General features: G+C 67.9%; 61 protein-coding genes (2 of these 61 running past the window's edge). 40 read left to right on the top strand and 21 right to left on the bottom strand.

Annotated elements, in window-relative coordinates; translation table 11 throughout:
* The 6 genes from ROA7023_RS10175 to ROA7023_RS10150 form a co-directional block, all read left to right on the top strand.
* Nucleotides 1-848, top strand: partial view of a hypothetical protein gene (locus tag ROA7023_RS10175; RefSeq protein WP_085878908.1) — the 3' portion only. 238 nt of this gene lie to the left of the window's left edge; 848 of the gene's 1,086 nt are visible here — the last part of the coding sequence; the start codon falls outside the window, past its left edge; it ends in the stop codon at nt 846-848.
* Between the two features lie 83 nt (nt 849-931).
* Nucleotides 932-2,251, top strand: coding sequence for a tetratricopeptide repeat protein (locus ROA7023_RS10170; RefSeq protein WP_159458478.1), 1,320 nt, complete (start codon nt 932-934; stop codon nt 2,249-2,251).
* A gap of 203 nt (nt 2,252-2,454) precedes the next feature.
* Nucleotides 2,455-2,883 carry a VOC family protein gene (locus ROA7023_RS10165; protein ID WP_085878904.1) on the top strand — a complete coding sequence of 143 codons (429 nt, stop codon included), beginning with the start codon at nt 2,455-2,457 and terminating at the stop codon, nt 2,881-2,883.
* Between the two features lie 25 nt (nt 2,884-2,908).
* Nucleotides 2,909-3,598 carry a DUF1194 domain-containing protein gene (locus tag ROA7023_RS10160; RefSeq protein ID WP_234992135.1) on the top strand — a complete coding sequence of 230 codons (690 nt, stop codon included), beginning with the start codon at nt 2,909-2,911 and terminating at the stop codon, nt 3,596-3,598.
* A complete protein-coding gene (locus ROA7023_RS10155) occupies nt 3,595-4,317 on the top strand; it encodes a DUF1194 domain-containing protein (protein WP_085878900.1) in 723 nt (240 codons plus the stop codon). Before ROA7023_RS10160 ends, ROA7023_RS10155 begins: the two co-directional genes overlap by 4 nt.
* A gap of 119 nt (nt 4,318-4,436) precedes the next feature.
* Nucleotides 4,437-5,627 (top strand): DegT/DnrJ/EryC1/StrS family aminotransferase, encoded by a 1,191-nt coding sequence (locus ROA7023_RS10150; protein ID WP_085878899.1) that lies wholly within the window; start codon nt 4,437-4,439, stop codon nt 5,625-5,627.
* Nucleotides 5,628-5,672: 45 nt separating this feature from the next.
* Here the strand turns inward: ROA7023_RS10150 and ROA7023_RS10145 are convergent, their stop codons facing one another.
* Nucleotides 5,673-6,563: a DMT family transporter gene (locus ROA7023_RS10145; RefSeq protein WP_085878897.1), complete on the bottom strand. Its 891-nt coding sequence runs from the start codon at nt 6,561-6,563 to the stop codon at nt 5,673-5,675.
* Nucleotides 6,560-7,657, bottom strand: coding sequence for a THUMP domain-containing class I SAM-dependent RNA methyltransferase (locus ROA7023_RS10140; RefSeq protein ID WP_085878895.1), 1,098 nt, complete (start codon nt 7,655-7,657; stop codon nt 6,560-6,562). Before ROA7023_RS10140 ends, ROA7023_RS10145 begins: the two co-directional genes overlap by 4 nt.
* A 162-nt stretch (nt 7,658-7,819) precedes the next feature.
* Between ROA7023_RS10140 and radA the strand changes: the two genes are divergently transcribed.
* Both radA and ROA7023_RS10130 read left to right on the top strand, forming a co-directional pair.
* Nucleotides 7,820-9,193, top strand: coding sequence for a DNA repair protein RadA (gene radA / locus ROA7023_RS10135; RefSeq protein ID WP_085878969.1), 1,374 nt, complete (start codon nt 7,820-7,822; stop codon nt 9,191-9,193).
* 19 nt (nt 9,194-9,212) lie between these two features.
* Nucleotides 9,213-9,803 (top strand): CvpA family protein, encoded by a 591-nt coding sequence (locus ROA7023_RS10130; protein ID WP_085878894.1) that lies wholly within the window; start codon nt 9,213-9,215, stop codon nt 9,801-9,803.
* 81 nt (nt 9,804-9,884) lie between these two features.
* Here ROA7023_RS10130 and ROA7023_RS10125 read toward each other — a convergent pair whose 3' ends face one another.
* The 4 genes from ROA7023_RS10125 to ROA7023_RS10110 all read right to left on the bottom strand — a co-directional run bounded on the left by ROA7023_RS10125 (nt 9,885) and on the right by ROA7023_RS10110 (nt 13,810).
* Nucleotides 9,885-9,980 (bottom strand): DUF2474 family protein, encoded by a 96-nt coding sequence (locus tag ROA7023_RS10125; protein ID WP_085878893.1) that lies wholly within the window; start codon nt 9,978-9,980, stop codon nt 9,885-9,887.
* Nucleotides 9,980-10,993 carry a cytochrome d ubiquinol oxidase subunit II gene (gene cydB, locus ROA7023_RS10120; protein WP_085878892.1) on the bottom strand — a complete coding sequence of 338 codons (1,014 nt, stop codon included), beginning with the start codon at nt 10,991-10,993 and terminating at the stop codon, nt 9,980-9,982. The genes ROA7023_RS10125 and cydB overlap by 1 nt, the downstream gene beginning before the upstream one ends.
* A gap of 4 nt (nt 10,994-10,997) precedes the next feature.
* Entirely contained in the window at nt 10,998-12,431 is a 1,434-nt protein-coding gene (locus ROA7023_RS10115; RefSeq protein ID WP_085878891.1) for a cytochrome ubiquinol oxidase subunit I, read from the bottom strand.
* Between the two features lie 155 nt (nt 12,432-12,586).
* A complete protein-coding gene (locus tag ROA7023_RS10110; RefSeq protein ID WP_085878890.1) occupies nt 12,587-13,810 on the bottom strand; it encodes an alpha/beta hydrolase in 1,224 nt (407 codons plus the stop codon).
* Nucleotides 13,811-13,973: 163 nt separating this feature from the next.
* Here ROA7023_RS10110 and ROA7023_RS24415 point away from each other — a divergent pair, with 163 nt between their 5' ends.
* The 8 genes from ROA7023_RS24415 to ROA7023_RS10075 all read left to right on the top strand — a co-directional run bounded on the left by ROA7023_RS24415 (nt 13,974) and on the right by ROA7023_RS10075 (nt 20,330).
* Nucleotides 13,974-14,141 carry a hypothetical protein gene (locus ROA7023_RS24415; RefSeq protein ID WP_159458477.1) on the top strand — a complete coding sequence of 56 codons (168 nt, stop codon included), beginning with the start codon at nt 13,974-13,976 and terminating at the stop codon, nt 14,139-14,141.
* Between the two features lie 214 nt (nt 14,142-14,355).
* Nucleotides 14,356-15,813 (top strand): amidophosphoribosyltransferase, encoded by a 1,458-nt coding sequence (gene purF, locus ROA7023_RS10105; RefSeq protein ID WP_085878889.1) that lies wholly within the window; start codon nt 14,356-14,358, stop codon nt 15,811-15,813.
* 184 nt (nt 15,814-15,997) lie between these two features.
* A complete protein-coding gene (locus tag ROA7023_RS10100; RefSeq protein ID WP_085878888.1) occupies nt 15,998-16,255 on the top strand; it encodes a hypothetical protein in 258 nt (85 codons plus the stop codon).
* Nucleotides 16,256-16,292: 37 nt separating this feature from the next.
* A complete protein-coding gene (locus tag ROA7023_RS10095) occupies nt 16,293-16,850 on the top strand; it encodes a hypothetical protein (RefSeq protein ID WP_085878887.1) in 558 nt (185 codons plus the stop codon).
* A gap of 31 nt (nt 16,851-16,881) precedes the next feature.
* On the top strand, nt 16,882-17,523 hold the full coding sequence (locus ROA7023_RS10090) for an SDR family NAD(P)-dependent oxidoreductase (protein WP_085878886.1): 642 nt from the start codon (nt 16,882-16,884) through the stop codon (nt 17,521-17,523).
* Nucleotides 17,524-17,660: 137 nt separating this feature from the next.
* Nucleotides 17,661-18,446, top strand: a complete 786-nt coding sequence (surE, locus tag ROA7023_RS10085; RefSeq protein WP_085878885.1) for a 5'/3'-nucleotidase SurE — start codon at nt 17,661-17,663, stop codon at nt 18,444-18,446.
* The gene (locus ROA7023_RS10080) at nt 18,446-19,084 is read left to right on the top strand and encodes a protein-L-isoaspartate(D-aspartate) O-methyltransferase (protein ID WP_085878884.1); all 639 of its coding nucleotides are present in this window, start codon (nt 18,446-18,448) and stop codon (nt 19,082-19,084) included. The genes surE and ROA7023_RS10080 overlap by 1 nt, the downstream gene beginning before the upstream one ends.
* Before the next feature lie 118 nt (nt 19,085-19,202).
* Complete coding sequence (locus tag ROA7023_RS10075) at nt 19,203-20,330, top strand: peptidoglycan DD-metalloendopeptidase family protein (protein WP_234992132.1); 1,128 nt, start codon at nt 19,203-19,205, stop codon at nt 20,328-20,330.
* 121 nt (nt 20,331-20,451) lie between these two features.
* Here ROA7023_RS10075 and ROA7023_RS10070 read toward each other — a convergent pair whose 3' ends face one another.
* Genes ROA7023_RS10070 through ROA7023_RS10055 form a run of 4 tightly spaced genes read right to left on the bottom strand, consistent with a single transcriptional unit; the run spans nt 20,452 to nt 22,874 of the window.
* Nucleotides 20,452-21,291, bottom strand: coding sequence for an ATP-binding protein (locus ROA7023_RS10070; protein ID WP_085878882.1), 840 nt, complete (start codon nt 21,289-21,291; stop codon nt 20,452-20,454).
* A complete protein-coding gene (tatC, locus tag ROA7023_RS10065; RefSeq protein ID WP_085878881.1) occupies nt 21,288-22,160 on the bottom strand; it encodes a twin-arginine translocase subunit TatC in 873 nt (290 codons plus the stop codon). The genes ROA7023_RS10070 and tatC overlap by 4 nt, the downstream gene beginning before the upstream one ends.
* On the bottom strand, nt 22,157-22,636 hold the full coding sequence (tatB, locus tag ROA7023_RS10060; RefSeq protein ID WP_085878880.1) for a Sec-independent protein translocase protein TatB: 480 nt from the start codon (nt 22,634-22,636) through the stop codon (nt 22,157-22,159). The genes tatC and tatB overlap by 4 nt, the downstream gene beginning before the upstream one ends.
* Nucleotides 22,637-22,661: 25 nt before the next feature.
* Complete coding sequence (locus ROA7023_RS10055; RefSeq protein ID WP_085878879.1) at nt 22,662-22,874, bottom strand: twin-arginine translocase TatA/TatE family subunit; 213 nt, start codon at nt 22,872-22,874, stop codon at nt 22,662-22,664.
* A gap of 159 nt (nt 22,875-23,033) precedes the next feature.
* Here ROA7023_RS10055 and ROA7023_RS10050 point away from each other — a divergent pair, with 159 nt between their 5' ends.
* The gene (locus ROA7023_RS10050; RefSeq protein ID WP_085878878.1) at nt 23,034-23,651 is read left to right on the top strand and encodes a helix-turn-helix transcriptional regulator; all 618 of its coding nucleotides are present in this window, start codon (nt 23,034-23,036) and stop codon (nt 23,649-23,651) included.
* A gap of 61 nt (nt 23,652-23,712) precedes the next feature.
* On the opposite strand, the gene ROA7023_RS10045 is transcribed toward ROA7023_RS10050, so the two are convergent.
* Entirely contained in the window at nt 23,713-24,498 is a 786-nt protein-coding gene (locus ROA7023_RS10045) for a MipA/OmpV family protein (RefSeq protein WP_234992130.1), read from the bottom strand.
* Nucleotides 24,499-24,605: 107 nt separating this feature from the next.
* Here ROA7023_RS10045 and rlmJ point away from each other — a divergent pair, with 107 nt between their 5' ends.
* From rlmJ to ROA7023_RS24410, 13 genes are all read left to right on the top strand, one after another.
* Nucleotides 24,606-25,394: a 23S rRNA (adenine(2030)-N(6))-methyltransferase RlmJ gene (gene rlmJ / locus ROA7023_RS10040; RefSeq protein WP_085878876.1), complete on the top strand. Its 789-nt coding sequence runs from the start codon at nt 24,606-24,608 to the stop codon at nt 25,392-25,394.
* Between the two features lie 5 nt (nt 25,395-25,399).
* On the top strand, nt 25,400-25,843 hold the full coding sequence (locus ROA7023_RS10035) for a tellurite resistance TerB family protein (RefSeq protein WP_085878875.1): 444 nt from the start codon (nt 25,400-25,402) through the stop codon (nt 25,841-25,843).
* Nucleotides 25,840-26,589, top strand: coding sequence for a phosphate/phosphite/phosphonate ABC transporter substrate-binding protein (locus tag ROA7023_RS10030; protein WP_234992128.1), 750 nt, complete (start codon nt 25,840-25,842; stop codon nt 26,587-26,589). The genes ROA7023_RS10035 and ROA7023_RS10030 overlap by 4 nt, the downstream gene beginning before the upstream one ends.
* Before the next feature lie 94 nt (nt 26,590-26,683).
* On the top strand, nt 26,684-27,454 hold the full coding sequence (locus tag ROA7023_RS10025; RefSeq protein WP_085878873.1) for an ABC transporter ATP-binding protein: 771 nt from the start codon (nt 26,684-26,686) through the stop codon (nt 27,452-27,454).
* A 198-nt stretch (nt 27,455-27,652) separates the two neighbouring features.
* Nucleotides 27,653-28,390 (top strand): transporter substrate-binding domain-containing protein, encoded by a 738-nt coding sequence (locus tag ROA7023_RS10020; protein ID WP_085878872.1) that lies wholly within the window; start codon nt 27,653-27,655, stop codon nt 28,388-28,390.
* A 181-nt stretch (nt 28,391-28,571) separates the two neighbouring features.
* A complete protein-coding gene (locus tag ROA7023_RS10015; RefSeq protein WP_085878871.1) occupies nt 28,572-29,456 on the top strand; it encodes an ABC transporter permease in 885 nt (294 codons plus the stop codon).
* Nucleotides 29,457-29,550: 94 nt separating this feature from the next.
* Nucleotides 29,551-30,363, top strand: a complete 813-nt coding sequence (locus tag ROA7023_RS10010; protein ID WP_085878870.1) for an ABC transporter permease — start codon at nt 29,551-29,553, stop codon at nt 30,361-30,363.
* On the top strand, nt 30,360-31,691 hold the full coding sequence (locus tag ROA7023_RS10005) for a glutamine synthetase family protein (protein WP_085878869.1): 1,332 nt from the start codon (nt 30,360-30,362) through the stop codon (nt 31,689-31,691). Before ROA7023_RS10010 ends, ROA7023_RS10005 begins: the two co-directional genes overlap by 4 nt.
* A 115-nt stretch (nt 31,692-31,806) precedes the next feature.
* Nucleotides 31,807-32,487, top strand: a complete 681-nt coding sequence (locus tag ROA7023_RS10000) for a type 1 glutamine amidotransferase (protein ID WP_085878868.1) — start codon at nt 31,807-31,809, stop codon at nt 32,485-32,487.
* Entirely contained in the window at nt 32,484-33,839 is a 1,356-nt protein-coding gene (locus ROA7023_RS09995) for a glutamine synthetase family protein (protein ID WP_085878867.1), read from the top strand. Before ROA7023_RS10000 ends, ROA7023_RS09995 begins: the two co-directional genes overlap by 4 nt.
* Nucleotides 33,840-33,848: 9 nt before the next feature.
* Nucleotides 33,849-34,127 (top strand): hypothetical protein, encoded by a 279-nt coding sequence (locus tag ROA7023_RS24740; RefSeq protein WP_200812484.1) that lies wholly within the window; start codon nt 33,849-33,851, stop codon nt 34,125-34,127.
* A complete protein-coding gene (locus ROA7023_RS09985; protein ID WP_085878866.1) occupies nt 34,124-35,416 on the top strand; it encodes an NAD(P)/FAD-dependent oxidoreductase in 1,293 nt (430 codons plus the stop codon). Before ROA7023_RS24740 ends, ROA7023_RS09985 begins: the two co-directional genes overlap by 4 nt.
* 319 nt (nt 35,417-35,735) lie before the next feature.
* Complete coding sequence (locus ROA7023_RS24410) at nt 35,736-35,912, top strand: hypothetical protein (RefSeq protein ID WP_159458476.1); 177 nt, start codon at nt 35,736-35,738, stop codon at nt 35,910-35,912.
* Between the two features lie 329 nt (nt 35,913-36,241).
* On the opposite strand, the gene ROA7023_RS09975 is transcribed toward ROA7023_RS24410, so the two are convergent.
* The 3 genes from ROA7023_RS09975 to ROA7023_RS09965 form a co-directional block, all read right to left on the bottom strand.
* Nucleotides 36,242-36,751, bottom strand: coding sequence for a MarR family winged helix-turn-helix transcriptional regulator (locus tag ROA7023_RS09975; RefSeq protein ID WP_085878864.1), 510 nt, complete (start codon nt 36,749-36,751; stop codon nt 36,242-36,244).
* A gap of 114 nt (nt 36,752-36,865) precedes the next feature.
* Nucleotides 36,866-37,096, bottom strand: coding sequence for a succinate dehydrogenase assembly factor 2 (locus ROA7023_RS09970; protein ID WP_085878968.1), 231 nt, complete (start codon nt 37,094-37,096; stop codon nt 36,866-36,868).
* 38 nt (nt 37,097-37,134) lie between these two features.
* Nucleotides 37,135-37,533, bottom strand: a complete 399-nt coding sequence (locus tag ROA7023_RS09965) for a helix-turn-helix domain-containing protein (protein WP_085878863.1) — start codon at nt 37,531-37,533, stop codon at nt 37,135-37,137.
* 79 nt (nt 37,534-37,612) lie between these two features.
* Here ROA7023_RS09965 and ROA7023_RS09960 point away from each other — a divergent pair, with 79 nt between their 5' ends.
* Genes ROA7023_RS09960 through ROA7023_RS09950 form a run of 3 tightly spaced genes read left to right on the top strand, consistent with a single transcriptional unit; the run spans nt 37,613 to nt 40,006 of the window.
* On the top strand, nt 37,613-38,815 hold the full coding sequence (locus ROA7023_RS09960) for a pyridoxal phosphate-dependent aminotransferase (RefSeq protein ID WP_085878862.1): 1,203 nt from the start codon (nt 37,613-37,615) through the stop codon (nt 38,813-38,815).
* A gap of 29 nt (nt 38,816-38,844) precedes the next feature.
* Nucleotides 38,845-39,258 carry a hypothetical protein gene (locus ROA7023_RS09955; protein WP_085878861.1) on the top strand — a complete coding sequence of 138 codons (414 nt, stop codon included), beginning with the start codon at nt 38,845-38,847 and terminating at the stop codon, nt 39,256-39,258.
* 58 nt (nt 39,259-39,316) lie between these two features.
* Nucleotides 39,317-40,006 carry a fused DSP-PTPase phosphatase/NAD kinase-like protein gene (locus tag ROA7023_RS09950; protein WP_085878860.1) on the top strand — a complete coding sequence of 230 codons (690 nt, stop codon included), beginning with the start codon at nt 39,317-39,319 and terminating at the stop codon, nt 40,004-40,006.
* Here ROA7023_RS09950 and ROA7023_RS09945 read toward each other — a convergent pair.
* On the bottom strand, nt 40,003-41,415 hold the full coding sequence (locus tag ROA7023_RS09945) for an MATE family efflux transporter (RefSeq protein WP_085878967.1): 1,413 nt from the start codon (nt 41,413-41,415) through the stop codon (nt 40,003-40,005). The two genes, ROA7023_RS09950 and ROA7023_RS09945, sit on opposite strands and share 4 nt — an antisense overlap.
* Before the next feature lie 288 nt (nt 41,416-41,703).
* Here ROA7023_RS09945 and ROA7023_RS09940 point away from each other — a divergent pair, with 288 nt between their 5' ends.
* Together ROA7023_RS09940 and ROA7023_RS09935 are read left to right on the top strand one after the other, a co-directional pair.
* Nucleotides 41,704-42,339: a TIGR02453 family protein gene (locus ROA7023_RS09940; protein ID WP_085878859.1), complete on the top strand. Its 636-nt coding sequence runs from the start codon at nt 41,704-41,706 to the stop codon at nt 42,337-42,339.
* A gap of 101 nt (nt 42,340-42,440) precedes the next feature.
* Nucleotides 42,441-43,685: a lytic murein transglycosylase gene (locus ROA7023_RS09935; protein WP_085878858.1), complete on the top strand. Its 1,245-nt coding sequence runs from the start codon at nt 42,441-42,443 to the stop codon at nt 43,683-43,685.
* Nucleotides 43,686-43,730: 45 nt separating this feature from the next.
* Here ROA7023_RS09935 and ROA7023_RS09930 read toward each other — a convergent pair whose 3' ends face one another.
* From ROA7023_RS09930 to ROA7023_RS09915, 4 genes are all read right to left on the bottom strand, one after another.
* Complete coding sequence (locus ROA7023_RS09930) at nt 43,731-44,627, bottom strand: NAD-dependent epimerase/dehydratase family protein (RefSeq protein WP_085878857.1); 897 nt, start codon at nt 44,625-44,627, stop codon at nt 43,731-43,733.
* Nucleotides 44,628-44,836: 209 nt separating this feature from the next.
* On the bottom strand, nt 44,837-45,775 hold the full coding sequence (locus ROA7023_RS09925; RefSeq protein ID WP_085878856.1) for an isopenicillin N synthase family dioxygenase: 939 nt from the start codon (nt 45,773-45,775) through the stop codon (nt 44,837-44,839).
* A gap of 156 nt (nt 45,776-45,931) precedes the next feature.
* Complete coding sequence (locus tag ROA7023_RS25480; RefSeq protein WP_268807987.1) at nt 45,932-46,054, bottom strand: hypothetical protein; 123 nt, start codon at nt 46,052-46,054, stop codon at nt 45,932-45,934.
* Nucleotides 46,055-46,276: 222 nt separating this feature from the next.
* Complete coding sequence (locus ROA7023_RS09915; protein WP_085878854.1) at nt 46,277-46,591, bottom strand: hypothetical protein; 315 nt, start codon at nt 46,589-46,591, stop codon at nt 46,277-46,279.
* Between the two features lie 233 nt (nt 46,592-46,824).
* Between ROA7023_RS09915 and parE the strand changes: the two genes are divergently transcribed.
* The 5 genes from parE (at nt 46,825) to ROA7023_RS09895 (ending at nt 51,781) form a co-directional block, all read left to right on the top strand.
* Entirely contained in the window at nt 46,825-48,783 is a 1,959-nt protein-coding gene (gene parE / locus ROA7023_RS09910; protein WP_085878853.1) for a DNA topoisomerase IV subunit B, read from the top strand.
* The gene (locus ROA7023_RS23785; RefSeq protein WP_143535510.1) at nt 48,780-49,268 is read left to right on the top strand and encodes a hypothetical protein; all 489 of its coding nucleotides are present in this window, start codon (nt 48,780-48,782) and stop codon (nt 49,266-49,268) included. The genes parE and ROA7023_RS23785 overlap by 4 nt, the downstream gene beginning before the upstream one ends.
* A gap of 455 nt (nt 49,269-49,723) precedes the next feature.
* Nucleotides 49,724-50,011, top strand: a complete 288-nt coding sequence (locus ROA7023_RS09905) for a putative quinol monooxygenase (protein WP_085878852.1) — start codon at nt 49,724-49,726, stop codon at nt 50,009-50,011.
* Nucleotides 50,012-50,379: 368 nt separating this feature from the next.
* The gene (locus ROA7023_RS09900) at nt 50,380-51,051 is read left to right on the top strand and encodes a hypothetical protein (RefSeq protein WP_085878966.1); all 672 of its coding nucleotides are present in this window, start codon (nt 50,380-50,382) and stop codon (nt 51,049-51,051) included.
* A gap of 31 nt (nt 51,052-51,082) precedes the next feature.
* Nucleotides 51,083-51,781 (top strand): DUF1194 domain-containing protein, encoded by a 699-nt coding sequence (locus ROA7023_RS09895; protein WP_085878851.1) that lies wholly within the window; start codon nt 51,083-51,085, stop codon nt 51,779-51,781.
* A 46-nt stretch (nt 51,782-51,827) separates the two neighbouring features.
* Here the strand turns inward: ROA7023_RS09895 and ROA7023_RS09890 are convergent, their stop codons facing one another.
* Both ROA7023_RS09890 and ROA7023_RS09885 read right to left on the bottom strand, forming a co-directional pair.
* Nucleotides 51,828-52,235 (bottom strand): c-type cytochrome, encoded by a 408-nt coding sequence (locus tag ROA7023_RS09890; RefSeq protein ID WP_085878850.1) that lies wholly within the window; start codon nt 52,233-52,235, stop codon nt 51,828-51,830.
* 73 nt (nt 52,236-52,308) lie between these two features.
* Nucleotides 52,309-52,604, bottom strand: partial view of an ABC transporter ATP-binding protein gene (locus tag ROA7023_RS09885; RefSeq protein ID WP_085878849.1) — the 3' end only. Its footprint extends 382 nt past the window's final position; only the last 296 of its 678 coding nucleotides appear in the window; the start codon falls outside the window, past its right edge — the gene reads right to left on this strand; the stop codon is at nt 52,309-52,311.

The following is a 52,604-nucleotide window of genomic DNA, read 5'->3' as shown; positions in this document are numbered from 1 at the left end:
TGGATGCGAACGGCGGCGGGCGGATCACCTCTCCGGTGTCCTACAACGCGCTCGACGACACCTTCTCGGTCGACAACCTCGCCTTCGACGGCGAGAACATCTATCAGCGCGGGACCGCCGTCAGCCAGATGGGCGGCTATGCCGTCTATGACGCCGAGGTGGCGGTCAGCGATTCCCTGACCGGCAACCGGGTCGGGCAGATCATCCCCTACCGCGCGATCCTGGGCGTCTCGACCAACACCACCGAGGATTCGAGCGGGACCCGGGTGCCGCGCAGCTCTTTCGCGATCGTGCGCACGGGCGGCTACGTCGACTACGGCTTCGGCGGGTTCGTCTATGAGCGCGAGGGCGGCGTGGTGCTGCCCGACACCGGCCAGGCGACCTTCAGCGGCGGCTACGGCGGGATCCGCGTGTTTCAGGATCGTGGCGGGCTGGAATTCACCCGCGGCGATATGATCATCGACGTCGATTTCGACGACTTCAACTCCAACGACGGGGTGAAGGGCCGGATCATCAACCGCGAGGCCTTCACCGCGGCCGGCAATTCGATCACCACCGGCACCGGCGACGGCCAGCTGCAGCTTCCCAACGTGACCTTCGTGGTGACCGAGGGCGCGGGCGGCGGCATCGACGACAACGGCGAGATCGTGGGCCAGGTCGCCAGCACGGCGGTGATCGACGGCGAGGCGCAGGAATACGAGACCGGAACCTACTACGCGGTGGTCTCGGGCGATCTGACCGATCCGGCCGATGGCGGAGAGATCGTCGGCGTGATCGTCATGGAATCGACCGACCCGCGCTTTGACGTGTCGGCACAGGAAACCGGCGGCTTTATCGTCTACAGATGACAAGGTCGGACCGGACCAGGCAGGCCGGAAAGGGCGCATTGATGGCCATGGGACGTTTGGCGGGGTGGACGGCGGCGTCGCTGATGGCTCTGACCGTGGCGTCGGGCGCGGCGCTGGCCCAGGGCCAGACCCGGCTGTCGCCCGAAGCCATGATGACGCTGGCCGCCGAAACCCTCGACGCGGGCGACGCGGTCGGGGCGAGCGTCCTGGCCGATGCCCTGTTGCAGCGCGATCCCGAGGATGTGCCGGCCCTGATCCTGCGGGCAGAGGCGGCGATCGCCATGGGCGATTTCACCTCCGGCCAGCGGGCCGCGCAACGGGCCTGGGCCGCTGCCGAGGTGGAACCGGCGCGGTTCGCCTCCGCCCGGCTCGCGGCGCTCGCCCTGTCCCAGCAGGGGGCCTATACCCGGGCGCAATTCTGGCTGCGCCGGGCGCGCCAGCATGCGCCCAACGAGGCCACCTCGCGCTCCGTCGCGGAGGATTACCAGTTCGTCCGCCGCCAGAACCCGCTGAGCTTCCGGCTCGATTTCAGCGTCTCGCCCACGGACAACATCAACAACGGCACCACCAACGACACAATCGTGCTGCCCGGCCTGCCCTTCGTCTTCGCCCTCTCTGGCGACAGCAAGCCCCTCTCGGGCACCGAGATCACCGCCGGCGGCAAGCTGCGCTATCGGATCCGCGAGGGCGCCCGCAGTGTGACCTATGCCGAGGTCGAGGGCTTCGCCCGCACCTACCGGCTGTCGTCGGAGGCGCTGGATCAGCAACCCGACGCCGAGGGTTCGGACTATGCCGAGACGCAGCTCTCGTTCGGGCTGGGCCACATCTGGCTGCCCGAGGGCGGGCGCGATCCATGGCGTTTCGCCATTGCGCACGGGCGATTCTGGTATGGTGGCGATCCCTGGTCGGATTTCACCCGGCTGTCGGTGGACAGGGGCGTGACCCTCGGGCCCAGCGACCGGCTCGACTTCGGCCTGACGCTGGAGCGGCTGGACAATGTCGAGGTCGCCGACAGCGAGTCGGCCGGGCTGGAGGCCCGCTGGACCCATGCCTTCGGCGAGGTGGGCGCCCTGACCCTGCTGGTGGAGGCGCGCAAGGTCACGTCGGACGGGCTCGACCGCGCCTATCAATCCCGCGCGGCCGGTATCGGCTGGAGCTTTTCACGGATCGGGGCGAGCATCTTCTACAAGGTCGAAGAGCGCGACTACGAAGAAACCGCCTATCTCTTCGACACCCGCACCGACACACGGCGTACGCTGCGGCTGTCGGTGCCGGTGCCTGCGGTGGAATTCTACGGCTTCAGCCCGGTCTTCACCGCCGAACGGGTCATCACCGACAGCAACGTGACCCGCTTCGAGACCGAGACCACGGGCACGGGCATCACCCTGCGCTCGGCGTTCTAGGCCCCCCGACCCGCGCGGCGGCGCTGGCCGCCCGCGGGCTGGGCTGGGCCGGGCTGGGCTGGGTCGGACCGGGCTGGGTCGGACCGGACCAAATCGGACGAAGCGGCCCGGACAGGTTCAGGACCTGATCGCAAGATCACTGGCCCCTGCCCCACAGCGTGCTAGGCTCTCCCTCGGAACTTCGATGGAGAAAGAGAGCACCAATGCCCCTGCGCTATCTGCACACCATGGTCCGGGTAAAGGACCTCGAAACGTCGATCGCCTTCTACGAGCTGCTGGGCCTGAAGGAGACCCACCGCCATGACAGCGAAGGCGGACGCTTCACCAACGTCTTCATGGCGCCCCCCGGTCAGGACGAGACTCCGCTGGAGCTGACCTACAACTGGGACGGGGACGAGAGCCTGCCCTCGGACAGCCGCCACTTCGGCCATCTCGCCTACCGGGTCGACGACATCTACGAGATGTGCGCCCATCTTCAGGCGAACGGCGTGACCATCAACCGCCCGCCCCGCGACGGTCACATGGCCTTCGTGCGGTCGCCCGACAATGTCTCGGTCGAGTTGCTCCAGGCCGGCGACAGCCTGCCCTCGGCAGAGCCCTGGGCCAGCATGGAAAACACCGGACATTGGTAGATCCGGTCGGCAAAAGGGCGTCGGGGTGAAGGCCCCGGCGCTGGCCCTGGCGCTTTGCGCCGCCTCGGCCGGGCCGGCGGTCGCGCTGGACTGCCGGCTGGCGCTGGCCATCGCGATGGACGTCTCCTCCTCGGTGGACGCGGATGAGGACAGGCTTCAGCGCGAGGGTCTGGCCGCGGCACTCGTCGCGCCCGAGGTTCAGGCGGCGTTCCTGCGTGGAAACCTGCCGGTGGCGCTCGCCGTCTATGAATGGTCCGGGCGCTGGAACCAGAAGCTTCTGGTCGATTGGGTGCTGGTGCGGCACCCCGGCGACCTGGCCCGGGTGGCCAACCAGATCGCCGGGTCCGAGCGCAGCACCGATCAATACCCGACCGCGATGGGCTATGCCTTGGGCTACGGCGCCGGCCTGCTGCGCGAGGCGCCCCCCTGCCTGTTCCAGACCATCGACCTGGCCGGCGACGGCATCAACAACGAGGGCTTCGCCCCCGAAAGCGCCTATGCCGCGTTTCCGTTCGCCCAGGTGACCGTCAACGGGTTGGTGATCGACGACGGCAGCGCGGACGAGGTCTCTGTCCGGGCCTATTACGCGGCCGAGGTGCTGCGCGGCCCGCTGGCCTTCCTCGAGGTCGCCGACGGGTTCGAGGATTACCACCGCGCCATGCGCCGCAAGCTGGAGCGGGAAGTGTCGTCGCAACTTCTCGGGATGATGCGATGATGCGCGGTCTGGCCTTCTGCGCGGCCCTGGCGCTGGCGCTGGCGCTGCCGGCCGCCGCGACCGCGGCCTGTCGGCAGGCGCTGGCCATGGGGCTCGATGTCTCGGGGTCGGTGGACGGGGTGGAATACCGCCTGCAGCTCGACGGGCTCGCCGCGGCGTTGAACTCGGAGCCGGTGCGCGGCGCGTTGCTGGAGGGGCCGGGCGCGGTGCGCATCGCGGTCTACGAATGGTCCGGCCCGCAGGACCACCGGATGCTGCAGGACTGGGTGGAGATCGACGGCCCCGGCACGCTCGACGCCGTCGTCGCCCGGCTGCGCGGCATTCAGCGGGTGCGGGCGGAGCCCACGACCGCCATTGGCGCCGCCATGGCCCTGGGCGGGCAATTGCTCAACCAGCAGGCCGATTGCTGGCAGCGGACGCTTGACCTTTCTGGCGACGGCAAGTCGAACACCGGCCCCCGCCCCCAGGACATGGCCGAGATGCCGGGGGTCACCGTCAACGGCCTGGTCGTCGGGGCCGAGCCGGAAGTAGCCGCCGCCCGCAGGCTGGTCGAGATCGGAGAGCTCGTGGCCTATTACGATGCCTACGTGATCCGCGGCCCGAATGCCTTCGTCGAGGCCGCGCTCGGCTTCGGCGACTACGAGGCGGCGATGACCCGCAAGCTGTTGCGAGAGCTGCAAAGCCTCGCCATTGGCAAGCGTCCCGGCAACAATCCCTGAAGCTGCCGCAGAGCCGTCCCGAATGTCGCCACAATCAGCCGCGAAAGTCGTTTGTTATGGATCTGGGCCGCCCTCGATGTTAGGGATGTCCTAAAGAAAGCTTCAGGAAAGTCGAAAAGATGGCCCTTACGCCGAACGTCTATGACGCCGAACCGATCCCCGAGGCCGCCCGCGCCGAGGTCGAGCGTCTGCTCGCAACCGGCGACCTGTTTCGCTACACCGCCGCCGAAAACGCGCCGGTCGCCCTGCTGGAGCAGGAATTCGCGGAGTTCCTCGGATCGAAATACGCCCTTGCCGTGTCATCCTGCTCGGCCGCCCTGTTCCTGTCGCTGAAGGCGCTGCGGCTGCCACGCGACACGAAAGTGCTGATCCCGGCCTTCACCTTCGCGGCGGTCCCCTCGGCCGTCGTGCATGCCGATTGTGTGCCGGTGCTGGTGGAATGCCGTGACAATTACCGCATCGACCTCGACGATTTCGCCGCCAAGCTGCCGGGCGCCGGGGCGATCATCATCAGCCACATGCGCGGGCATACCTCCGACATGGATGCGATCATGGCGATGGCCAATGCCGCCGGGCTGCCGGTGATCGAGGACGCGGCCCATTCCCTGGGCACCACCTGGCACGGGCGCAACATCGGCACCATCGGCAAGATCGGCTGCTTCTCGTTCCAGAGCTACAAGCTGCTGAATTCCGGCGAAGGCGGGATCATGGTGACGGACGACCCCGACATCATCGCGGCTGCGGTCATCATGTCCGGCGCATACGAGCACAACTGGAAGAAGCATCCGGTCCTGCACGCGGCCTTCGCCAAGGTCCAGAACACCCTGCCGCTCTACAATCTGCGCCTGTCGAACCTCGCCGCCGCCATCGTGCGCCCGCAACTGGGCGAAGTCGGCCGCCGCGTGCGCGACGGGCGCCGCAACCACGACCATGTGGCCGCGATCCTGAACGGCTCGCCCTGGCTCGAGGTCCCCGAGAGCCTCGCCCCGGAAGAGCGCGCACCGGATTCGATCCAGTTCAACGTGGTCGGCATGACCGACGCCGACACGCTGGCCTTCGCCGAAGCCGCCGCCGCCCGGGGGATCAAGGTGCAGGTCTTCGGCTTGTCCACGGACAACGCCCGCGCGTTCTGGAACTGGCAGTTCCTCGGCCGGTCGTGGGACCTGCCGCAGACGCGGTCCATGCTGATGAAGGCCTGCGACGTGCGCCTGCCCGCACGTCTGACGCCGGCAGAATGCGATCTCGTCGCCGTAGCCCTGCTGGATGCCGCCGCCGAGGTCATGGAAGAGGCCCGCGCCTACGGCACCTGACGCCCGGGCCCACCGGACGGGCGCTCCGCGCCCATCCGGCCCAGCTCAGTGCAGCTCCGCGCGGGCCGCGGCCCGCGCCGCCCGCCGCTCTGTCATGATCAGGTACAGACCGCTGCCCACGATCACCGCCGCGCCGGGATAGATCCAGACCGACGGCACGGTGCCCCAGACGATCCAGCCCATCACGCTCGCCCACAGCAGGGCGGTATAGTCGAACGGGGCCACGATCGCGGCGGGCGCCATGCGGAACGCCTGGCTCAGCAGGCTGATCCCCAGGGTGCCGCACAGCGCCACCGCCGCCAGCAGCCAGAGATCCAGCGGCTCCCGCTTCGGCCAGCTCATCAACAGCGTCGCGCTGCAGATCACCGCAGGCACCAGCGCCATGTAGAACGTCATGGTCAGGTAGCCGTCGCGGGGGTCGATGCGGCGGGCACTCAGCATCATCAGCGCATAGAGTGCGGCAGCGACGATCGGCAGCAGCAACGCCGGCTCGAAACTGGCCGCGCCGGGACGGACAATGACCATCACGCCGACAAAGCCGACCGCCACGGCGATCCAGCGATCGCGGCTCACCACCTCCCGCAGCACCGGCCAGGACAGGGCCGCGATGAACAGAGGCGCCGCGAAGATCAGCGCGGTCGCGGCGTCGAGCGCCAGAAAGCGCAGGCTGAGGATGAAGGCCCACGTCGCGCCGATGGCGCAGAGCCCGCGCAGCACATGCACGCCCGGCCGGGCCGAACGCAGGCCGACCGGTCCGGACCGGATCAGGATGATCCCGCCCAGCACGATCATCGCGACAAGGCTGCGCACGAACAGGATCTGCATCGGGTGATAGCGCACCACCAGCCATTTCGAGGCCGTGTCGCTCAGCACCAGCAGGAGGGCGCCGGTGCACATGACGGCAATCGCGGCGCCGGGCCGGTCCCGCGCGGTCATGACAGCGCCTCCGTCCTGTAAAGCCGGATCTTCAGCGAGCCATGGGGCACCGGCGGGCCGATGTCGGAAAAGCTCAGCCCCGTTGCCTTGGCCAGCCCGCCCTCGGTCGTGACGATCCCCACGCGCCAGCCTGAAAAGCGGCTGCGCAGGACCTCGCCGAGGGCGCCGTAAAGCCCGTAGAGCAGCTTCTTCTGGCCGATCCGGGTGCCGTAGGGCGGGTTGACGATCACCAGGCCCGGGGGGCCCTCGGGGCGGGGCAGGTCCGAGATCGCCCCCTGCGTGAACCGGGTAAATTCGCCGACCCCGGCGCGGGCGGCATTGGCGGTGGCCCCGGCAATGGCACCACTGTCCCGGTCGTGCCCGAAACAGAGGTGTTCCGGGGCCATGCCGCCGCCCAGGGCGGGCAAAGCCGTCGCGTCGAAACTGGCCAGGCTCTCATAGGCAAAATGCCGCGACCGGCCTGGCGCCAGGCCGGTCGCGGCGATCTCCGCCGCCTCCAGCACGAAGGTGCCCGATCCGCACATCGGGTCCAGCACCGGCTCGGTCCCGTCATAGCCGCAGGCCCGCAGGAACAGGGCCGCCAGCGTCTCGCGCATGGGCGCCTTGCCGACAAAGCTCTTGTGGCCGCGGCGGTGCAGCAGGTCGCCGCTGGTGTCGACGCTCAATGTCACCAGGTTGTCGTCGATCCGGGCCAGCACGCGCAGGGCGGCCTCGGCCGCCACCGGGGCGCCCAGCTCTTCGGCGATGGCCCGCTCGATCCGCTGAGCCGCGGCGCCGGCGTGATAGATCCTGGAGCCGCGACAGCTCGCCTCGACCCGGACCGGAACATCCGGGCGCAGCACGTCGCCCCAGGCGAACTTGCGCGCCCGCTTGTCCAGCTGGGCCAGGTGGAACGCCCGGAATCCCCCGATGCGGGCCAGCACCCGGCCGGCGCCTCGCAACTCCCGGTTCGTGCGCCAGACCTCGGGCCAGCCCCCCTGCACCGTGACCCCGCCCGGCACCGCCACGGGCCGGGCAAAGCCCTTCTCCCCGGCTTCCGCGGCCAGCAGCGCCTCCAACCCCGGCGGGGCGGCCAGAAATATCTCCATTTCCATGCCGCCCCCTTATCGCGGCCGGCAGGGATTGGCGAGGACCTGCCCCTTCATTGCCTCCCATATCCCGGGGGTGAACTGGCCCCCCGGGCCAGGAGGGGGCAGCGCCCCCTGCCCCGCGCTGCCCCGTTGCGCCCCGCCGCGTTTCGGGCCATCACCGCGGCCATGGCCAAACCCCTCGCCTTCACCTGCACCGCCTGCGGCACCGACACCCCCAAATGGTCCGGCCGATGCGAGACCTGTGGCGCCTGGAACACGATCGAAGAGGTCAAGCCGCTGACCGAAGGCCCTGGCGCCAAGGCGATCGGCCAGCGCCGCGGCACGCCGCTGGTGCTGACCGATCTGGCCACGCGCGAAGCCGCCCCGCCCCGCACCACCTCCGGCGTCGCCGAACTGGACCGGGTGCTCGGCGGAGGGCTGGTCTCGGCCTCGGCCCTGCTGGTGGGCGGCGATCCCGGCATCGGCAAATCCACGCTGCTGCTGCAGGCGGCCGCGCGGTTCGCCCGCGGCGGGCTCAAGGTGCTCTATGTCTCGGGCGAGGAATCGGCCAACCAGATCCAGATGCGGGCAGAGCGCCTGGGCCTCACCGAAAGCCCGGTCCAGCTGGCCGCCGCCACCAACCTGCGCGACATCCTCACCACGCTCGAGACCGAGACACCGGACCTCGCCATCATCGATTCGATCCAGACCATGTGGCTGGACACGGTCGACAGCGCCCCCGGCTCGGTCAGCCAGGTCCGCAACGCCGCCCATGAGTTGACCACCTTCGCCAAGCGGCGCGGGATCGCCGTCATCATGGTCGGCCATGTCACCAAGGAAGGCCAGATCGCCGGCCCCCGCGTGATCGAGCACATGGTCGATACGGTCCTCTATTTCGAGGGCGAGCGCGGCCACCAGTACCGGCTGCTGCGCGCCCACAAGAACCGCTTCGGCCCCGCCGACGAGATCGGCGTTTTCGAGATGACGGGCCGGGGCCTAGTCGAGGTCAGGAACCCTTCGGCCCTGTTCCTGTCTGAACGCGGCAAGGCCACGCCCGGCTCGGCGGTCTTCGCCGGGATCGAGGGCTCGCGGCCGCTCTTGTGCGAGTTCCAGGCCCTGGTCGCCCCCTCGCCCACGTCCCAGCCCCGGCGCAGCGTGCTGGGATGGGACGGCGGTCGGCTGGCGATGATCCTCGCGGTGCTCGAATCCCGCTGCGGCGTGGCCTTCGCGGGGCTCGACGTCTATCTCAACGTGGCCGGCGGGCTACGGATCTCGGATCCCGGCGCCGATCTCGCCGTCGCAGCGGCGCTGCTGTCGGCCCGCGAGGATGCGGCCCTTCCGGAACAATCGGTGCTCTTCGGCGAGATTTCCCTCTCGGGCGCCCTCCGCCCGGTCGCCCAGACCGAAAATCGGTTGAAGGAAGCGCAAAAACTTGGTTTTACGCAGGCCATCCTGCCCAAGGCACGGAAACAGGGCGGCGACGCCGGGCTGACGGTGCGCCAGATGGGCGACCTTCCGGGCTTTGTCGAGCAGGTTTTCGGCCCGCGTCGGGCCCAGTAACACAAGACGAGGGACATCCATGGAAAGCTTCACGATCGTCGACGCAGTCGTAGCTGCGGTCATCGTGCTTTCGGCCCTTCTGGCCTATTCGCGCGGCGTGGTGCGCGAGCTCATGGCGATCGCGGGCTGGATCGGCGCCACCGTGCTGGCCTTCCTGTTCGCGGATCAGCTTCAGCCGCTGATCCGCTCGATCCCGGTGGTGGGCGAATTCATCGGCGACAGTTGCGAACTCAGCATCATCGCCGCTTTCGCTGCCGTCTTCGCGGTCTCGCTGCTGGTGGTGTCGCTGTTCACCCCGCTCTTTTCCTCGCTGATCCAGCGCACCGCGCTTGGCGGGCTGGACCAGGCGCTGGGCTTTCTCTTCGGCGTCGCCCGCGGGATCCTGCTGGTTGCCGTGGCCTTCTTCCTCTACCAGACCGTGCTGGCCGCCCAGGACATCCCGATGGTCAACAACAGCCGCGCCGCCGCCGTCTTCGACGATTTCGCCGCCCGGCTGGAACAGCAGGATCCCGAGGCCGCGCTTGGCTGGGTCACCACACAATACGAGCAGCTCGTCGGCACCTGCGCCGATCCCGCCACCCCGGTCGAGGCCGCAACGCCGGCCGAATGATCTTCATCGCCTGGGGTATCCCAGGGGGGTGAATTGGCGTCGCCAAGAGGGGGGACAGCGTCCCCCCTGCCCGACCCCGGATCACAGGATCATCGCCCGGATCCCGTAGGCCACGATCCCCAGCGCAGAGACGCTCAGCACCCAGATCGCGACGAACCACACAACCTTGCGCAGCATCAGTGATATCCCTCGTCCGGGTCCATCTTGCCGCGGAAGACCCAATAGGCGTAGCCGGTATAGGCCAGGATCACCGGCACCAGCACCGCCGCGCCCACGATCATGAACAGCTGGCTTTCATAGGGCGCCGCCGCCTGGGCGAGCGTGACCGAGGTCGGGATCACGTAGGGCCACATCGAGATGCCCAGCCCCACGAAACACAGCAGGAACATCCCCAGCGCCAGCAGGAACGGCAGCCAGTCGCGGCCGTCATGGGTCAGCGTCCAGGCAAGCATCACGATCAGCACCCCGACCGCCACCGGCACCGGCGCGACCCACAGGATGTTCGGCCAGCCGAACCAATGGTCGAAATAGCCCGCGTCCAGAAACGGCGTCGCCAGCGATACCGCGACGATGCCCACGACGGTCAGCACGCCAAAGACCCGCGCCAGCTCGCGCACACGCTGCTGGATCTCACCGTCCAGCTTCATGTTCAGCCAGCACGCGCCCAACAACGCATAGCCCGCCACCACCGAAGCGCCCGTCAGCAGGGTGAACGGCGTCAGCCAGTCCCACCAGCCGCCCGCATAGGCGCGGCCCTCGACCTCGATCCCCTGAAGCAGCGCCCCCAGGGCGATCCCCTGGGCCAGTGCCGCGGTGACGGAGCCGCCGATGAAGGCCGCGTCCCAAAGCCTCTTGGTGCCGGGCCGCACCGCGCGCCAGCGGAACTCGAACGCGACGCCCCGGAACACCAGCGCCAGCAGCATCGCGATGATCGGCGGATAGAGCGCCGGCAGGATTATCGCGTAAGCCAGCGGGAAGGCCGCGAACAGGCCGCCGCCCCCCAGCACCAGCCAGGTCTCGTTGCCGTCCCAGACCGGGGCGACCGAGTTCATCATGATGTCCCGGTCCTTCTTCTTGGGAAAGAACGGGTAGAGGATGCCGATGCCGAGGTCGAACCCGTCGAGCACGACATAGACGAAGACGGCCAGCGCGAGGATCAGCGCCCATGCGGTTGTCAGATCGAGGACCATGCGCTTACTCCGCCGGTTGCCGCGGGCCGTCGGCCTCGCTCAGTTGCGGGGCCGGCGTGATGCCGGCGGTTCGGATCGGCCCGGGTTCGGACCGCAGGCCGCGTTCGCCCGGCTCGGGCGGTTTGCCCATCAGCCGCAGGATATAGACCACCCCTGCGCCGAAGACGGCGAAGTAGATCACGATGAAGGCCATCAGCGATGCCCCGACCGCCTGCGCCCCGATGGGCGAGATCGCCTCCGCGGTCATCATCTGGCCGTAGACCACATAGGGCTGCCGGCCCACTTCGGTCGTGATCCAGCCCGCGATGACGGCGACGAAGCCCGACGGCCCCATCACCATCGCCGCCCGGTGCAGCCACGGCGCATGATAGAGATACCCTCGGTAGCGCGCCCAGAGGCCCCAGACCCCCAGCCCCAGCATGGCGAACCCCAGGCCGACCATCACCCGGAAGGAAAAGAACACGACGGCCACCGGCGGCTCCAGCTCGTCGGGCACCGTATCCAGGCCCGGCATCGACGCGTTCCACCCCTTCTCGAGGATCGGCCCGCCGATATGGGGGATCGAGACCTCGTAGCGCATGACGCCCGCCTCCTGGTCGGGGATGCCGAAGAGGATGAGGGGGATGCCGTCCTCGTGGCTCTCGAAATGGCCCTCCATGGCAAGCACCTTGGTCGGCTGGTATTCATAGGTGTTCAGCCCGTGCTCGTGGCCCAGGACGATCTGCAGAGGCGCGGCGACCGCGATCATCCAAAGCGCCATCGAGAACATCGTCCGCACGCCCTTGTTCTCGCGCCGTCCGCGCGCCAGGTGCCAGGCCCCCACGCCGCCGACGACAAGGGCCGTGGTCAGGTAGGTCGCGGCCAGCGTGTGCGACAACCGGTAAGGAAAGGAGGGGTTGAAGATGATCGCCCACCAATCCTCGGGCACGAACTGCCCCACCTCGTTGATGCCGTAGCCCTGCGGCGTCTGCATCCAGGAGTTCACCGCCAGGATCCAGGTCGCCGAGACCGCGGTTCCCACGGCGACCATCAGCGTCGCGACCATATGCAGCGTCGGACCCACACGTTCGCGACCGAAGAGCATGATGCCCAGGAACCCGGCCTCAAGGAAGAACGCGGTCAACACCTCGTAGGCCATCAGCGGGCCCAGGACCGGCCCGGTCCGGTCGGAGAATACCGACCAGTTGGTGCCGAACTGGTAGGACATCACGATGCCCGACACGACCCCCATGGCGAACGAGATCGCGAAGATCTTCACCCAGTACTTGAACAGGCGCAGGTAGGCTTCGTCCTTCGTCCAGAGAAACATCCCGTTGAGCACCGCCAAGTAGCTGGCCAGGCCGATCGAGAACGCGGGGAAGATGAAGTGGAAGGCCACGGTGAACGCAAACTGGATCCGCGCCAGCATCAATGCGTCGAAGCCCAGGAAGGTGTCCATTTTGCGTCCCTTTCATTGCGTCGGTCCCGACCGGGTCCCGGTGTTGCGCAGAAGGTAGGGGGCGGGCCAGCCATGTCAGCCGCCTGCGACAACGTTGCCACCCCCGGGGCGGCGTCCGGGGCGGCGTCCGGGGCCGCCCCGCGCGGCCCGGCCCGTCAGTCGCGCCCCCAGTCGCGCCCCCAGTCGCGCCCGAGAAACCCGTCCACCGCATCCATCAGCCGCCCGAACGCCGCGCTTTGCGGCAGCGGAACGTGGCTGTCGCCCGCAAGCGCCAGGAACTCGGCGTCCGGGATGCCCGCGGCCAGGATCCGCCCCTCCTCCAGAGGGTGCAGCGCATCGTCGGTGGCGTGAGCCACGAGGACCGGGCAGCGCACCTGCGCCAGCCGTTCGGTCACGTTCACGCGCTCCATCGATTGCCGCAGCGCCACCGCGGTCTCGGGGTCGGCGGAGGCGAGCTGGATCGCGACGAAATCCGCCAGCTGCGCCGGCGTGGCACCGGGCATGAAGAGGCTGGCGACCGACTTCATGAAGGGCGAGCTTGCCCGGCCCCAGCCATTGCGGATCATCTCGGCCAGCCCGGCGCCCATGGCCGCTGCGCCCGCGCCGCGTTCACCGGGCCCCCGCGCGAAGCCGCCCCAGAAGATCATCCGGCTGACACGGGTCGGGTGCGCCGCGGCAAAGGACACCGCATGGGCCACGCTCTGCGACGCGGCGAAGATGGCGACCGGCTCATCCGGGCTCGCGGCGCCGGCGACCGCCGCCATGTCCCCGGCGAAATCCTCCGTCGCAAAGCGCCGGGCGGCGCGGTCCGACAGGCCCGTGCCGCGCTGGTCGTAGCGGATCAGCCGCCGGCCCGCCCCCAGCCGCGCCAGCAATGGCCCCCAGACCGGGCTTTCGGCGTCCATCTCCAGGTGCGACAGCCAATGCCCCGCCCGCAGCAGGGGCGGCCCGGTGCCCGACGCGCTCCAGGCGATGCTGGTGCCGTCGGCTGCGGCCACCAGTCGCACCGGGCCGGTCTCGGGCGGCGCGGGCGTGGCCTGCGGCAGGGGCGCGGCCGAGGGCGCCGCCCCGTCGCAGGTCACAGGCACGGCGAGTTGCAGGCCCAGCCGGGTGACGGTGCGGATAATGCGCTGCGCACGCCCGCTGTCGCCCGTCGCCCGGCGCGCGGCATTGATCCGGCTGGAGATCGTCGCCTCCGACACGACCCGGCCGCCCCAGACCGCCTCGACGATGCGGTCCCGCGCCACGAGGCCGCCATCGGCCATGGCCAGAAGCCGGATCAGTTCGAACACCTGCGGCTCCAGGTGCACGGCCTCGCCCGCCCGCCGGAATGCATGGGTCTCGGTGTCCAGAACGCAATCGGCAAAACGATAGATCATCGCGGCAGTATGACGGCTGGGGGCACGGCCTCAAGGAAAACTCCCCCGATGGCAGCGAAAACCAAGGCCGTCTCAAGCAAAGCTCAAGACCGCCTTCAAGCGCGGGCCCGCCGCGCCGGGCAAGGTGGAACCATCAGACCCACTCCGACAGGAAAGACAGACCATGACCCGCAGGATCAACCCGACCCACACCGCCCCCCGCGCCGCGATCATTCCCGCCGACCCGCAGATCCGCCGCCGCCCCGACGGCTCCATCGACACCGCCCACTACATCAGCCAGGGCCGCCGCATCCGCGCCCGGACCGCCCGCGCCCTGCTGTCGCGCCGCTGACCCACCTTCCCCGACCGCCGCAGGAGGCGGGACGGGGACAGACCCCGGCTGCCGAAAAACCGTCCTGCCGGTTTCTGCGGCAGTCGGGACCCAACGGCCCCGGCGATGGCAAGTCTTTCTTGATAGTTTCGTGACACTCGGCCGCAGAGCGCCTAAGGGAGGGGCCGAAGCTGTCCTGACGTGGATTCGGAGCCTGCCGCCGTTGTCCCAACACATGCCACCCGCCCATCCCTTTGACGACGACAAACTCAAGGAGGAATGCGGCGTATTCGGCGTTGTCGGCGTGACCGACGCGGCGAACTTCGTGGCCCTCGGCCTGCACGCCCTGCAACATCGCGGGCAAGAGGCCGGCGGGATCGTCACCCACGACCCCGAGACCGGGTTCCAGTCGGTGCGGCGCTTCGGCTATGTGCGCGACAATTTCACCGATCCCGCGACGATGGCGATGCTGCCCGGATCCATCGGGATCGGGCACGTCCGCTATTCCACCGCCGGCAACAAGGGCCAGACCGCGATCCGCGACGTCCAGCCCTTCTTCGGCGAGTTCGCCATGGGTGGCGCCGCCATCGCCCACAACGGCAACATCACCAACGCCAACGCCCTGCGCCGCGAACTGATCGACCGCGGCTCGATCTTCCAGTCGTCCTCGGACAGCGAATGCATCATCCACCTGATGGCGCGCTCCCTGCAGAAATCCATCCCGGACCGGATGGAAGACGCCCTGCGCCGGGTCGAAGGCGCGTTCTCGGTCGTCGCCATGACCCGCACCAAGCTCATCGGCGTGCGTGATCCGCTGGGCGTGCGCCCGCTCGTGCTCGGCCAGCTTGGCGACGGCTGGGCGCTGGCCTCCGAGACCTGTGCGCTCGACATCATCGGCGCCGACTTCGTGCGCGAGATCGACCCGGGCGAGATGGTGGTGATCTCCGAGAAGGGCGTCGAGAGCCTGCGTCCCTTCCGCCCCCGCCGTTCGCGCTTCTGCATCTTCGAGCACGTGTATTTCTCCCGTCCCGATTCGATCCTCGGCGGCCGCTCGGTCTACGAGACCCGCGAGGCGATCGGCAAGGAGCTGGCCCGCGAGGCGCCGGTCGAGGCCGATCTGGTCTGTCCGGTGCCCGACAGCGGGACGCCCGCCGCCATCGGGTACAGCCAGCAAAGCGGCATCCCCTACGGCATGGGCATCATCCGCAACCAGTACATGGGCCGCACCTTCATCGAGCCGACCGAGCAGATCCGCAACATGGGCGTGCGCCTCAAGCTCAACGTCAACCGGGCGCTCATCAAGGGCAAGCGGGTGGTTCTGGTCGACGACTCGGTGGTGCGCGGCACGACCAGCCGCAAGATCAAGGAGATGATCCTGGATGCCGGCGCGCGCGAGGTTCATTTCCGCATCGCCTCGCCGCCGACCGCCTGGCCCTGTTTCTACGGTGTCGACACGCCGCAGCGCGAAAAGCTCCTCGCCGCCACCATGAGCGAAGAGGAAATGCGCAGCCATCTGCAGGTCGACAGCCTGCGCTTCATCACGCTCGACGGTCTCTACCGGGCCGTGGGCGAGGCGAACGGCCGCAACCCGGCCGAGCCGCAATATTGCGATGCCTGTTTCTCGGGGGAATACCCCGTGGAGCCCGCCGACATGATCGAGCAGGGCTTCCGGATGAAGTCCGCCGCCGAATAGCGCCGGCGCTCAGCCTTTTGCCAGTCGGCCGTCGGCCGGTTTCCCCGCCCCACTCGGCAGGGTTTTGCTGCAGTGCAGCATTCTGACTTTCGTCCCCGTCCCATGCCGCCCATATGCCGCCTTCTCCCCGGCGCGGGGGGTCGTCTCTGGCCCCCCGCCCGCGTTCCAACGCCAAGAGAAGACCATGGACGACGACAGCAACGCCGACACCGCCCGCGCCGCGACAGAGCCGCAGGCCCTCGACCTGAGCGCAACCGCCCTGATCGGCCTCATCGACGGGCCAGAGGGGCCGAGTGCGCTGTTGCGCTACCGCGACGGCGAGATCGCGACGGTCGCCCCCGGCGAGTCCACGCCCGAGGGCCAGGTCGTGGCGATCGACGACACCCGGGTTGTGATCGCGCAACGGGCCGGACAACTTGTCCTGACAATGCCCGCGGGCTGACTTTTCAGCGCCATTTCGGCGGGCTAGGCTCGCGACGATGAGCTTTCCTCGCAACATCTTCGTGCTCAATACCGGGCGCTGCGGCTCCACCACGCTGGCGCGGGCCTGCGGGCATCTGACCTCGCACACCGCCGCCCACGAAAGCCGCAGCCACCTGACAGGCCCGGCGCGGCTCGACTATGCGCCGGGCCATATCGAGGTCGACAACCGCCTGGCGTGGTTTCTGGGGCGGCTGGAGCAGCGCTGGGGCGACCGGGCCGCCTATGTCCACCTGACCCGCGACCCCGAGGCCGTCGCCCGCAGCTTTGCCCGGCGCCGGAACCCCGGGATTCTGGCCGCCTATCGCAACGGCATCCTGCTGGGGGCGGCGTGGAAGACGAAAGAGCTGGAGCGGATCGACCTCGCCCGGGACTATGTGGCGACCGTGACCGCAAATATCGAAACCTTCCTGGCGGGCAAGTCCCACGTCACGGCCATGTCACTCGAGTCCATGGCCGAGGATTTCCCCCGCTTCGCCGCCTGGATCGGCGCCCGCGGCGACATCGCCGCGGGGCTGGCCGAGATCGCGCAGCGACACAACGCCAGCGAGGCTTGACCCCGGGCGCCGCCCGCGCCAAAGGGACGCCATGTCACAGACCGCCCTTATCACCGGTGCGTCGCGCGGGCTCGGCGCGGCCCTCGCCCGCGCCCTCGCGCCGACCCACCACATCGTCGCCTGCGCCCGCACCGTCGGTGCGCTCGAAGAGCTTGACGATGCCGTCCGAGAGGCCGGCGGCGAGGCGACGCTGGCCCCGATGGACGTGACCGTGGACGCGGCGATGCAGCAGCTCTGCCGGTCGATCCACGATCGCTGGCAGGCCCTCGATCTCTGGGTGCACACGGCGGTCCATGCCGCGCCCCTGGCGCCGGCGGGTCACATCGGCACCAAGGATTTCGAGAAATCCCTGGCCGTCAACGTGACTGCGACGGCCCGGCTGATCGGCTATGTCGCGCCGCTTCTGGGTCAGACGGGCCGCGCGGTCTTTCTCGATGATCCTCGGGGGGGCGAGGCGTTCTACGGGGCCTATGGCACCACCAAGGCGGCCCAGATCGCCCTCGCCCGCAGCTGGCAAGCGGAAAGCCAGCGCACCGGCCCGCTGGTCCGGGTGCTGACCCCACAGCCCATGGCGACGGCGACCCGCGCCCGGTTCCACCCCGGAGAGGACCGCGACACGCTCGCCACACCCGCCGCCGAAGCCGGCCGCCTGCTGCCCGAAATCCTGACCTGATCGCCCATCAGCCCTGCCCTCGCCACGGCGCCGGGCTGGCGGGCGGGGGTGGGTGGGCGGGCCGACCGCCAGCCCGGGGCCGCTTGCCGCCCGCGCCCCCCTCGCATAGGAAGGCAGCACATCGCCAGGGACAGGTCATGCGCATACTCATCACCAACGACGACGGCATCAACGCGCCGGGGCTCGAGGTCCTGGACGCCATCGCCCGCGAGATCGCCGGCGACGGGGGCGAGGTCTGGACCGTCGCGCCGGCGTTCGAGCAATCGGGCGTCGCCCACATGATAAGCTACACCCACCCCACAATGATCGCCGAGCTGGGCCCCCGCCGTTTCGCCGCCGAAGGATCTCCCGCCGATTGCGTGCTGGCGGGCCTGCACGACGTGCTGGGCGATACGCGCCCCGACCTGATCCTCTCGGGCGTGAACCGGGGCAACAATTCCGCCGAGAACGCGCTTTATTCCGGCACCCTCGGTGCGGCGCTCGAGGGTGCGCTCCAGTCCGTCCCGTCGATCGCGCTCAGCCAGTTCTACGGTCCCGGCAACGCCAGGCTCGACGACCCGTTCGAGGCCGCCCGCACCCACGGCGCCGAGACCGTCCGCCGGCTGCTTGCCCATGACGCCTGGGCCTCGGGCGATCACACGATCTTCTACAACGTCAATTTCCCGCCGATCCCCGCGGCCGAGGTCAAGGGCCTCGCCGCCGCCCCCCAGGGCATCCGCGCCGGTGTCCATCACACGGTCGAGGCACAGATCTCGCCCTCCGGCCGCAAGTTCCTGTGGATGCGCGGCGGCGATCAGCGCAGCCCGGCCCCGCCCGGCACCGACGCGGCGCTGAACCTCGAGGGCTATGTCTCGATCACCCCGATGCGGGCCGACCTGACCGCTCATGACCGGCTCGCGGCGCTGGAGGACGCGCTGCGGTGATGGAGGACGCGGAACGCAAGATGCAGTTCCTTTTCGCGCTGCGCTCTCGCGGGGTCACCGATGCCCGTGTCCTGACCGCGATGGAGGGGGTCGATCGCAAGGCCTTCGTCACCGGCTTCTTCACCGACCGCGCCTACGAGGACATGCCGCTGCCGATCGCCTGCGGCCAGACCATCTCGCAGCCGTCCGTGGTCGGGCTGATGACCCAGGCGCTGGACGTGGCCCCGCGCGACAAGGTGCTCGAGATCGGCACCGGCTCCGGCTACCAGGCCGCGATCCTCAGCCATCTCGCCCGGCGGGTCTACACCGTCGACCGCCACAAGCGGCTGGTTCAGGCCGCGCAGGCGATCTTCGACGCCCAGGGGCTGGTCAACATCACCGCGATGACCGCCGACGGCAGCCGCGGGCTGGTGGAGCAGGCGCCCTTCGACCGCATCCTCGTGACGGCCGCCGCCGAGGACCCGCCCGGCCCCCTATTGGCCCAGCTGCGCGTTGGCGGTATCATGGTTCTGCCGGTCGGACAGTCCGACACTGTCCAGGCCCTGATCCGGGTGACCCGCACAGAGGCCGGGTTCGATTATCAGGAGCTTCGGGCGGTGCGCTTCGTGCCCCTCGTCGAGGGGCTGGGACAGGACTGAACGACGCCACGGAACAGGACGCCCCGACGAACGGGGCGCAGACGAGTTGGGGACGAGACAGATGCCGAAGACCGACAGAGTTTGGCCCACTGCCACCCGGGCCGCGCAGATTGGGTTGATGACCAGCGTCCTGGCGCTCGCGGCCTGCAAGGACGGGCGGGTCGATCTGGACATGCGCGGGATGGGCAATGCCTTCGACACCAGCGCCGCGGCCGCCGACGTGCCCGCACGGCCCCAGCCCGACGCGCGGGGTGTCATCTCCTATCCCAACAACCAGGTTGTGCTGGCCCGGCGCGGCGAGACGGTGGACTCCATCGCCGCCCGCCTTGGGCTCAATCCGGCCGAGCTGGCCCGCTTCAACGGGATAGAGCCCGGAACCCCGCTGCGCCCCAACGAGCTCATCGCCCTGCCCTCGCGCATCGCGGACGGCGCGGGGCCGGGCACCGCGGCACAGCCGGGCACCGGCGGCATCGACGTGACGGAACTCGCCTCCGCCGCCATCGACCGCGCCGGTCCACAGGGCACGACCAGCCCGCCGCCAACGACGGCGCCGGCGCCGGGCCCCGAGCCCCTGCGCCACACGGTCCGGCGCGGAGAGACCGTCTATTCGATTTCGCGCCTCTACGGCGTGCCGGTCCGCGCCATCGCCGAATGGAACGGCCTCGGCCCCGACCTCTCGATTCGCGAAGGGCAGCAATTGATGGTGCCCCAGGCCGGCGGCGCCGCCGCCGCGCCCGCAAGCAGCGGCCCGCCGATCCCCGGCGCGGGCAGCCCAACGCCGCTGCCGCCCTCGGCGTCCGCCCCGCTGCCCGACGAAACCCCGACCCCCGCCGCCGTGGAGCCCGAGGCCCCCGACACGCCCGACCTCGGGTCTGACCGCACGGCCGAGGCCTCGAACGCCCGCCTGGCCTATCCGGTGCAGGGCTCGATCATCCGGGCCTACAGCCGGGGCCGGAATGAGGGCATCGACATCTCCGCCCCCGCCGGCACGGCGGTCAAGGCGGCGGCAGCCGGCACGGTCGCGGCGATCACCCAGGACACCGACGGCGCCTCGATCATCGTGGTGCGCCACCCGGACAACCTGTTGACGGTCTACGTGAACATCACCGACATCGCGGTGGCAAAGGACCAGCAGGTCACCCAGGGCCAGACCTTGGCACGGGTGCCCGCCGGCGACCCGAGCTACCTGCACTTCGAGACCCGCGAAGGGCTGCAAAGCGTCGACCCCACCGGCCTTCTGCCCTGACACGCCCGGCCCCGAGCCGCCCGTCGGACCTGCGCCCTGCGGGACGGCGGGCGGGGCGATGCGCGGCACGCGCGAGCGTCGTCCGGCGTCCCCGCGAAACAGGTCAGGGATGCAAGGGGCCTCAGCCCAGGGTCACGCCCCGCCGCCCCGCCAGATCGGTGAAATACTGCCAGGCGACCCGGCCGGACCGCGATCCGCGCGTGGCCTGCCATTCGATCGCCTCGGCCCGCAGCGTCTCCTCTTCGATCTCGACACCGTGGGCGTCGCAATAGCCGCGGATCATCGCCAGATACTGATCCTGGTCACAGGGATGAAATCCCAGCCACAGCCCGAACCGATCCGAAAGCGACACTTTCTCTTCCACCGCCTCGGAGGGGGAAATCGCCGAAGACCGCTCGTTCTCGATCATGTCCCGGGGCATCAGGTGCCGCCGGTTCGATGTGGCGTAAAGCACGACATTGTCCGGCCGGCCCTCGATCCCGCCGTCCAGAACCGCTTTCAGCGACTTGTAATGGGCATCGTCATGGGAAAACGACAGGTCGTCGCAGAACAGCACGAAGCGTTCCCGTGCCCCTCGCAGATGCGCCAGGCAGCGGCCGATGGAGGCGAGATCCTCACGCTGGATCTCGATGATCTTCAGATCCGGGTAGTTCATGTGAACCGCGCCGTGCACCGCCTTGACAAGGCTCGACTTTCCCATGCCCCGGGCACCCCAGAGCAGGGCATTGTTCGCGGGCAAGCCAGCGGCGAACTGGCGGGTGTTCTGCAGCAATGTATCGCGCGACCGCTCGATCCCCAGCAGCAGATCCACATCCACCCGGTTCACCGTCCGCACCGGCGCCAGACGGTCCGGATCCGGGTGCCAGACGAACGCCGCCGCCTGGCCGAAATCCGGCGCCGCCTCGGGCGCCGGGGCAAGCCGTTCGAGGGCGGCCGCAACCCGCTCCAGCGGATCACTCATCGTCCGGCCTCGTCATCGTCGTCCTCATAGAGGTCGTGCAGACCCTCGTTCTCGCCCAGCACCCCTTCGGCGCGCAGCTGCTCTTCGCGCTTGCGCTCAACGCGCTGCACAAGGTGGATCGAGATCTCGTAGAGCCCGTAGACCACCACGAAGAGGATGATCTGCGTCACCACGTCCGGCGGGGTCACGATCGCCGCCAGCAGCAGGATGCCGACCACCGCGTATTTCCGGACCGAGCGCAGGCCCGGCGCCGATACCAACCCGGCCTTGCCCATCAACGTCAGCAACACGGGCAGTTGGAAACACAGACCGAAGGCCACGATGAACTTCACCGTCAGGTTCAGGTACTCCTGCGCCGAGCCCTGGAACACCACCGACAGCCCGCTCTGCTCGATGACCGCCTCGCCCTCCTGCCCGAATTGCTGGAAGCCCAGGAAGAAATCATAGGCCAGCGGCGTCACCACATAGAAGGCGAAGGACGACCCCAGCAGGAACATGAACGGCGAGGCCAGCATGAACGGCAGAAAGGCGCCCTTCTCGGACTTGTAGAGCCCGGGCGCCACGAACCGCCACATCTGGTAGGAAATATAGGGGAACGACAGCATCAGCCCCCCCAGCAGCGACACCTTGATCGCGACGAAGAAGCCTTCCTGCGGCGAGATGAAGATCAGGTCGCAATCCTGGCCCCGCTCCGCGAGGACCTGGCACAGCGGCTGGGTCAGGAAGTTGAACACCGGGGTCGCCACGGTGAAGCATATGATCATCCCGACCAGGAACGCCCCGACCGAGTGTATCAGCCGAGAGCGCAACTCCCGGAGGTGTTCGATCAGCGGCGCGGCGCTGTCCTGAAGCTCGTCGATCTGGGTCATGACTTCGAGGTCTCGCTCTGCTCGGGCTGCGGACGCGGGGTCGCCTCGGCTTCGGCCTCGGCGCTCTCCGCAAGCTCGGCCGCCACGGCTTCATCCTCGTCGGCTTCGGCCTGCGCGGCCTCGCGGGCCAGCCGCTCCTCGGCCTTCTTCGCCGTGTATTCCGAGACCTTGCGCCGGGTCTCCTCGCGCTCCTCGGACAGCTTCTGCGTCTCGGGCCCGAAACCGGCGGCCTTGCGCAGCTGGTCCGTGCTGAACTTTGCCGGATTGGCCGCGGCCTTGATGGACTTGTTGATCTCGTTGACGCCGGCCTGGTCGGCGGCGTCGTTCATCGCGCGGCTGAATTCCCGCGCCATCCCCCGCGCCTTGCCGGTGAACTTGCCCATGGTGCGAAACATCTGCGGCAAGTCCTCCGGACCCACGACGATCAGCGCCACGATGCCGATGACCAGCATCTCGGTCCATCCGAGTCCGAACATGATATGTGCCCTCTAGAACCGCCGGTCAGGCGCGGTCTTTTTCCTCGGCCGTCGCCTCGTCGCGGTTGCTGTCGAGGCTGTCCTCGATCTCCTGCTTGCCATCGTCGACGCCCCGCTTGAAGGCGGTGATGCCCTTGCCGACCTCGCCCATCAACGACGAGATCTTGCCGCGCCCGAACAGGACAAGCACGACGACGGCGATAAGAAGAAGGCCGGGAAGGCCGATGTTGTTCAGCATGGTTTCAACTCCACTGAGAGGGCACCACGGAGGGCGCCGAAAGACTTCGCCCCCACCTAACCGGCCAGCGGCCTCCCACGAAACCCGCATTCGCGCGGCATTCTCCGCTCGCGCTGGTGCCGGCGCGGTTTTTGTGACAGAAACCTGTCAGGAGCGCCCATGACCCGTGCCGACCGCCTGTCCGACCTGATGTCCCGGCTCAAACGCCCGGGCGTGGACCGGGCGGCCGATCTTGCCGCGGCGCTGGATGTGACGGAACGTACGATCTATCGCGACATGGCGGCGCTGCGCGAGGCCGGCGTACCCGTGGCCGGCACCCGTGGCACCGGCTACCGGATCACCGCCACGATCAGCCTGCCGCCCCTGCACCTCACTCCGGAAGAGCTCGAGGCCCTGCAGGTCGGCCTCGCGGCAGTGGCCCAGTCGGGCGATGCGGAACTCGGCGCCGCAGCGGCCCGCCTCGCGGACAAGCTCGACGCGGCCCTGCCCGAGGACGGCATCGCGGCCCGCCCGACGGACGCCGCCGCCCGCGCCCTGCGCCATCTGCCCGTGCTGCGCCAGGCGATCCGGTCCCGGCAAAAGCTGTTGCTGGACGACCACCGGGTGCGGCCCCTGCGGCTCGACTTCTGGGGGCGGCTCTGGACGCTGCTGTCATGGGACGAAACCGCCGGCGTCTTTCGCGAAACGCCGGTCGACAGGATCACCGCGCTGACAGTCCTGCCCAGCCTGTTCGTCGACGAACCCGGCCGTCGCGCAAAGGACTACGATCGCAGCTGAAAAGCGGCCGGGGACGGTGGGCGGGGCGATGCGCCCCTGGCGCGAGCGCCGTCCGCCGTCTTCAGAAATCCAGCGACAGGCTGCGCGTTATTCCCAGCCGCACGGAGGTCTGGTCCGCCGTGCCCTGCGACACGATCGGGCTGTCGGCGGCCGAGCCGATGAATTGCTCGTAGGTCACCGCACCGTCGATCCCCCAAGTCTGGTTGATCTGGTAGGTCACGCCAAGCTCGACGCCCGCGCTCACCGGGCCCGCATCCGCATCGAAGGCCGCGAACCGGCCGCCCGATGCGGCGGCCTCGGCCGCACTCACGCCGAAATAGGTCTGGGTGTAATCCTCGCTGCCCAACAGCAGCCGCGGCCCGAACCGCATGGTCAGGTCGTTCGTAGGGCGAAACACCGCATCGGCCCCGAACTCCGCCACGAGGGATTCGTGACCAACCACGCCGTAGCGCAGATCTGCAAACGCCTCGAATGCGCGGGAGGTATATCCAAGCCCCACGCCAAGCTCGAGCGCAAGGTCCACATCATCGAGCCCCGACAATTCCGAGAACGCGCTCGCATCCCGCGCCCCGATGTAGCGGAACGCGCCATGGACCCCGAACCCCTGAGCGTCACCGCCGCCGAACTCCCGCCCGGCAAACCGCAAACGGACATCGGAGATGTTGAAGTCCGGACCATAGGCCAGATCCTCGGACCCGAAATATTCCGGCTCGGCGTTGATCCCGCCCCGCAGGGTGAATTCCACGAAATTGCCCGTGTCGCCGCCCATGAGCTGCGCCTGTGCAGGCATCGCCAAGAGCCCCGGAAGGATCAGGCAGAGCGCGGAAATTGTTGGTCTTGTCTGCACGAAGGTCGCCTCTTTGCACGTTTTCAAGCTAACTAGCCCCGCCGCCCGATTCGGCCAACGACATTCGGGGCCTTGCGGGATTTCTCCGCGCGATGCAGGGATCGTGCATGCTATCTTATCAACATGCCTATCACGCCGGCAACATGGCGGATGTCCACAAGCACGCGGTGCTGGCCACGGCGCTGGACTACCTGGCGCAGAAATCCAAGCCCATGACCTACGTGGAAACCCATGCCGGGCGCGGGCTCTACGCGCTCGACGGGGCCGAGGCGCAAAAGACCGGCGAGGCAGCGCAAGGCATTCTCAGGGTTGGCCGGACCCTGCCCCCCGACCACCCGCTGATCCGCGCCTGCGCCGCGGTGCGCGACAGCTTCGGCCCGCAGGCCTACCCCGGCTCGCCGCTGATCGCCCGGCATTTCGTGCGCCCCGACGACAGCCTGCACCTGGCCGAGCTTCATCCCGCGGAATACGCGGCCCTGGTCGCAACGATGGGCGGCAAGGCTCGGCTCTACCGCCAGGACGGGGCAGAGCTTGCCATGTCGATCTGCCCGCCGACCCCGCGTCGCGGGCTGATGCTCATCGACCCTTCGTGGGAGCTCAAGGAAGACTACAAGGCGATGCCGGCACTCTTGGCAAAGGTGCACAGGATCTGGCCGGTCGGCGTCCTGATCCTGTGGTTTCCGCTGCTGGTCTCGGGCGTGCACAAGCCCCTCGTGGCCCGGCTGCGCAAGGACATCCCCGGCATCACGCTCCACGGCATCGGCTTTCCGCCCGCGCGGCCCGGCCACGGCATGATCGGCTCCGGCCTGGCCATCGTGAACCCGCCCTGGGCGCTCACATCGGAGCTGGAGCGGTTGTCCGCCCTCTTTCCTTCCCGCGACCCCGGCATTATCTAACGGGCATGTTTGGTGATCTTCTGCGCCGCTTGACGGCCCCCGCCCCAGAGCCCCTGCCCGACACCGACGCCCGGCTGGCGCTGACCGCGCTTCTCGTGAGGCTGGCAAAGGCTGACGGCACATATTCCGCCGAGGAAATCGCGCGGATCGACAGGATCGTCGGTGTGCGCTACGGCCTGAACCCGGTCGATTCGGCCAAGCTGCGCGCCGATGCCGAAACGCTGGAGCATCAGGCCCCCGACACCGTGCGCTTTACCCGCGCCATCAAGGATGCGGTGCCATACGAGGATCGCGAGGCGGTGATCGAGACCTTGTGGGAAGTCGTCCTCGCCGACGGCATCCGCGACAACGAGGAAGACGCGCTGCTGCGCATGGTCGCCCCGATGCTGGGCGTGGCCGACCAGGACAGCGCCCTCGCGCGCCAGCGGGTCGAGGGACGGCTGTCGTGACCACGCCCCGTGCGGCGTTGCCCATGTACGCGCGGCCCGAGACGGCGGCGGCCCAGCACAACCTCTGGTCTGCGATCCGTGCCCTCGCCGGGCCCGACCTGCCGGAGACCCTGGAAGATCCCGAAAGTCTCTGGGATCACTGGCTTTGCCCGGATCTCGCCTTCTCCCAATGCTGCGGGTTGCCGTTCCGGGCGCGCCTGCATGGCCATGTCCAGTTGATCGGCACACCCGATTATGGCCTGCCCGGCTGTCCGCCCGGGCATTATGCCTCGACCTTCATCATGCGCCGCGACACCGCCGGGACCGACCCGGCCGCCTGGGCCGGGCTGACCCTGGCCTACAACAGCCGGAACTCGCAATCGGGCTGGGCGGCGGCGCAGAACCACATGCGCGATCTCGGCCTGCCTCGGTTCGAGAGCATTCTGTCCACCGGTGGCCACCGCGCCTCGATCGCGGCAGTGGCGGGCGGTGCCGCGGATATCGCCTGCATCGACATGCAGACCTGGCGCATGGCCACCGCCTGGGACGCCGAGACCGCCGCCCTGACCGAGGTCGGCCACACCGCCCCCACCCCCGGCCTGCCCTTTGTCACCGGCCCCGCCGGCGATGCCGCCGCCCTGCGCCACGCCGCGAGGGCGGCGATCGACGCGATGCCGGCCCGCGACCGCGCGGTCCTGCCCATCACCGCGCTGGTCGATATCCCGGCCGAGGCCTATCTCGCGGTCCCCACCCCGCCGACCTATTAGGCATCCGCCCCCGGTCCGGCCAGCCGCCCGTCGCAAATCGTTGCATTCTACCGCGTTCTGCGTCCTAGTTTGCGGCATCGCACAAGGGGGACACATGACCGCGCCTGTCATCGAAATCCGAAATCTGCACAAAAGCTACGGTGCGCTGGAGGTCCTCAAGGGCGTCGACATCACAGCCCCCGCCGGCCATGTCGTGTCGATGATCGGCTCCTCCGGCTCCGGCAAATCGACCCTGCTGCGCTGCGCCAACCTGCTGGAGGACAGCCAGCAGGGCGACGTCATCTTCTGCGGCGAGCCGGTCATCTGGCGCGGCCAGGGCCATGGCCGCCACCCCGGCGACCGCAAACAGATGATCCGGATCCGGACGAACCTGTCGATGGTGTTCCAGCAGTTCAACCTCTGGGCGCACATGACGATGTTGCAGAACGTCATGGAGGCGCCGGTCACCGTCCTCGGCCACAACCGCGCCGAGGTCGAAGAGACGGCCCGCGGCTATCTTGCCAAGGTCGGGATCGGCGACAAGGCCGATGCCTACCCCGCGCAACTGTCCGGCGGCCAGCAGCAGCGCGCCGCCATCGCCCGCGCCCTCGCGATGGAGCCCAAGGCGCTGCTGTTCGACGAGCCGACCTCCGCCCTCGACCCCGAGCTGGAACAGGAAGTCGTCCGCGTGATCAAGGCCCTGGCTGAAGAAGGGCGCACGATGGTGATCGTGACCCATGACATGAAACTGGCCGCCGATGTCTCCGATCACGTCGTTTTCCTGCACCAGGGCCTGATCGAGGAAGAGGGCCCGCCCGACGCGCTGTTCGGCAGCCCGAAATCCGAGCGCCTGCGTGGCTTCCTGAACGCGGGCCAGGCCGCCTGAGGCCAATGCCGACCGGCCGGACCACCGTGGACCCGGCCCCGAGGGACTGATGGGCGCCGAAAAAGCGGGCATTTGCACAGACGGACGCCGCGACACCGGCGCTGCCGTCATGCCAAGCGCACAATTCTGCTTGACCGTCTGCGACACGATACGGACCGCGCAGCACAAACGCGGCCGCACCAACACGGGAGACCACAGATGAAGAGACTCGCGCTGACGACCGCCAGCCTTGCACTTGCCGCCGGCATGGCCTTTGCCGCCGAACACGAAACCACCGTCCGGATGGGCACGGAGGGGGCCTACCCTCCCTACAACTTCCTCAACGATTCCGGCGAGGTCGACGGCTTCGAAATCGAGCTCGGAAACGAGCTTTGCGCCCGCGCGGAACTGACCTGCGAATGGGTGACGAACGAGTGGGATTCGATCATCCCCAACCTCGTCTCGGGCAATTACGACACGATCATCGCCGGCATGTCGATCACTGACGAGCGCGACGAGGTCATCGACTTCACTCAGAATTACATCCCGCCCGCCTCCTCCGCCTTTGTCGGCACGTCCGAGGACGCCGACCTGACCGGTGGCGTCGTCGCCGCCCAGACCGCCACGATCCAGGCCGGATACGTCGCCGAGAGCGGCGCCGCCCTGATCGAATACGCCACCCCCGAGGAAACCGTCGCCGCGGTCCGCAACGGCGAGGCCGACGCGGTCTTCGCCGACAAGGACTACCTGGTTCCGATCGTCGACGCCTCGGGCGGCGAGCTGATGTTCGTGGGCGAGGACGTCCAGCTGGGCGGCGGCGTCGGCATGGGCCTGCGCGAAAGCGATACCGAGCTCAAGGCCTCCTTCGACGCGGCCATCACCTCGATGAAAGAGGACGGCACGCTGAACGAGATGATCCTGAAGTGGTTCGGCGAGGACGCCGCGACCTACGAATAATCGACCGAGGCGGCGCGGGCCCTTCATCCGGGCCCGCGCCACGGCCGCCGCCGGGCGGCCATTTTCAAGGCAGACGCCGGCGGGCCGTCCGCGACGGGGGGCCGCACAGGCCGACGCCGCTTGCCTAAGCGACCCGCCATTGCAAAGATCATCCGACCGGCTGAGATAAGGCGTCCGTCCCTTGTATTCTTTCTGCACCGATCCCGCGACGCTCGACATGCTGCCCTGGCTCGCCTGCTACCTGACCACGGGCAAGCACCTGGCCTTCTACGGCGCCTTCGGAACCGTGCTGCTGCTGCTGGCGATCACGGCGCCCCTCGCGCTCGCCTTCGGCTTCGTCGCGGCGGCCGTCGCGCGCGGGCCCGCGCCCCTGTCATGGCTGGGCCGGGGCTATATCGCGGTGGTGCGCGGCGTGCCCGACATCGCCTTCTTCCTGTTCTTCGTCATCGCGCTGGACCAGATGCTCGAATGGGTCCGCCACAAGGTGAAATGCCCGGACTGGGACGCGCCGATCCGGCAGGGCAGCGATTTCGTGGTCTGCGACGCGGCCAAGGTACCACTGTCCACCTCGCCCCAGTGGATCCACGAGACCTATGGCTTTTCGCTCGCGGTCCTGACCTTCGCGATCGTCTTCGGCGCGTTTGCAGCCAATGTCCTCTTCGGTGCCATGCGCGCCGTGCCCCGCGGCCAGATCGAGACGGCCGAGGCCTACGGCATGTCCTCGCGTCAGACGTTCTGGCGCATCCTGGTGCCGCAGATGTGGGTTTATGCCCTGCCCGGCCTTTCGAACCTCTGGATGGTCCTTGTCAAGGCGACGCCGCTGCTGTTCCTGCTGGGGGTCGAGGATATCGTCTATTGGGCGCGCGATCTCGGCGGCACCAAGACACCGCAATTCACCGACTATCCCCACGGCGACTGGCGCATGTGGTATTTCCTCGCGTTGCTCGTCTTCTACCTGGCCTTCACGCGGGTCTCCGAAATCGTGCTCGCCCGCCTGATGACCCGCCTCACCCGCGGGCAGGCCACCACCGGCGGCGAGCGACAGCGAAAGGTCCGCGCCGCATGATCCCCGCCCGCATCTTCATTGCCTTCCATATCCCGGGGGGAGCCGCAGGCGGGGGGCAGCGCCCCCCTGCGACACCGGCCAGGGAGGCGATCCGATGAGCTGCTGGGAAACCATCGCCGACTACGCCTTCCGCAGCCTGGGCTTCGGCGAACGCCTGCTGCCGCGATCGGAATTCACCCTCTGCCAGCAGGTCACGCTGATCGGCTCCGGCATGCTCTGGAACATCTACTTCGGCCTGATCGCGCTGGTCTCGGGCTTCTTTCTGGCCACCGCCGTCGCCCTCGGCAAGGCCGCCCAAAGCCGCTGGCTGCGCAAACCGTCGGAATGGTTCATCTTCGTGGTCCGGGGCTCGCCCCTCTTCATCCAGTTCTTTTTCGCCTATTTCGCCTTCCTGTCGCTGAAAGGCACCAGCCCGCTCTTCGATCCCTTCACCAGCGCCTGGCTCGGCGCGGCCGTGGTGCTGTTTCTCAACACCGCCGCCTATTCCGGAGAGATCTTCTACGGCGCGCTGCAATCCATCCCCAAGGGCGATGTGGAGGCCGCCGATGCCTATGGCTTCACCGGCTGGATGAAATTCCGCAAGATCACCTGGCCCACGATGCTACGGCTCGCCTGGCCGGCCTATACGAACGAGGCGATCTTCTTGTTCCACGCCACGACCCTGGTGTTCTTCTCGGGCTTTCCGGCCCGGCAACAGCGCGGCGATGCGCTCTATTATGCCAGCTATTTCGCTGACAAGACCTTCAATCCCTTCGTGCCCTATCCGATCCTCGCGGGCTATTTCATCCTTGTGACGCTGTGCATCATCGCGGTAATGGGCGCCATCAACCGGCGCCTGAACCGCCACCTTCCGTCGAACGTGCGCACAAGGCTGCGGATGCGCCCAGGAGCAATGCTCGCCAGATGACATGGCTGCAAGAAAATCCCGACGTCCACACGATCCGTGTGGCCGCGTCGGACCTGAACGGCGTGGCGCGGGGCAAGCGGCTCGGCCGGCGCTTCGCCGACAAGGTGCTCGACGAGGGCACCCGCTTTCCGCTCTCGGTCCTCAATCTCGACATCTGGGGCGAGGATATCGACGACAGCCCACTGGTCTTCGCCGACGGCGACCCGGACGGTGTGGCCCTGCCGACCGAGCGGGGCTATCTGCCGATGCCCTGGCTCTCGGCGCCGACCGCGCTCTTGCCGATGTGGATGTTCCGCGAGGACGGACGGCCGTTCGGCGGCGACCCCCGCCATGCGCTGGCCCGCGTCCTTGGCCGGTTCCGGGCCCTTGGCCTGACACCGGTGGTGGGCACCGAGCTGGAATTCTACGTGATCGACGACCGCGGCCCGATCCTGCGCGTGCCGCCCTCGCCGCGCTCGGGCAAAAGGCGCCCCGGCGCGGAAATCCTCAGCCTGCGGGCGCTGGATGCCTTCGACGAGTTCTTCACCGAGATCTACGACGGCTGCGAGGCGATGGATATTCCCGCCGACACCGCGATCTCGGAGGCCGGGATCGGCCAGTTCGAAGTGAACCTGAACCACGTGCCCGACGCGCTGAAGGCGGCGGACGATGCCTGGCTCTTCAAGCTTCTGGTGCGCGGGATCGCGCGCAGCCACGGTTTCGCCGCGTCCTTCATGGCCAAACCCTATGAGGATTATTCCGGCAACGGGATGCATGTGCATTTCTCGCTGCTGGACCGCGACGGCCGCAATGTGTTCGACGATGGCGGGCCCGAGGGGTCGGACATCTTCCGCAACGCGGTCGCCGGGTGCCTGGCAGCCATGCCGGGCTCTGCGCTTTTGTTCTTTCCCCATGGCAACAGCTACGACCGGCTGGTGCCCGAGGCCCATGCGCCCACGGGCGTGGCCTGGGGCTATGAGAACCGGACGGCCGCGCTGAGGATCCCCGCGGGCTCGGCCAAGGCGCGACGGATCGAGCACCGGGTGGCGGGCGGCGACGTGAACCCCTATCTGATGCTCGCCGCGATCCTGGGCGCGGCGCTGATCGGGATCGAGGACAAGCTGGAGCCTGTCGCGCCGATCACCGGCAATGCCTATGAGCAAGACCTGGCCCAGCTGCCCGGCACCTGGGCCGAGGCGATCGACGCCTTCGAGGCGGACCCACTGATCGCCCGGATCCTGCCCGAGGAGCTGATCCGCAACTATGTCGCGACCAAGCGGCAGGAGCTGCGCTACGTCGCCGAGCTGACCGAGCAGGAAAAGGTGGATCTTTATCTCGACACGGTGTGAACGCGGCACCGGCGGACGCCTCCGGCGGGAGTTTTTGACCAAGATGAAGGAGCCGCCCTCTTGCGGCAAACCCGGGGCACGGCTAGCTAATGGCTGACAACCATATTGGTGTTTCATGCACATCGGCATTCTTCAGACCGGCCACGCGCCAGACGCGCTCCGCCGGGACTTCGGCACGATTTCGGACTGTTTCCAGGCCATGCTGGCCGGACGGGGATTCACGTTTTCCACCTGGAACGTCGTGGATATGGAATTTCCGGACGGCCCCCGGGAAGCGGACGGCTGGCTGATCACCGGCTCGCGGCACGGCGCCTACGAGGATCTGCCGTTCATCGCGCCGCTGGAGGCGTTGATCCGGGACATTCACGCCGCGGACGTGCCGTTGGTGGGGGTCTGTTTCGGCCACCAGATCATCGCCCAGGCGCTTGGCGGCAAGGTGGAGAAATTCGAGGGCGGCTGGCAGGTCGGGCGCAAGACCTACGCGTTCGGCGAGGCGCAGCTGGCGCTCAATGCCTGGCACCAGGACCAGGTCGTCGCCCTGCCCGAGGGCGCAGAGGTGATCGGCACCCACCCGATGTGCGAGAACGCGGCGCTCCTTTACGGCGACCGGATCCTGACCGTCCAGCCCCATCCCGAATACGGTCCCGAGCTGATCGCTGGCCTGATCGAGCATCGTGGCGGGCCGATCCCCAAGGACCTGCTGGCCGGGGCCGCGGCGTCGCTCGCCGCACCGGTGGACAATGCCGACATGGCCGGGCGCATCGCCCGCTTTCTGACCGAGAGGCGCGTGGCATGAGCCATTGGACGACACGGATCCCGGCGGCGGCCCAGGCCTATCTGGAGGCGCATCGGCTGGACGAGGTGGAATGCGTGATCGCCGACCTTCCCGGCATCGCCCGCGGCAAGGCCGTGCCGGCCGCGAAGTTCGATCGGCTGACCCATTTCCACCTGCCGAATTCCATCTTTTATCAGACCATCACCGGCGATTGGGGCGAGGACGCCGCCAGCGACGGCTTTACCGAGCCGGACATGATCCTGCGCCCGGACATGGACACCGCGACCGCCGCGCCCTGGGCCAGCGACGGCACGCTGCAGGTGATCCACGACGCCTACGACCAGAAGGACGTGCCGGTGCCGACCTCGCCGCGCAACGTGCTCAAGCGCGTGGTGGCCCTCTACAAGGCGCGGGGCTGGACGCCGGTCGTGGCCCCCGAGATGGAATTCTACCTGGTCGGGCGCAACATCGACCCGGCCAAGGCGATCGAGCCGATGATGGGCCGCACCGGCCGCCCGGCCGCCGCCCGGCAGGCCTATTCGATGACCGCGGTGGACGAATACGGCCCCGTGATCGACGACATCTACGAGTGGGCCGAGGTCCAGGGGTTTGAGATCGACGGCATCACCCAGGAGGGCGGCGCCGGCCAGCTGGAGATCAACCTGCGCCACGGCGACCCGGTCAAGCTGGCCGACGAGATCTTCTACTTCAAGCGGCTGATCCGCGAGGCCGCCCTGCGCCACGATTGCTTCGCCACCTTCATGGCCAAGCCGATCGAGGGCGAGCCCGGCTCGGCGATGCACATCCACCATTCCGTGCTCGACAAGGCGGGGCGCAACATCTTCACCGGCCCCCAGGGCGGCGAGACGGATGCCTTCTTCCACTTCATCGGCGGCCTGCAGGAGCATCTGCCCGAGGCAGTGGCGCTGCTGGCGCCCTACGTCAACTCCTACCGGCGCTACGTGAAGGACCACGCCGCGCCGATCAACCTAGAATGGGGGCGCGACAACCGGACCACCGGCATCCGCATCCCGATCTCGGAGCCGTCCTCGCGGCGGATCGAGAACCGGATCGCGGGGATGGATTGCAACCCCTATCTCGGCATCGCCGCCTCGCTGGCCTGCGGTTACCTGGGGCTGACCAACGAGGCCTGGCCCGACAAGCGGTTCCACGGCGATGCCTACGAGGCGGAGGACGCCATTCCGCAGGGGCTCTATGCTGCGCTCGACCTGTTTGACGAGGCCAAGGCCCTGCACGAGGTGCTGCATCCCGAATTCGCGCGGGTCTATTCGGTCGTCAAGCGGGCGGAATACGGCGAATTCCTGCAGGTCATCTCGCCGTGGGAACGGGAACATCTGCTGTTGAACGTCTAGGGGCCGGCCATGGATTTCGATCCCGCCACCTTCGGCCGCCTCTACGCGCAGAGCTATGACGACGGCCCGATGCCGCACACGCTGGCGCTTTGCGTGGACCGGATCTCTCGCCTGGCCGGGGCGGCCAGCCTCAGCCCGCTGGTGCTGCGCTATGCCTGGCCGGCAGAGATCGACCTGATGGCGCAGCTGGCCGGGCTGCGTCTGCGCCACCGATGGGCTGATTGGGCGGACGCGGGCTTTGCCGCCGACAGCACAAGCCACGTCAGCGTCTACGAGAAACCCGCATGAACCCGCTGCATCGCAACGATCGCCCGGGCACCTACCCGGCCAGCTGGTATGCCGACACCGCCGAGATCGCGCCCGAACGGCCGCCGCTCAAGGGCGCCATCACGGCGGATGTGGCCATCGTGGGCGCGGGCTATACCGGGCTCTCGGCCGCGCTGACCCTGGCGCGGCACGGGCTGAAGGTCGTGGTGCTGGAGGCGCACCGCGCGGGCTTCGGCGCCTCGGGACGCAATGGCGGGCAGGTCAGCGCCGGGTTCAACAAGGACCCGGCCTGGCTGGCCGCGCGGCTGGGCGCGGACACCGCCCGCCACCTGTGGGACCTCGGGCTGGACGCGGTGTCGCTGGTGCGCCAGCTCTGCGCCGACCATGCGCCCGAGGCGCGGTTCACCCCCGGCGTCCTGCACGGCGTCTGGTCCGGGGCCGGCGCCCGGGACGAGCGGCGCCACGGCGAATGGCTCGCCGAGCGCTATGGCTACGAGACAGAATACCTGGACCGGGAGGCCTTTCGCGCGATCTGCCCGGCGCCGGTCTATGCCGGCGGGCTGCTCGACATGAACGCGGGCCATGTGCACCCGCTCAGGCTCGTGCTCGGGCTCGCGCAGGCGGCCGAGGCCGCGGGGGTCGTCATTCACGAACGCTCCGAGGTGCACGGGGTCGATGCCGGCACCGTGCGCACCGGCCAGGGACGGGTCGAGGCCACGCATGTGATCCTCGCGGGGAACGGTTATCTTCCGGGACTCTCGCGCCGCTATGCCGCCCGGATCATGCCGATCAACAGTTTCATCGCCGCGACCGAGCCGCTGGGGGCGCGGGCACAGGAGGTGCTGACGCGCGATATCGCCGTCGCCGACGACAAGTTCGTGGTGAACTACTTTCGCCTGTCCGAGGACAAGCGGCTGCTGTTCGGCGGGCGCGAGAGCTATTCCATCGGCTATCCGACCGACATCCTGACCGCCCTCCGCGCCCGGATGGAGACGCTGTTTCCCCAGATCAAGGGCGCGGAGATTACCCATCATTGGGGCGGAACACTGGGCATCACCATGACCCGCCTGCCTTTCGTCGGCCGCCTCGACGACCGGACGCTGGCCGCGGGCGGGTTCTCGGGGCATGGCGTCGCCCTTTCGTGCCTCGCCGGGCAAGTGATGGCCGAGGCGATCGCAGGGCGCACGGGGGCGCTCGACACGCTCCAGAAGCTGCCCGTCCCGGCCTTTCCCGGCGGCGCCGCGTTTCGTGCGCCCCTTCTGACCCTGGCGATGACCTGGTTCTCGTTGCGGGACCGTTTGGGATTATAGCAGCCGCGGCCATTTTTCAGGCGTCGAGACGAAAGCCGGCGCCCAGATGGTTTACGGCTTGCTGCAGCGCGGCATTCATGGTGTGAATGAAGGTGCGGGGTCGATGAGTCCTGCCCTGCCCGTTTCTGAATAACGAATACCTGACTATCCCCTGATGCGCCCGGACGAGCGGGCGCCGGGGTAGGTCTGCCCGTCGCAATTTGTATCACAAGCATGGGTGTTGGGGTTTTGTTTTGTCCCACCGCTTTGGTCGGGAAGATTCGTTGGGAGAACCACGATGAGGTTCCGGTTGTTCAAGTGCGCCGAGTGTGGGCATCGAATGCGATTGTCAGGACACGCCTGCGGCCGGTGCAGCAGCCCAAAACACCTGTTTCAGCGGCCTTCGATCCATGTCGCGGTGGTCAGCGTCGTGGCCCTCGCGGCCGGGGTGCTCGTCCTGAATGCCATCGCCACGGACATCACGGAAATCGCCACCGACCAGAGCGACGCGGGCTGAGCCGCGCCTTGGCCGCTCCCCCGGAGGAGAGGCGCCGGCAGCGGATCAGACGGCGTGAGAGGTCGTGAGAAGGCCAAGCGACGGCATTGTCCCGAGACCGTGGTCTTTGAACGCGCCCGGGGTCGGGGCGGACCTGGTGGCGGTGAGGCTCGGGCTTTCTCTGGAGAAGGACTGCGACGGAGATTTCGCCCTGTCAGGCCCCGCTGCGCCCTGGATTGCGCTCCGACCGGCGCCAAGGGCCCGCGCATCTTTGCGGCTGCGGGCCGCAACGCACGTGAACGGCGCGGACAACCGGCCGGCCGACCCGCCGACATGCACGTCCGGCGGCGTCAGTAGATATAGCGGATCTGGTCGGTCCAGTAGCGCTCCAGCCGTTTGAGCGCGACGGTGATGTCCTCGATCCCCGCCATGTCGAGCACGCCACGTTCCTGCAGGCCACGGGCGTGGCCGGAGAAGAGCTTGCCCACCACGTCGCGCACATCGCGGCCCTTCTGCGTCAGGCGGACCCGGACGGAGCGGCGGTCGATCTCGCAGCGCTGGTGGTGCATGTAGCCAAGCTCCACCAGCTTCTTGAGATTGTAGGAGACGTTCGAGCCCTGGTAGTAGCCGCGCGATTTCAGCTCTCCGGCCGTCACCTCGTTGTCGCCCACGTTGAAAAGCAGCAACGCCTGGACCGCGTTGATCTCGATGATCCCCACACGCTCGAACTCGTCCTTGATGACGTCAAGCAGGAGCCTGTGCAGCCGCTCGACCAAAGTCAGTGAATCCAGATACCGGGTCATGAACCCGACATCCGCCCCCGATCCACCCGGGTTTTCAAGCGGCGCGAATACGCTCATCGATCTTCTCCATTGGCCTGCTCACGAATATGGCTTTTGGATCAAAATGCCGAAGATCAGGTTAAGCGCGGGGCGGTTCCGCCGGCCCAAACATGCATAGAATTTTCGGAGATTTCAGCGAATTGGATCTGCATCGAGCCCGGCGCGGATACGCGCGATCAGGCCCGCGTGTGTCTCGGGGACGGGATCGACTCGGGTGATCCAGGCATAGATCTGCTGATCGTTCTCTTCCAACAGCCGCTCGTAGGCGTCGAGGGCAGCCGGATCCATCGCCTCCAGCTCCGCGTCGCAGAACCGCACGAGGATCAGGTCCATCTCCTTGATGCCCCGGCGCATGGAGCGCATGCGCAGCCGCTTGAGGCGTGTCTCGCGGGGCTCGTCCCTCACAACATCGGCTCCTTCAGCGTCTCGCGCAGGCGCTTTTCCAGGATCCCCAGCCGCTCGGCCATGCGGTCGGCCTGGGTGCGCAGGATCCGCATCTCGGCCAGGATCGCGCTGGTCGCCTCGGGCAGCTCGGCGGGATCCGGCGGCTCGACCCCGTCGCCCTGCCCGGTCAGCAGCCAGCGCAGCGACACCCCCAGCATCCCCGACAGCATCGACAGCTTGTTCGCGCGCGGCTCGGCCAGGTCGTCCTCCCAGCTGCGCATGGTCGAGGTCTTGACCCCGATCCGCTTGGCCAGGTCCTTCTGGTTCATGCCCGCAGCCTCGCGCGCGGCGGCGAGCCGGTCGCCGAAGGTTGCGCTTTCGTCGCTGTACCAGCCGTCCGTGCTGTCGGTCGTCATCTCGCTCTCCCTCGTCGCTTGTGTCGGCAACGATGCATGCCTAAGACATCCGCGCATCCATTTCCACCGGGAGCCGACCATGCGCCATCTGTCCGCGACACTCTCACGCGTCAAACCATCGCCCACGGTGGCGATGAGTGGCCGGGCGCTCGAGCTTCAGGCAGAGGGGCGCGACGTGATCGGCCTCGCGGCCGGAGAGCCCGATTTCGACACGCCGCCCCATGTCCGCGCCGCGGGCGTCGCGGCGATCGAGGCCGGCAAGACGCGCTACACAGCGGTCGACGGCATCCCCGAGCTGAAACGCGCGATCGTCGAGAAGTTCCGCCGCGAGAACGAGCTCGATTATGCCGTCTCGCAGATCAGCGTGGGCACCGGCGGCAAGCAGGTGCTGTATAACGCGCTGATGGCGACGCTCGATCCCGGCGACGAGGTGGTGATCCCGGCCCCCTACTGGGTGTCCTACCCCGACATGGTGCGCCTTGCCGGCGCCGAGCCGGTCATCGTCGAGGCCCCGGCCGAGGCCGGTTTCAAGATCACACCCCAGCAGTTGCGCGCAGCGATCACCGACCGCACCAAGTGGCTGATGTTCAACTCTCCGTCGAACCCGACGGGCGCGGCCTATTCCGAATCCGAGATCAGGGCGCTGACGGATGTCCTGCTGGAGTTTCCCGATGTCTGGATCCTGTCCGACGACATCTACGAGCATCTGACCTACGACGGCTTCCGCTTCACCACGCCCGCGCAGGTGGAACCGCGGCTGAAGGACCGGACGCTGGTCGTCAACGGCGTCAGCAAGGCCTATGCGATGACCGGCTGGCGCATCGGCTACGCCGCGGGACCCGAGCCGCTGATCGCCGCGATGCGCAAGATCCAGTCGCAATCGACCTCGAACCCCTGTTCGATCAGCCAATGGGCGGCGGTCGAGGCGTTGAACGGGCCGCAGGACTTTCTGGATGGCTGGCGGGCGGCGTTCCGGCGGCGGCGGGACCTGGTCGTCGCGCGGTTGAACGCGGTGGACGGGATCGACTGCGCCACGCCCGAGGGGGCGTTCTATGTCTATCCCTCCATCGCCGGTCTGATCGGGCGCAGGACGCCCGCCGGCAAGGTGATCGCGACGGATGAGGATTTCGCCATGGCGCTTCTGGAAGAGGGCGGGGTCGCGGTGGTCTTCGGCGCGGCCTTCGGGCTTTCACCCGCATTCCGGGTCAGCTACGCTTGCTCGGACGAGATGCTGGAGGACGCTTGCGCCCGGATCGGACGGTTCTGCGCGGGCCTCGGCTGAGGCGGCCACGGCAGGGCAAAGGGGCAGACATGGGCTCAGAGCTTCCGGATTATTACTTCCGGGTCCGCGAGAACGGGGCTTTCGTGTTCCGGGTAGACACCGAGAACCGGCAGCGGCGGATCGAGATGGACCAGATCGCGGTGGTCAACGTCAAGAAGGGCGAGATCAAACCTCACGGCGACCGCACCCTGACCCCCGACGATCTGTCCGAGATCGAGGCCTGGATGGCCGCGCGCACGGCCCTGCTGGCCAAGCGCGACATTGACGACATCCACAGGGCGGTCGATTACCTCAACATCACCACCCAGTGGATCCAGTCGAGCGCGACCGACGAGCAGCTTGAGGACGTGACCGACGCGCTGCTTCTGGCGATGCACGACCTGCGCAGTGTCCTGGTGCGCAAGAAGGCCGACCGGCTGATGAAGGCCCGGGGCGAGACCTGACCCCCGGCCCCGCGCCGCGCGGCTTGCATTTCAGGCGGCCAAACGCCAAGTGCCCGGGATGACCCTGTTCAAGACCTTGCAACGCGCGGAACAGAAATGGCGGCGCGGCTTCGGCACCGACATCAGTGACCCCGCGCAGCGGCGGCGGTCGCGCTGGCATTACAACTGGCTCGACCATGCCCAGCTGCGTCGGCTCTGGTCGAACCAGAAGGAAATCGCCCCCGGTGTCTGGCGCTCGAACCAGCCCAGCCGCGCCCGGTTGAAGGCGCTGCGCGACGGCAAGGGCGTGCGCACGATCCTGAACCTGCGGGGCGAGGATGTCTTTGCCCATTACCTGTTCCTGCGCGAGGATTGCGCGGAGCTTGGCCTGAAGCTGGTGGACGTGAAGCTGAACGCGACCAAGGCCCCGGTGCGCGAGCGGCTGGTCGCGCTGCTCGATGCCTTCGAGAGCATCGAGCGGCCGTTCCTGATGCATTGCAAGTCGGGCGCCGACCGGACCGGGCTGGCGGCGGTGCTCTGGATGATGCTGAAGGAGGGGCAGAGACTGGACGAGGCCCGCCGGCAGCTGCACTGGACGCACCTGCACTGGCGCAACTCGGCCGCCGGGATCATGGATGACATCCTCGATCTCTACGAGGCGCGCAATGCCCGCGCGCCGATCGCGATCGATACCTGGATCCGCACGGAATACACCAAGGAAGCCGCCAAGGCGGCCCATGCAGCCCGCCGCCCCCGCAAGCGGGGCTAGCCGGGACCGGGGGCCGAAAGGCCGGGGCGCGGGGCCAGCCGCCCGGTCCAGAGCCAGAAGCGCAGCGACAGCATGATGCCGGCGGCCCCCAGCCCCACGACCATGCCGAGCCAGACCCCGGGACCGCCCAGGCCGAAGACGAAGCCGAAGACATAGCCCGCGGGCAGGCCCAGCATGTAATAGCTGACCGTGGCGATCAGCAGCGGCACGGCGGTATCCTGCACCCCGCGCAGCAGGCCGATGGTCATGACCTGGGCCGCGTCGACGACCTGGAACAGCGCCGCGATGGCAAGCAGCGTGACGCCCGCCGCGACGATCGCGTCCCGCGCCGGGTCGGCCGGGTCCACGAAAAGCTCCATCAGGAACGCCGGCACACCGAGGAACAGCAGGACCGTGGCGCCCGACACCAGCCCCGACAGCAGCATCGCCGCCTTGCCGCCCGCCCGCAGAGCGGCCTCGTCGCGGCGGCCGAAGGCGCGGCCGGCGCGGACGGTGGCGGCCTGCGACAGGCCGAGGTGGACCATGAACACCATCGAGGCCAGTTGCAGCGCCACCCCGTGCGCCGCGAGCCAGATCTCGTTGATCCAGCCCATCATGATGGCGGTGAAGCTGAAGAGCGCGGCCTCGGCGACGGTTGTCAGCCCCATCGGCAGGCCGAGGCTAAACACCCGTGCCGCGATCTGGCTGTCGAAGCGCCAGAGCCGGGTGAAGAGGTCGAACTCGGCGCAATGGCGCCGGGTATAGGCCACCAGGCCGAAGAACGCCGCCACCTGAAGCGAAACCGAGGCGATGGCCGCGCCCTGCAGGCCCAGCTCGGGGGCGCCCAGGTTGCCGAAGATCAGCACCCAGTTCAGGCCGGCGTTCAGGATCGCCGAGGCGACGGTGACGATCAGGATGATCCGCGTTATCTCGAGCGCGGAGAGGAAAGAGCGCAGGGTGACCACGAAGAGCGCGGGGATCACGCCCCATCCGGCGATGCGCAGGTAGGCCTGCGCCTGCGAGGCGACACTATCCGTCTGCCCGAGCGCACGCAGCAGCGGTCCGGACCACCAGAACACCGGCATCACCGCGAGCCCCGCCGCGACCGACAGCCAGAGCCCCATCCGGGTGACGCGGCGCACCGCGACGATGTCGTCGGCCTCTATCCCCTCGGCCACCAACGGCGTCACCGCCCAGGCGAAGCCCGCGCAGAGCAGGAACAGGGTGAAGAACACCGGCGTCGCGATGGAGACCGCGGCCAGCGCCGTGACATCGTACCAGCCGAGCATCACCACATCGACGAAGCCGATCGCGTTCTGCGCGACATTCGAGCCGATCAGTGGCAGGCCGAGCACCAGCAGCGCCCGGACGTGTCCCGTCCGGCCCTGCCCGAGATGGCCGAAGCGGCCTGGTCGATCGGTCTGGCTCATGCTGCTGCGCATACGACGAAGCTTTGCACGGGTCCAGTGGGGAGCGCCCCCGTCGGGGATTGATCGCTGTTCCGGGCCTCGTCCGTCGTGCCCTGTCAGGTGGCGCCCCTCCTGCGGGCCCGTCGGCGGGGGGGCGGGGACAGGAGCCTCCGGCGGGAGTATTCCTGCCAAGATGAAGGGGTTGGTGACAGCGTTCTGTCATCAAGCGGGGCGCAGGGCCATGATCCGGGCATGGACTTCTCTGTCCCAGAGGTCAGACTATGAGTGGGCGATGACGGAGAGACGGCCATGGCCGATCAGCTTGTAACGGACGCGCGGCGGTTTCTTTCGGAGCTTGCCGACAACAACAGCCGCGCGTGGTTTCTCGAGCACAAGGCGACCTTTGAGGACAAGTTGAAGGCGCCGGCGCTGGGGCTTCTGGAGAGGCTTTCTGCCCCGCTCGGCAAGTTCATGGGGGCGCCGGTGTCCACGAAGCTGTTCCGGCCCAACAGGGATGTGCGGTTCTCGAAGGACAAGACTCCCTACACGCTGCACCTGCACATGATGTGGTCCGTCCGGGCCGCGGCGGGTGGGCCGGGGCCGGCCTTTTTCCTGGGCATCGGGCTGGAGTACCTGACGGCCGGCGGCGGGATCATGGCGTTCGACGGCCAGACGCTCCCTCTCTATCGGGCGGCGGTGGATGATGCGCCAGGGGAGTGGCTCGACCTTGTCGCGGCGGCGCAGCGCTCTGGATTCTCACTGCGGGAGCCAGAGTTGAAGCGGGTGCCGGCGCCCTACGATCGCGACCATCCGGCCGCGGACCTTCTGCGTCAGAAGGGCTTCGCCGTCTGGCGCGAGCTGGCAGGCGCTTCGCTGCAGGCGGAGGCGGTCGCGGCGTTCACCGGTCTTCTGCCCCTGCAGCGCCGGCTGATCGCGCTTCATTGAGAGGCAGGGACTTGCCGGTCCGCAGGGCCGCGCAGAAAATTTCCTTGCGCCGGTGGGGGCGGTAGCGCCATGCCTTGGGGAAACGGTGGGGCATTGGCGTGATGAAACTGAGCAGACGAACCTTCTTTCTGGGACTGGCCGGGTCGGCGCTGTCGGCCTGTGGCGGGCGGACGCGGCTCGCTGCCGGGGCGGCGGGCGATGTTGTGGATCCGGCGCTGCTGCCCCAGCCGAATGCCGGTTGGGACGCCTGGGTTGCCGCCTTCAGGGAGCGGGCGGCGGGGCGGGGGGTGTCCGCGTCAGTGCTTGAGCGCGCCTTCGCGGGGGCCGGCTATCTGCCGGGCGTGATCGAGCGCGACCGCAACCAGACGGAATTTCGCCGCACGCTGGAGGATTACCTGCAGATCGCCGCGAATGACGAGCGGGTGGCGAACGGGCGGGCGCAGTATGCCCGCCTGCGCCCGGTCCTTTCGGCGATAGAGGAGCGGTTCGGCGTGCCCGGGCACGTGGTGACGGCGGTCTGGGGGATGGAGAGCAGCTATGGCACACGGCGCGGGACGATCCCGGTCGTGTCCTCGACCTCGACCCTGGCCTATGACGGCCGGCGCGGGGATTTCTTCGAGGATCAACTGATGGCGGCGCTGCGGATCCTGCAATCCGGCGACACCAGGCCCGAGACGCTGACCGGCAGCTGGGCCGGCGCGATGGGCCACACGCAGTTCATACCGACCTCCTACGAGGGGTTTGCGGTCGATTTCACGGGCGACGGCCGGCGGGACATCTGGTCGGAGGATCCGACGGATTCGCTCGCCTCAACCGCGAATTACCTGTCGCGGAACGGGTGGCGGCGCGGGGCGCCCTGGGGGGTAGAAGTCCGGCTTCCGGCAGATTTCGACAGCAGCCTCGCGGGCCGGGGAAAAGACCGCCCGGTCTCCGACTGGACAGCCCGGGGGGTGCGCGACATGGCGGGTGCGCCGGTGCGAGATTTCGGCGCTGCCTCGATCCTGGTGCCTCAGCCCGGAGGGCCTGCGTTCATGGTGTTCCGCAACTTCACGGTCATCAGCCGCTACAACAACGCCGTGAACTACGTGATCGGCGTCGGGCACCTGGGCGACCGGATCGCTGGTGGAGGCCCCGTTCGCGGCGGATTTCCGCCCGATGCGAACGGGCTGCGCCTGCAGGACCGTCAGGCGTTGCAGCGGGGGTTGACCCGCGCGGGGTTCGATGCCGGCGAGCCGGACGGTGTGATCGGCGGCAATACCACCGGGGCGATCGAGGCCTACCAGGCCGCCAACGGTCTGCCCGTGACAGGCACGCCGTCGGCCGACCTGCTCCGGCGGTTGCGATGAGCGACCAGATTATTCGCGAATAATCTGGCGCCCGGATGCAACCGCTTACCCTCGTGGATCGTCCAGAACATCCCGCCAGCTGTGCTTGGGCGCGTAGCCGAGCAGGCGCTGCGCCTTCTCGATGGAATAGAAGGTCTCGTCCGGTCCCATCTCGCGCTTCTTCTCGACGCCCGCGTAGAAGTCCCGGATGATCTCGTCCGTCTTGGCAGCGACGGACATGTCCGGGTTGGCCACGTTGAAGACCTCGAACCCCAGCCCGTCCACATGCAGGCAGCGATCCACCATGTGCCCGAGGTCTCGGGCGTCGATATAGGCGAAGATGTTGCGCCGCCGGATCGCGGGGTCCGCAAGATAATCCGGGAAATTCTGCGCATATTCATGCGGTTCGACCACGTTGTTGATCCGCAGCCCGTAGATGTCGACCCCCGATCGCGCCTGGAAGGACCGCCCTGTCACCTCATTGGCCACCTTGGACATGGCATAGCTGTCATGGGGCACCACCGGATGCGCCTCGTCTACGGGCACATAGAGAGGCTTGGCCTCCCCTTGCGCGAAACAGATGCCGTAGGTCGTCTCGGACGAGGCGAAGATTACCTTCGGGATCCCGTATTTCACCGCCGCTTCCATGACGTTGTAAGTGCTGATCGTGTTGATCCGGTAGATCTCCTGGTCCGGCCGCACCAGGATCGCCGGGATCGCCGCGAAATGCACGATCGCGTCATAGGCCGGAACCGCGTCCAGATCGAGCTCGTCGAAGCCCGCCAGCGCGTTCAGCGCGGAATAGACCTGGGCCCCGTCGGTCAGATCGACCCGAAGGTTGTTCACCCCGGGATGATCCAGCGGCACGAGGTCCGCATTGGTCACCCGGTGCCCCTGCTCCAGCAGGTAGGGAACCACGTGCCGCCCCGCCTTGCCACTGCCGCCCGTAAAGAAAATGCGCATACCAGATCTCCTCTTTCTTCGAGCGGGATCGTAGCACCCTGCGCCGCCGCTTCAATGTCGGGGATCGGTCCGCCAAAGGCCCGGCCCCTCCGCCGAAAGCCCGCGCCACCCGGCCCCTTCTTCTGGTCCGAAATATCCTCGGGGGGTGAATTGGCCCGTCAGGGCCGAGAGGGGGGCAGACAGCCCCCCTTTGCCCGGTTTCCGCAGGCTCAGGTCGTCGCCGCGGCGAATTTCGCCATCAGATAGGGGCCCGAGGTCACCGCATCGCCATCGCCTTCCAGCGGCCGCACCTCGGCGTGCCAGTTTGGCTGGTGAAAGAACGCCAGCGAAGCGCGCTGCCTTCCGGCGAGCTCCGCCGGCACCACCACACGGTGCAAGGTCGACCGCCACGCGCCACCGGTCCACAGCTCCATCAGGTCGCCGATGTTGATGACGAACGCCCCCTCGGGAGCATCCACCGGCACCCACTCCCCCGACGGCGACAGGATCTCGAGCCCGCGGCTGCCCGCATCGGGCAGAAGGATCGTCAGCGAGCCATAATCGGTATGCGCCCCCGCCCGCTGCTGGCCCACCTCGGCGGGACGGTCCGTGGCGGGATAATTCAGCGCCCGCAAGGCCGAGATGGGCGCGTCGATGTAGGGCTCGAAGAACCCCGCATCCCGGCCCAGCGCCACGGCGAACAGCGCCATGACCTGCTGCGCCAGCCGCTCCATCCGACGATAATAGCCCTGCCAGGCCTCGCGAAACCCCGGCACCCGCGGATAGGGCGTAACCGCATAGCAGAAGGCCAGCGCGTCCGGGTCACCTTCGCCCTCGGGCCGGGTCAGCGGCCCGCCGTTGAAGCTTTCCTTCAGGTCTGGGGGCGTCTGCTCACCGCGCGACTTCGCCAGCGCCTCGGTGCCCATGCCCAGCCATCCATAGGGCTGGCCGGGCCCCGCCCGCACATCGCGCTTGATGTCTTCGGACGCGGCAAAGAACATTGCCACGGCCTGCCTGATATCCGCGATATCGGCCTCGGGCACGCCGTGCCCGGAGATGACCAGGAACCCGGTCTCGCGGCAGGCGCTGTCGACCTGCGCGGCGACCCGCGCCCGCTCCGCTGCGCTGCCCTGTTCGAATTCCTGCAGGTCGATGACCGCCACGCTCATGAAACCCTCCGCCGAGCCCCCTTGGCCCTTTCGCGAACCAGAGCAGGATTTGGATGCCAACACCAGCGCCGGCCCGGTCAACGCGAAAGATGCCGCCGGTTTTCCGTCAGGACCGCCCGGCCGATGCCGAAGCACGGCCGGTCCGGCCTGGCCATGTCAGCCGATGCGATGCCGCCGCCCGATCAGACCCAGCGCGAGAAGCCCGCTCAGGACCAGCGGCAGGCCGCCCGGAAGCGCGATCGCGGCGCCGTTGAGCGCGAAAGCCGTCTCGGTCCCCATGGACGACCAGATAGCCGCTGTCGAGGACGGATCTCGCGCATGACCGAACGACCCGGTCGAGGGCCCCGCATCGGCGGTCGTCCAGAAAAAGGTGCCGGTTCCCTGGGCCGCGGACAAGCCCAGCCAATATTGCGTATTGGCCTGCGCAAGAAACGGTGTGGCAAAAACGAAATCGACCTGGGTGCTGCCCGAGATGACTCCGGGCAGCGTCCCGATGTTCGATTACACGATGTTCCGGGCCGCGCCGCTTGCGAGGGCCGCGGCGGTCGTCGGAGCCGATCCGGTCGAGGCATAGATTCTGTAGGTGAGGCTCGTCAGCCCATCCCCGAAAAACCTCAGATTATAGAACGTTGCCGAGGTCAGCGAGGCCTCCGCCGTCAGCGTGAAATCGTTCGCAAATTCATAGGTGGTCGAAAGAGGGCCCCATCCGCCGTCAGGATTGGGCCCGCCATTGTCGTAGACTGGCACGGCCGATACCGGCGCTGCGGCACAGGCAAGAACCAAGGCTGCGACCGCCCCGAATATGCGTTGTTTCATGTCTTCCCCCCTCAGGCCTGCCGGCAAGAGGCCGCAAGGACAGAATGCTTGCATGTGTTCGGACATCGGGCAACGTTTTTGTTGACGTCACGTAAGTCACATGAGGCTCGCCATCCTGCGCGGCCTCCAAACCCAAACCCCCTGTGGACAAGTGCCATGGCACAGTTGCCCCGCCCCGCCGGGCCTGACACTATATCTGCCAATCCTTCCAGGAAGAGCGAGCAGCACGCGCCATGCCCACAGACCTTCTTTCCGACGCCGCGGGCCCCGCCTACGACGCCTCCTCCATCGAGGTGCTCGAAGGGCTGGAGCCGGTCCGCAAACGCCCCGGCATGTATATCGGCGGCACGGATGAACGCGCCCTGCACCACCTGGTGGCCGAGGTTCTCGACAATTCCATGGACGAGGCCGTCGCCGGCCATGCCACACGGATCGAGGTCGAGCTGCTGGAGGATCACTCGGTCATGATCCGCGACAACGGCCGCGGCATCCCGATCGACCCGCACCCGAAATTCCCCGAGAAATCCGCGCTCGAGGTCATCCTCTGCACGCTGCACGCGGGCGGCAAGTTCTCGGGCAAGGCCTACCAGACCTCGGGCGGCCTGCACGGGGTCGGCGCCTCGGTCGTAAACGCGCTGTCCGACAGCATGGTCGTGCAGGTCGCCCGCGACCGCAAACTCTACGAACAGCGCTTCTCGCGGGGAATCCCGCTGGGGCCCATCGCCGAGATCGGCGCCGCCCCCAACCGCCGCGGCACCACCACCACCTTCCACGCGGACGAAGAGATCTTCGGCGCCCACCGGTTCAAGCCCGCGCGGATGATGAAGATGGTCCGCTCCAAGGCCTACCTCTTCTCGGGGGTCGAGATCCGCTGGAAATCCGCGATCCCCGACGGCGACATGCCGCAGGAGGCGACGTTCCACTTCCCCGGCGGCCTCGCCGATTACCTCGCCGAAACGCTGGGCCCGGCCACGACCTACGCCGACAAGCCCTTCGCGGGCACGGTCGACTTCCAGGCGCGGTTCTCCGTGCCGGGCAAGGTCGAATGGGCGATCAACTGGACGCCCTCGCGCGACGGCTTCATCCAGTCCTATTGCAACACCGTCCCCACCCCCGAGGGCGGCACCCACGAGGCCGGCTTCTGGGCCGCGATCCTCAAGGGCATCCGCGCCTACGGCGAGTTGGTCAACAACCGCAAGGCCAAGGACATCACCCGCGACGACCTGGTCACGGGGGGCTGCGCGCTGGTGTCCTGCTTCATCCGAGAGCCGGAGTTCGTGGGCCAGACCAAGGACCGCCTCGCCACGACCGAGGCCGCCCGCCTGGTGGAAAACGCCGTGCGCGACCATTTCGACAACTGGCTCGCCGCCGACACCAAATCCGCCGGCGCCATCCTCGACTTCCTCGTCCTGCGCGCCGAGGAACGCCTGCGCCGCCGGCAGGAAAAGGAGACCGCCCGCAAATCGGCCACCAAGAAACTGCGCCTACCCGGCAAGCTGACCGATTGCACCGCGAAATCCCGCGAGGGCACGGAGCTGTTCATCGTCGAGGGCGACAGCGCGGGCGGCTCGGCCAAGGGGGCGCGCTTCCGCGAGACCCAGGCGCTGCTGCCGCTCAAGGGCAAGATCCTGAACGTGCTGGGCGCGGCCTCGTCCAAGCTGACGACGAATGCCGAGATCTCGGACCTTTGCGAGGCGCTTGGCGTCCGGCTTGGCACGCGGTTCAACCTCGACGACCTGCGCTATGACAAGATCATCATCATGACCGATGCCGATGTGGACGGCGCCCATATCGCCTCGCTGCTGATGACGTTCTTCTTCACCCAGATGCGGCCGCTGATCGACGGCGGGCACCTGTATCTGGCCTGCCCGCCGCTCTACCGGCTGACGCAGGGGGCGAAGCGTATGTATGTCTCCGACGACCGCGAAAAGGACATCTGGCTGGCCAAGGGTCTGGGCGGCAAGGGCAAGATCGACGTCCAGCGGTTCAAGGGCCTGGGCGAGATGGACGCCAAGGACCTCAAGGAAACCACGATGGACCCGGCCACCCGCAAGCTGATCCGCGTGACCATAGACGAGGACGAACCCGGAGAGACCGGCGACCTGGTCGAGCGCCTGATGGGCAAGAAGCCGGAACTGCGGTTCCAGTATATCTCGGAGAACGCGCGGTTCGTGGAGGAGTTGGATGTTTGAGTTTTTCTGTTTTCTTGCTTTCGGCACTTGTTTGTTTCACCATTGGGATCTTATTGTCCCATCGACTGTTTTCTGAAATAAACCAAGACTTGATCTGGGCTCGAGTCGACCTGGCTTGGATTATCTTAGGCGCCAGTTTGTCTGCCACAGCGTTTGCACTTTATCAGGTTGAGGCAAAGATATCGGAAAAAATTGAACGCCAAGCTTCACAGCGCGATCTTCTCTCAGCTTTCACTGTTGAAGTAAATAGCTTTATCAGCAGGAACTGTTCAGTACCGATCGCCCACACGGAAAATAGTGTGGGAGATATAGTCAATGAATGCATAGTATTGGAACAGGCCTTAATGTTTGTAGGCTTTGCGCCGCTCCTATTCAATACTTCAATCGATCAGACGATATTCGACCGTCAAGTCTCTGATTTTAAGGCATCGGCGGAAGCACAATCCGCCAGTTCGCACCAACCCAGCCCAATAGCGCCAAGATGATCCAGAATTCTGACAAGGTGTGGTGGTGCCTTGGGAGTACTTCAATTTTCTCAGAAGACACGTATTGCCGACCACCTCCTTGGGAACAGACCAACCCGCCATTGCAAGACAAGAACGGCAAGCGGATATTCTCAGAAGAGACCCAGTTCATTATGGGGATGGCCTATAGAGCTGGAAAGATGTCACAATCCATCCTTGATGGGTGGTCCGTGGTTTTCTGGCAGGACTGGATAGGTCCTACTAAGAACGCTAGTATACTGTTTCTTTTCTTTCTAATACCCTTGCGAGTCTCGAAGAGTATTTTTGGCATCAAGAAATGCTCCCCCATCGATTCGCACCCTACGCCACCTTCTACCGGCACACCCGCGGGCACGACCGCACCCAGCCCCCTTTGCCCTCCCGCGCCGCATCGGTCATACTTGCGTCGGCATAACCCAAACACCCGGAGCCGTCCCATGTCCCTGACCATCGTCGCCTCGTTCCAGGCCCACCCCGGCAAGGGGGACGCGCTGCAGGAGGTGCTCAGGGGCCTCATCGCCCCCACCCTCGCCGAGGATGGCTGCGTGCAATACGATCTGCACCGCAACAACAGCGACCCCGACCACTTCCTGTTCTACGAGACATGGGAGACGCGGCCGCTCTGGCGCGACCATGCCGCCTCCGACCACATCGCCGCCTTCGGGGCCCTCAAGGACGAGCTTGTGGCCGAGATGGTCGTCCACGAGATGAGCCGGGTCGACTGACCCGGCCGCGGCCCCCTTTTCCCGCACCGGAGATCCGCCGGCAAGTGCCGCCCCCGCGCCGGTCGCGCAGGGGGTCTGAGGGGCATCCCCGGAGAGAGCCGCATCATGTGTGGAATTTTGGCCTTGCACGTAGGTCTGTCGCGCTGTTCCACGAAATCAGTCTGCCGTTTGCCTCCAGAAACCATTCGCACGCGTCGTTGCCACCACGCTTGCCATGCCCGCTGCGGGCCGTGTCCGCGCGGCCGCGCGGCCCGAACCAACCGCCCGCTGCGTGACGTTCAGCCCCCGCGCCGATGCGGCCCGGTGCAGATGCCCGCGCCCGCAAATATGGCCTTTTCCCTGCACTTGCCGCCCGCTATCAAGGCGCCATGCGCCTTGCCCTGTTTGTCATTCCGCTGTTGCTGACCGCCTGTGCCCGGCCGCTGACGCCCGCCGAACAGGTCTTCGGGGCGCAGCTGGTGGGCGAGACGGCGGCCTCTGATGTGCGGATCCTGTCGGTCGGGCCGGTGGGGGCGTTCACCTTCACCTACCCGGTGCGCCCGGCCACCACCTGCCGCGAGCGGATCCTGCCCGCCCCCGAGGGCCCCACCTTCGAGGCGACGACGGCGGGCGTGGTCCTCTGGGATCACATCCTCACGAACCCCGACTGGTATCTCGACGATTACCTCGGCCGCTGGCCCGAGCAGATGAACCTGGTGGCGGCCATGTTCTTTGCCCATGAGCTGACCCATGTCTGGCAATGGCAGAACCGCGAGACCACGGGCTTTTTCATCGGCCGCGTCGCCGCCGAGCACAACCGGATCGAGGATCCCTACCTGTTCGACAGCGACGCCCTGCCCCGTTTTCTGGACTACGGCTTCGAGGCGCAATCCTCGCTGGTTGAGGAATACGTCTGCTGCGCCGCCGTCGCCCCCCGGGGCGCCCGCACCAAGCGGCTGAAGGCGCTGCTGGCCCAGGCGATGCCATTGGGCGACTGGCGCCCGCCGCGCGACGTGCTGCTGCCCGATACGGGCGTCGATCTGGGAGGCATCTGCGACTAGACAGGTCGCGCACGGGACCTAACTCTGCGTCATGCGCAGCCTGATTTCCTCCCTCGCCTTCCTCCTCGTCCTGCCCGCCGCGGCACCGGCGCAGGATACCGACCTGGAGCTGGTGTTGCTGGCCGACGCCTCGGGGTCCATCGACGCGGGCGAGATCGCGTTCCAGCGGCAGGGCTATGCCGAGGCGATGACCGACCCCGCGGTGCTCGCGGCCATCGCCGACACCGCCTATGGCTCGATCGCCGTGACCTACATCGAATGGGCGCAGAACCAGGCCGTCGTCGTCGACTGGACCCTGATCGCCACGCCGGAGGACGCGGCGGGCTTTGCCGAGGCGCTGCTGATCCCGCCACGCCAGGCCTCGGGGCGCAACGCCATCGGGTCCGCGCTTCTGGCGGGGCTCGCCGCGATGGAGGGCAACGATTTCACCGGCTGGCGGCGGGTCATCGACTTCTCGGGCGACAGCATCAACAATTACCACGGCCCGCCCATCGCCCAGGCGCGTGAGACCGTGCTGACCGCCGGGGTGACCATCAACGGCCTGCCGATCCTGAACGAACGCCCTTACCTTCTGGAGGCCTACGAGGCGCAGATCATCGGCGGGCCCAACAGCTTTGCCGTGCCCGCCGAGACCCGCGCGACATTCGCCGAAGCCGTGCGGCGCAAGCTGATCCTGGAAATCTCGGGCCTGACACCCGAGACGGAGACGCGGCTCGCCCGGGCGGAGTGAGCGCTCCTTTGGCACGGCGCCCCCCCGAGGGGTGGCCGGGCGCGGCTCAGTCCCGCTGGATGCTTTCGAGGTAGTCGGCCAGTTCCAGCAACCGCAACGGCACCGGCGTGCCCTGTCCTTCGGGGCCCTCGGTCATCACCATCGGTCCCATGTCGCCGTCGCCGAAGCTGGGCATCGCCGCGCTGAAATGCTCGGCCCGGGTGAACCCGTCGATGACGGTCATCACGTAATCCCGCGGAAAGACACCGTCGTTGCGCGCCGCGAGCCGGGTCAGGTCGGGCGGGGTCACGACCAGCTGGCGGCCAAAGCTGCCCTCGCCCGTTCCGTCCGCGCCGTGGCAGGCGGCGCAATCCTGCTGGAACGCCAATGCGCCGTCGATATCCGTGTTGATCCCGGTTTCGGTGCAGGCGCCCAGCGCCAGCGCCAGTCCGGTCAATGCGATCAGTGGTTTCATGCTCTCCTCCGGTTTTGGCCAGCTTGGCGGGTCGCGGCCCGCGCCGCCTTGATCGAGGTCATGCCCGCGCGCATCACGCGACGACGCGCCCGGCCTCCAGCCGCACGATCCGGTCCATGCGCCCGGCAAGCTCCAGGTTGTGGGTCGCGATCAGCGCGGCAAGGCCGGTGCCCCGCACCAGATCCATCAGCGCGGCAAAGACCCGGTCCGCGCTGCCGGGATCCAGGTTGCCGGTGGGCTCGTCCGCCAGCAGCAGGCGCGGCCGGTTGGCCAACGCCCGGCAATAGGCGACGCGCTGCTGCTCTCCGCCCGACAGGGCCGCGGGCCGGTGGCTGGCGCGGGGCGCCACGCCCACGGTGTCCAGCAACT

It is taken from the genome of Roseisalinus antarcticus, assembly GCF_900172355.1.
In the GTDB taxonomy this organism is placed as follows: domain Bacteria; phylum Pseudomonadota; class Alphaproteobacteria; order Rhodobacterales; family Rhodobacteraceae; genus Oceanicola; species Oceanicola antarcticus_A.
The sequence above is the reverse complement of the archived record's forward strand: the minus strand, read 5'-3'. Positions and strand labels throughout refer to the sequence as shown.

What these genes read in the sequence shown, in the direction of transcription:
- parE (WP_085878853.1), top strand. Translation starts at nt 46,825, where the DNA reads ATGCCCACAGACCTTCTTTCCGACGCCGCGGGCCCCGCCTACGACGCC.
- ROA7023_RS09900 (WP_085878966.1), top strand. Translation starts at nt 50,380, where the DNA reads ATGCGCCTTGCCCTGTTTGTCATTCCGCTGTTGCTGACCGCCTGTGCC.
- ROA7023_RS10025 (WP_085878873.1), top strand. Translation starts at nt 26,684, where the DNA reads ATGACCGCGCCTGTCATCGAAATCCGAAATCTGCACAAAAGCTACGGT.
- ROA7023_RS09935 (WP_085878858.1), top strand. Translation starts at nt 42,441, where the DNA reads ATGAAACTGAGCAGACGAACCTTCTTTCTGGGACTGGCCGGGTCGGCG.
- ROA7023_RS10070 (WP_085878882.1), bottom strand. Translation starts at nt 21,291, where the DNA reads ATGAGTGATCCGCTGGAGCGGGTTGCGGCCGCCCTCGAACGGCTTGCC.
- tatB (WP_085878880.1), bottom strand. Translation starts at nt 22,636, where the DNA reads ATGTTCGGACTCGGATGGACCGAGATGCTGGTCATCGGCATCGTGGCG.
- ROA7023_RS09905 (WP_085878852.1), top strand. Translation starts at nt 49,724, where the DNA reads ATGTCCCTGACCATCGTCGCCTCGTTCCAGGCCCACCCCGGCAAGGGG.
- cydB (WP_085878892.1), bottom strand. Translation starts at nt 10,993, where the DNA reads ATGGTCCTCGATCTGACAACCGCATGGGCGCTGATCCTCGCGCTGGCC.
- ROA7023_RS09925 (WP_085878856.1), bottom strand. Translation starts at nt 45,775, where the DNA reads ATGAGCGTGGCGGTCATCGACCTGCAGGAATTCGAACAGGGCAGCGCA.
- ROA7023_RS10145 (WP_085878897.1), bottom strand. Translation starts at nt 6,563, where the DNA reads ATGACCGCGCGGGACCGGCCCGGCGCCGCGATTGCCGTCATGTGCACC.
- ROA7023_RS09890 (WP_085878850.1), bottom strand. Translation starts at nt 52,235, where the DNA reads ATGAAACCACTGATCGCATTGACCGGACTGGCGCTGGCGCTGGGCGCC.
- ROA7023_RS10000 (WP_085878868.1), top strand. Translation starts at nt 31,807, where the DNA reads ATGCACATCGGCATTCTTCAGACCGGCCACGCGCCAGACGCGCTCCGC.
- ROA7023_RS10110 (WP_085878890.1), bottom strand. Translation starts at nt 13,810, where the DNA reads ATGATCTATCGTTTTGCCGATTGCGTTCTGGACACCGAGACCCATGCA.
- ROA7023_RS10080 (WP_085878884.1), top strand. Translation starts at nt 18,446, where the DNA reads ATGGAGGACGCGGAACGCAAGATGCAGTTCCTTTTCGCGCTGCGCTCT.
- ROA7023_RS10095 (WP_085878887.1), top strand. Translation starts at nt 16,293, where the DNA reads ATGAGCTTTCCTCGCAACATCTTCGTGCTCAATACCGGGCGCTGCGGC.
- ROA7023_RS09995 (WP_085878867.1), top strand. Translation starts at nt 32,484, where the DNA reads ATGAGCCATTGGACGACACGGATCCCGGCGGCGGCCCAGGCCTATCTG.
- ROA7023_RS09950 (WP_085878860.1), top strand. Translation starts at nt 39,317, where the DNA reads ATGACCCTGTTCAAGACCTTGCAACGCGCGGAACAGAAATGGCGGCGC.
- ROA7023_RS09940 (WP_085878859.1), top strand. Translation starts at nt 41,704, where the DNA reads ATGGCCGATCAGCTTGTAACGGACGCGCGGCGGTTTCTTTCGGAGCTT.
- ROA7023_RS10020 (WP_085878872.1), top strand. Translation starts at nt 27,653, where the DNA reads ATGAAGAGACTCGCGCTGACGACCGCCAGCCTTGCACTTGCCGCCGGC.
- surE (WP_085878885.1), top strand. Translation starts at nt 17,661, where the DNA reads ATGCGCATACTCATCACCAACGACGACGGCATCAACGCGCCGGGGCTC.
- ROA7023_RS09985 (WP_085878866.1), top strand. Translation starts at nt 34,124, where the DNA reads ATGAACCCGCTGCATCGCAACGATCGCCCGGGCACCTACCCGGCCAGC.
- ROA7023_RS10155 (WP_085878900.1), top strand. Translation starts at nt 3,595, where the DNA reads ATGATGCGCGGTCTGGCCTTCTGCGCGGCCCTGGCGCTGGCGCTGGCG.
- ROA7023_RS24410 (WP_159458476.1), top strand. Translation starts at nt 35,736, where the DNA reads ATGCGATTGTCAGGACACGCCTGCGGCCGGTGCAGCAGCCCAAAACAC.
- ROA7023_RS10100 (WP_085878888.1), top strand. Translation starts at nt 15,998, where the DNA reads ATGGACGACGACAGCAACGCCGACACCGCCCGCGCCGCGACAGAGCCG.
- ROA7023_RS09970 (WP_085878968.1), bottom strand. Translation starts at nt 37,096, where the DNA reads ATGCGCTCCATGCGCCGGGGCATCAAGGAGATGGACCTGATCCTCGTG.
- ROA7023_RS24740 (WP_200812484.1), top strand. Translation starts at nt 33,849, where the DNA reads ATGGATTTCGATCCCGCCACCTTCGGCCGCCTCTACGCGCAGAGCTAT.
- ROA7023_RS10035 (WP_085878875.1), top strand. Translation starts at nt 25,400, where the DNA reads ATGTTTGGTGATCTTCTGCGCCGCTTGACGGCCCCCGCCCCAGAGCCC.
- ROA7023_RS10050 (WP_085878878.1), top strand. Translation starts at nt 23,034, where the DNA reads ATGACCCGTGCCGACCGCCTGTCCGACCTGATGTCCCGGCTCAAACGC.
- ROA7023_RS10125 (WP_085878893.1), bottom strand. Translation starts at nt 9,980, where the DNA reads ATGCTGCGCAAGGTTGTGTGGTTCGTCGCGATCTGGGTGCTGAGCGTC.
- ROA7023_RS09975 (WP_085878864.1), bottom strand. Translation starts at nt 36,751, where the DNA reads ATGAGCGTATTCGCGCCGCTTGAAAACCCGGGTGGATCGGGGGCGGAT.
- ROA7023_RS09955 (WP_085878861.1), top strand. Translation starts at nt 38,845, where the DNA reads ATGGGCTCAGAGCTTCCGGATTATTACTTCCGGGTCCGCGAGAACGGG.
- ROA7023_RS09895 (WP_085878851.1), top strand. Translation starts at nt 51,083, where the DNA reads ATGCGCAGCCTGATTTCCTCCCTCGCCTTCCTCCTCGTCCTGCCCGCC.
- purF (WP_085878889.1), top strand. Translation starts at nt 14,356, where the DNA reads ATGCCACCCGCCCATCCCTTTGACGACGACAAACTCAAGGAGGAATGC.
- ROA7023_RS10010 (WP_085878870.1), top strand. Translation starts at nt 29,551, where the DNA reads ATGAGCTGCTGGGAAACCATCGCCGACTACGCCTTCCGCAGCCTGGGC.
- ROA7023_RS09930 (WP_085878857.1), bottom strand. Translation starts at nt 44,627, where the DNA reads ATGCGCATTTTCTTTACGGGCGGCAGTGGCAAGGCGGGGCGGCACGTG.
- ROA7023_RS10090 (WP_085878886.1), top strand. Translation starts at nt 16,882, where the DNA reads ATGTCACAGACCGCCCTTATCACCGGTGCGTCGCGCGGGCTCGGCGCG.
- ROA7023_RS09945 (WP_085878967.1), bottom strand. Translation starts at nt 41,415, where the DNA reads ATGAGCCAGACCGATCGACCAGGCCGCTTCGGCCATCTCGGGCAGGGC.
- ROA7023_RS24415 (WP_159458477.1), top strand. Translation starts at nt 13,974, where the DNA reads ATGACCCGCAGGATCAACCCGACCCACACCGCCCCCCGCGCCGCGATC.
- ROA7023_RS09915 (WP_085878854.1), bottom strand. Translation starts at nt 46,591, where the DNA reads ATGAAACAACGCATATTCGGGGCGGTCGCAGCCTTGGTTCTTGCCTGT.
- ROA7023_RS10055 (WP_085878879.1), bottom strand. Translation starts at nt 22,874, where the DNA reads ATGCTGAACAACATCGGCCTTCCCGGCCTTCTTCTTATCGCCGTCGTC.
- radA (WP_085878969.1), top strand. Translation starts at nt 7,820, where the DNA reads ATGGCCAAACCCCTCGCCTTCACCTGCACCGCCTGCGGCACCGACACC.
- ROA7023_RS10115 (WP_085878891.1), bottom strand. Translation starts at nt 12,431, where the DNA reads ATGGACACCTTCCTGGGCTTCGACGCATTGATGCTGGCGCGGATCCAG.
- ROA7023_RS10150 (WP_085878899.1), top strand. Translation starts at nt 4,437, where the DNA reads ATGGCCCTTACGCCGAACGTCTATGACGCCGAACCGATCCCCGAGGCC.
- ROA7023_RS10075 (WP_234992132.1), top strand. Translation starts at nt 19,203, where the DNA reads ATGACCAGCGTCCTGGCGCTCGCGGCCTGCAAGGACGGGCGGGTCGAT.
- tatC (WP_085878881.1), bottom strand. Translation starts at nt 22,160, where the DNA reads ATGACCCAGATCGACGAGCTTCAGGACAGCGCCGCGCCGCTGATCGAA.
- ROA7023_RS10165 (WP_085878904.1), top strand. Translation starts at nt 2,455, where the DNA reads ATGCCCCTGCGCTATCTGCACACCATGGTCCGGGTAAAGGACCTCGAA.
- ROA7023_RS09965 (WP_085878863.1), bottom strand. Translation starts at nt 37,533, where the DNA reads ATGACGACCGACAGCACGGACGGCTGGTACAGCGACGAAAGCGCAACC.
- ROA7023_RS10130 (WP_085878894.1), top strand. Translation starts at nt 9,213, where the DNA reads ATGGAAAGCTTCACGATCGTCGACGCAGTCGTAGCTGCGGTCATCGTG.
- ROA7023_RS25480 (WP_268807987.1), bottom strand. Translation starts at nt 46,054, where the DNA reads ATGGGGACCGAGACGGCTTTCGCGCTCAACGGCGCCGCGATCGCGCTT.
- rlmJ (WP_085878876.1), top strand. Translation starts at nt 24,606, where the DNA reads ATGCTATCTTATCAACATGCCTATCACGCCGGCAACATGGCGGATGTC.
- ROA7023_RS10140 (WP_085878895.1), bottom strand. Translation starts at nt 7,657, where the DNA reads ATGGAAATGGAGATATTTCTGGCCGCCCCGCCGGGGTTGGAGGCGCTG.
- ROA7023_RS09960 (WP_085878862.1), top strand. Translation starts at nt 37,613, where the DNA reads ATGCGCCATCTGTCCGCGACACTCTCACGCGTCAAACCATCGCCCACG.
- ROA7023_RS10005 (WP_085878869.1), top strand. Translation starts at nt 30,360, where the DNA reads ATGACATGGCTGCAAGAAAATCCCGACGTCCACACGATCCGTGTGGCC.
- ROA7023_RS10170 (WP_159458478.1), top strand. Translation starts at nt 932, where the DNA reads ATGGCTCTGACCGTGGCGTCGGGCGCGGCGCTGGCCCAGGGCCAGACC.